The organism is Enterobacter sp. A8 (assembly GCF_004296595.1).
GTDB lineage: Bacteria > Pseudomonadota > Gammaproteobacteria > Enterobacterales > Enterobacteriaceae > Enterobacter > Enterobacter cloacae.
The window spans coordinates 459,714-517,384 of the sequence record NZ_SCMF01000002.1 but is presented as its reverse complement, the minus strand read 5'-3'; the positions used below and the strand labels follow the sequence as shown (position 1 = coordinate 517,384).

Annotated in this window: 51 protein-coding genes, 2 tRNA genes and 1 pseudogene (2 of these 54 cut by a window edge); 39 read left to right on the top strand and 15 right to left on the bottom strand. The window is 54.5% G+C overall.

Annotated elements, in window-relative coordinates; translation table 11 throughout:
* The 3 genes in view from EQV24_RS10525 to sfmF are tightly spaced (at most 13 nt apart) and all read left to right on the top strand, a layout consistent with a single transcriptional unit that may run on beyond the window.
* Window positions 1-391 carry the 3' end of a fimbrial biogenesis usher protein gene (locus tag EQV24_RS10525; protein ID WP_013095933.1) on the top strand. The gene continues 2,174 nt to the left of window position 1, outside the view, so only the last 391 of its 2,565 coding nucleotides appear in the window; the start codon falls outside the window, past its left edge; the stop codon is at window positions 389-391.
* 13 nt (window positions 392-404) lie between these two features.
* Entirely contained in the window at window positions 405-1,409 is a 1,005-nt protein-coding gene (gene fimH, locus EQV24_RS10520; protein ID WP_020685033.1) for a type 1 fimbria D-mannose specific adhesin FimH, read from the top strand.
* A gap of 9 nt (window positions 1,410-1,418) precedes the next feature.
* Window positions 1,419-1,943 (top strand): fimbria assembly protein, encoded by a 525-nt coding sequence (gene sfmF / locus EQV24_RS10515; protein ID WP_013095935.1) that lies wholly within the window; start codon window positions 1,419-1,421, stop codon window positions 1,941-1,943.
* Window positions 1,944-1,994: 51 nt separating this feature from the next.
* Here sfmF and fimZ read toward each other — a convergent pair whose 3' ends face one another.
* From fimZ to EQV24_RS10495, 3 genes are all read right to left on the bottom strand, one after another.
* Window positions 1,995-2,627 (bottom strand): fimbria biosynthesis transcriptional regulator FimZ, encoded by a 633-nt coding sequence (fimZ, locus tag EQV24_RS10510; RefSeq protein ID WP_013095936.1) that lies wholly within the window; start codon window positions 2,625-2,627, stop codon window positions 1,995-1,997.
* Window positions 2,628-3,432: 805 nt separating this feature from the next.
* Complete coding sequence (locus EQV24_RS10500; protein WP_023622262.1) at window positions 3,433-4,155, bottom strand: response regulator transcription factor; 723 nt, start codon at window positions 4,153-4,155, stop codon at window positions 3,433-3,435.
* Between the two features lie 24 nt (window positions 4,156-4,179).
* Complete coding sequence (locus tag EQV24_RS10495; protein WP_029882622.1) at window positions 4,180-4,878, bottom strand: EAL domain-containing protein; 699 nt, start codon at window positions 4,876-4,878, stop codon at window positions 4,180-4,182.
* A 278-nt stretch (window positions 4,879-5,156) separates the two neighbouring features.
* Between EQV24_RS10495 and EQV24_RS10490 the strand changes: the two genes are divergently transcribed.
* The 14 genes from EQV24_RS10490 (at window position 5,157) to EQV24_RS10425 (ending at window position 21,663) form a co-directional block, all read left to right on the top strand.
* Window positions 5,157-5,233: transfer RNA gene (locus EQV24_RS10490), tRNA-Arg, on the top strand.
* A gap of 283 nt (window positions 5,234-5,516) precedes the next feature.
* Window positions 5,517-5,589, top strand: a tRNA-Thr gene (locus tag EQV24_RS10485).
* Between the two features lie 81 nt (window positions 5,590-5,670).
* Complete coding sequence (locus tag EQV24_RS10480; RefSeq protein WP_038418833.1) at window positions 5,671-6,501, top strand: CPBP family intramembrane glutamic endopeptidase; 831 nt, start codon at window positions 5,671-5,673, stop codon at window positions 6,499-6,501.
* Window positions 6,502-6,859: 358 nt separating this feature from the next.
* Entirely contained in the window at window positions 6,860-7,876 is a 1,017-nt protein-coding gene (locus EQV24_RS10475) for an iron ABC transporter substrate-binding protein (RefSeq protein ID WP_130626552.1), read from the top strand.
* Window positions 7,877-7,900: 24 nt separating this feature from the next.
* Window positions 7,901-9,475, top strand: coding sequence for an iron ABC transporter permease (locus tag EQV24_RS10470; protein ID WP_062856602.1), 1,575 nt, complete (start codon window positions 7,901-7,903; stop codon window positions 9,473-9,475).
* Between the two features lies 1 nt (window position 9,476).
* Window positions 9,477-10,508, top strand: coding sequence for an ABC transporter ATP-binding protein (locus tag EQV24_RS10465; protein WP_038418837.1), 1,032 nt, complete (start codon window positions 9,477-9,479; stop codon window positions 10,506-10,508).
* Window positions 10,509-10,658: 150 nt separating this feature from the next.
* Complete coding sequence (gene yahO / locus EQV24_RS10460) at window positions 10,659-10,934, top strand: DUF1471 family periplasmic protein YahO (protein ID WP_013097697.1); 276 nt, start codon at window positions 10,659-10,661, stop codon at window positions 10,932-10,934.
* Between the two features lie 223 nt (window positions 10,935-11,157).
* Complete coding sequence (locus EQV24_RS10455; protein ID WP_130626551.1) at window positions 11,158-13,341, top strand: TonB-dependent siderophore receptor; 2,184 nt, start codon at window positions 11,158-11,160, stop codon at window positions 13,339-13,341.
* 126 nt (window positions 13,342-13,467) lie between these two features.
* A complete protein-coding gene (locus tag EQV24_RS10450) occupies window positions 13,468-15,441 on the top strand; it encodes a PhoX family phosphatase (protein WP_130626550.1) in 1,974 nt (657 codons plus the stop codon).
* 102 nt (window positions 15,442-15,543) lie between these two features.
* Complete coding sequence (gene pheP / locus EQV24_RS10445) at window positions 15,544-16,929, top strand: phenylalanine transporter (RefSeq protein ID WP_100168689.1); 1,386 nt, start codon at window positions 15,544-15,546, stop codon at window positions 16,927-16,929.
* 272 nt (window positions 16,930-17,201) lie between these two features.
* Window positions 17,202-18,440, top strand: a complete 1,239-nt coding sequence (locus tag EQV24_RS10440; protein WP_130626549.1) for an MFS transporter — start codon at window positions 17,202-17,204, stop codon at window positions 18,438-18,440.
* A 15-nt stretch (window positions 18,441-18,455) separates the two neighbouring features.
* Window positions 18,456-19,481: a sugar phosphate isomerase/epimerase gene (locus EQV24_RS10435; protein ID WP_130626548.1), complete on the top strand. Its 1,026-nt coding sequence runs from the start codon at window positions 18,456-18,458 to the stop codon at window positions 19,479-19,481.
* Entirely contained in the window at window positions 19,474-20,616 is a 1,143-nt protein-coding gene (locus tag EQV24_RS10430) for a Gfo/Idh/MocA family oxidoreductase (protein WP_130626547.1), read from the top strand. Before EQV24_RS10435 ends, EQV24_RS10430 begins: the two co-directional genes overlap by 8 nt.
* 75 nt (window positions 20,617-20,691) lie before the next feature.
* The gene (locus tag EQV24_RS10425; protein WP_130626546.1) at window positions 20,692-21,663 is read left to right on the top strand and encodes a LacI family DNA-binding transcriptional regulator; all 972 of its coding nucleotides are present in this window, start codon (window positions 20,692-20,694) and stop codon (window positions 21,661-21,663) included.
* Here EQV24_RS10425 and EQV24_RS10420 read toward each other — a convergent pair whose 3' ends face one another.
* Together EQV24_RS10420 and EQV24_RS10415 are read right to left on the bottom strand one after the other, a co-directional pair.
* Window positions 21,664-22,908 carry a mechanosensitive ion channel family protein gene (locus tag EQV24_RS10420; protein WP_020689363.1) on the bottom strand — a complete coding sequence of 415 codons (1,245 nt, stop codon included), beginning with the start codon at window positions 22,906-22,908 and terminating at the stop codon, window positions 21,664-21,666.
* Between the two features lie 64 nt (window positions 22,909-22,972).
* Entirely contained in the window at window positions 22,973-24,409 is a 1,437-nt protein-coding gene (locus tag EQV24_RS10415; protein ID WP_029882609.1) for an MFS transporter, read from the bottom strand.
* Between the two features lie 107 nt (window positions 24,410-24,516).
* Between EQV24_RS10415 and EQV24_RS10410 the strand changes: the two genes are divergently transcribed.
* The 4 genes from EQV24_RS10410 to EQV24_RS10395 all read left to right on the top strand — a co-directional run bounded on the left by EQV24_RS10410 (window position 24,517) and on the right by EQV24_RS10395 (window position 27,154).
* Window positions 24,517-25,386, top strand: coding sequence for a helix-turn-helix transcriptional regulator (locus EQV24_RS10410; protein WP_013097685.1), 870 nt, complete (start codon window positions 24,517-24,519; stop codon window positions 25,384-25,386).
* On the top strand, window positions 25,383-26,417 hold the full coding sequence (locus tag EQV24_RS10405; RefSeq protein WP_044158814.1) for a hypothetical protein: 1,035 nt from the start codon (window positions 25,383-25,385) through the stop codon (window positions 26,415-26,417). Before EQV24_RS10410 ends, EQV24_RS10405 begins: the two co-directional genes overlap by 4 nt.
* A 139-nt stretch (window positions 26,418-26,556) precedes the next feature.
* Entirely contained in the window at window positions 26,557-26,886 is a 330-nt protein-coding gene (locus tag EQV24_RS10400) for a type II toxin-antitoxin system RelE/ParE family toxin (protein WP_130626545.1), read from the top strand.
* Window positions 26,867-27,154, top strand: coding sequence for a helix-turn-helix transcriptional regulator (locus EQV24_RS10395; RefSeq protein ID WP_013097683.1), 288 nt, complete (start codon window positions 26,867-26,869; stop codon window positions 27,152-27,154). Before EQV24_RS10400 ends, EQV24_RS10395 begins: the two co-directional genes overlap by 20 nt.
* A gap of 36 nt (window positions 27,155-27,190) precedes the next feature.
* Here EQV24_RS10395 and nfsB read toward each other — a convergent pair whose 3' ends face one another.
* The 3 genes from nfsB to EQV24_RS10380 form a co-directional block, all read right to left on the bottom strand.
* On the bottom strand, window positions 27,191-27,844 hold the full coding sequence (gene nfsB / locus EQV24_RS10390) for an oxygen-insensitive NAD(P)H nitroreductase (protein WP_013097682.1): 654 nt from the start codon (window positions 27,842-27,844) through the stop codon (window positions 27,191-27,193).
* A gap of 120 nt (window positions 27,845-27,964) precedes the next feature.
* Complete coding sequence (locus tag EQV24_RS10385) at window positions 27,965-28,333, bottom strand: MmcQ/YjbR family DNA-binding protein (RefSeq protein ID WP_062856610.1); 369 nt, start codon at window positions 28,331-28,333, stop codon at window positions 27,965-27,967.
* Complete coding sequence (locus tag EQV24_RS10380; protein WP_013097680.1) at window positions 28,323-28,913, bottom strand: TetR/AcrR family transcriptional regulator; 591 nt, start codon at window positions 28,911-28,913, stop codon at window positions 28,323-28,325. Before EQV24_RS10380 ends, EQV24_RS10385 begins: the two co-directional genes overlap by 11 nt.
* Before the next feature lie 190 nt (window positions 28,914-29,103).
* Here EQV24_RS10380 and EQV24_RS10375 point away from each other — a divergent pair, with 190 nt between their 5' ends.
* Both EQV24_RS10375 and EQV24_RS10370 read left to right on the top strand, forming a co-directional pair.
* Window positions 29,104-30,207 (top strand): MBL fold metallo-hydrolase, encoded by a 1,104-nt coding sequence (locus EQV24_RS10375; RefSeq protein ID WP_130626544.1) that lies wholly within the window; start codon window positions 29,104-29,106, stop codon window positions 30,205-30,207.
* Between the two features lie 32 nt (window positions 30,208-30,239).
* A complete protein-coding gene (locus EQV24_RS10370) occupies window positions 30,240-30,581 on the top strand; it encodes a RamA family antibiotic efflux transcriptional regulator (RefSeq protein ID WP_014830972.1) in 342 nt (113 codons plus the stop codon).
* A gap of 47 nt (window positions 30,582-30,628) precedes the next feature.
* On the opposite strand, the gene EQV24_RS10365 is transcribed toward EQV24_RS10370, so the two are convergent.
* Window positions 30,629-30,877 (bottom strand): DUF1158 domain-containing protein, encoded by a 249-nt coding sequence (locus EQV24_RS10365; protein WP_013097677.1) that lies wholly within the window; start codon window positions 30,875-30,877, stop codon window positions 30,629-30,631.
* 489 nt (window positions 30,878-31,366) lie between these two features.
* Between EQV24_RS10365 and EQV24_RS10360 the strand changes: the two genes are divergently transcribed.
* From EQV24_RS10360 to EQV24_RS10350, 3 genes are all read left to right on the top strand, one after another.
* Window positions 31,367-34,075 (top strand): cation-transporting P-type ATPase, encoded by a 2,709-nt coding sequence (locus tag EQV24_RS10360; protein WP_129327636.1) that lies wholly within the window; start codon window positions 31,367-31,369, stop codon window positions 34,073-34,075.
* 105 nt (window positions 34,076-34,180) lie between these two features.
* Window positions 34,181-35,245, top strand: coding sequence for an efflux RND transporter periplasmic adaptor subunit (locus EQV24_RS10355; RefSeq protein WP_130626543.1), 1,065 nt, complete (start codon window positions 34,181-34,183; stop codon window positions 35,243-35,245).
* Between the two features lie 9 nt (window positions 35,246-35,254).
* Entirely contained in the window at window positions 35,255-38,389 is a 3,135-nt protein-coding gene (locus EQV24_RS10350) for an efflux RND transporter permease subunit (RefSeq protein ID WP_130626542.1), read from the top strand.
* Here the strand turns inward: EQV24_RS10350 and EQV24_RS10345 are convergent.
* Window positions 38,340-39,461, bottom strand: a complete 1,122-nt coding sequence (locus EQV24_RS10345; RefSeq protein WP_023620415.1) for a YbdK family carboxylate-amine ligase — start codon at window positions 39,459-39,461, stop codon at window positions 38,340-38,342. The two genes, EQV24_RS10350 and EQV24_RS10345, sit on opposite strands and share 50 nt — an antisense overlap.
* Before the next feature lie 105 nt (window positions 39,462-39,566).
* Here EQV24_RS10345 and EQV24_RS10340 point away from each other — a divergent pair, with 105 nt between their 5' ends.
* The gene (locus EQV24_RS10340) at window positions 39,567-40,457 is read left to right on the top strand and encodes an oxidoreductase (protein ID WP_038418860.1); all 891 of its coding nucleotides are present in this window, start codon (window positions 39,567-39,569) and stop codon (window positions 40,455-40,457) included.
* On the opposite strand, the gene EQV24_RS10335 is transcribed toward EQV24_RS10340, so the two are convergent.
* The gene (locus tag EQV24_RS10335; protein WP_058661403.1) at window positions 40,454-41,248 is read right to left on the bottom strand and encodes a helix-turn-helix transcriptional regulator; all 795 of its coding nucleotides are present in this window, start codon (window positions 41,246-41,248) and stop codon (window positions 40,454-40,456) included. The two genes, EQV24_RS10340 and EQV24_RS10335, sit on opposite strands and share 4 nt — an antisense overlap.
* A 76-nt stretch (window positions 41,249-41,324) precedes the next feature.
* Between EQV24_RS10335 and EQV24_RS10330 the strand changes: the two genes are divergently transcribed.
* The 9 genes from EQV24_RS10330 to EQV24_RS10290 all read left to right on the top strand — a co-directional run bounded on the left by EQV24_RS10330 (window position 41,325) and on the right by EQV24_RS10290 (window position 50,889).
* Complete coding sequence (locus EQV24_RS10330; RefSeq protein ID WP_130626541.1) at window positions 41,325-43,304, top strand: FUSC family protein; 1,980 nt, start codon at window positions 41,325-41,327, stop codon at window positions 43,302-43,304.
* Window positions 43,294-43,509 (top strand): DUF1656 domain-containing protein, encoded by a 216-nt coding sequence (locus tag EQV24_RS10325; RefSeq protein WP_058683118.1) that lies wholly within the window; start codon window positions 43,294-43,296, stop codon window positions 43,507-43,509. Before EQV24_RS10330 ends, EQV24_RS10325 begins: the two co-directional genes overlap by 11 nt.
* Entirely contained in the window at window positions 43,506-44,369 is an 864-nt protein-coding gene (locus tag EQV24_RS10320; protein WP_130626540.1) for an HlyD family secretion protein, read from the top strand. The genes EQV24_RS10325 and EQV24_RS10320 overlap by 4 nt, the downstream gene beginning before the upstream one ends.
* Before the next feature lie 72 nt (window positions 44,370-44,441).
* Window positions 44,442-44,879, top strand: a complete 438-nt coding sequence (locus tag EQV24_RS10315; RefSeq protein WP_108453285.1) for a DUF1795 domain-containing protein — start codon at window positions 44,442-44,444, stop codon at window positions 44,877-44,879.
* Between the two features lie 17 nt (window positions 44,880-44,896).
* Complete coding sequence (locus EQV24_RS10310) at window positions 44,897-49,087, top strand: RHS repeat-associated core domain-containing protein (protein WP_243649025.1); 4,191 nt, start codon at window positions 44,897-44,899, stop codon at window positions 49,085-49,087.
* Window positions 49,087-49,455, top strand: a complete 369-nt coding sequence (locus EQV24_RS10305) for a hypothetical protein (RefSeq protein ID WP_095427340.1) — start codon at window positions 49,087-49,089, stop codon at window positions 49,453-49,455. Before EQV24_RS10310 ends, EQV24_RS10305 begins: the two co-directional genes overlap by 1 nt.
* 256 nt (window positions 49,456-49,711) lie before the next feature.
* Window positions 49,712-50,254, top strand: coding sequence for an SMI1/KNR4 family protein (locus EQV24_RS10300; protein ID WP_165876015.1), 543 nt, complete (start codon window positions 49,712-49,714; stop codon window positions 50,252-50,254).
* 55 nt (window positions 50,255-50,309) lie between these two features.
* Window positions 50,310-50,525 (top strand): hypothetical protein, encoded by a 216-nt coding sequence (locus tag EQV24_RS10295; protein ID WP_130626539.1) that lies wholly within the window; start codon window positions 50,310-50,312, stop codon window positions 50,523-50,525.
* Entirely contained in the window at window positions 50,512-50,889 is a 378-nt protein-coding gene (locus EQV24_RS10290; RefSeq protein WP_130626538.1) for an Imm10 family immunity protein, read from the top strand. The genes EQV24_RS10295 and EQV24_RS10290 overlap by 14 nt, the downstream gene beginning before the upstream one ends.
* Window positions 50,890-50,957: 68 nt before the next feature.
* Here EQV24_RS10290 and EQV24_RS10285 read toward each other — a convergent pair whose 3' ends face one another.
* Window positions 50,958-51,377, bottom strand: a complete 420-nt coding sequence (locus tag EQV24_RS10285) for a helix-turn-helix domain-containing protein (protein WP_013097659.1) — start codon at window positions 51,375-51,377, stop codon at window positions 50,958-50,960.
* Window positions 51,374-51,685, bottom strand: a pseudogene (locus tag EQV24_RS23715) (type II toxin-antitoxin system HigB family toxin). Before EQV24_RS23715 ends, EQV24_RS10285 begins: the two are co-directional and overlap by 4 nt.
* A gap of 290 nt (window positions 51,686-51,975) precedes the next feature.
* Between EQV24_RS23715 and EQV24_RS10275 the strand changes: the two are divergent.
* The 3 genes from EQV24_RS10275 to EQV24_RS10265 all read left to right on the top strand — a co-directional run bounded on the left by EQV24_RS10275 (window position 51,976) and on the right by EQV24_RS10265 (window position 55,461).
* Window positions 51,976-52,653 carry a hypothetical protein gene (locus EQV24_RS10275; protein WP_130626537.1) on the top strand — a complete coding sequence of 226 codons (678 nt, stop codon included), beginning with the start codon at window positions 51,976-51,978 and terminating at the stop codon, window positions 52,651-52,653.
* A gap of 686 nt (window positions 52,654-53,339) precedes the next feature.
* Window positions 53,340-54,368, top strand: coding sequence for a RelA/SpoT domain-containing protein (locus EQV24_RS10270; RefSeq protein WP_130626536.1), 1,029 nt, complete (start codon window positions 53,340-53,342; stop codon window positions 54,366-54,368).
* Window positions 54,369-55,158: 790 nt separating this feature from the next.
* Window positions 55,159-55,461, top strand: coding sequence for a hypothetical protein (locus tag EQV24_RS10265; RefSeq protein ID WP_130626535.1), 303 nt, complete (start codon window positions 55,159-55,161; stop codon window positions 55,459-55,461).
* 495 nt (window positions 55,462-55,956) lie between these two features.
* On the opposite strand, the gene EQV24_RS10255 is transcribed toward EQV24_RS10265, so the two are convergent.
* Window positions 55,957-57,228 (bottom strand): PIN-like domain-containing protein, encoded by a 1,272-nt coding sequence (locus tag EQV24_RS10255; RefSeq protein WP_130626534.1) that lies wholly within the window; start codon window positions 57,226-57,228, stop codon window positions 55,957-55,959.
* A 267-nt stretch (window positions 57,229-57,495) separates the two neighbouring features.
* A protein-coding gene (locus EQV24_RS10250) for a hypothetical protein (RefSeq protein ID WP_130626533.1) crosses the window boundary here: on the bottom strand, window positions 57,496-57,671 show its 3' portion. The gene runs 280 nt beyond the window's last position; 176 of the gene's 456 nt are visible here — the last part of the coding sequence; the start codon falls outside the window, past its right edge; its stop codon occupies window positions 57,496-57,498.

Sequence of the window (57,671 nt, the reverse complement as noted above, 5' to 3'; positions counted from 1 at the left end):
CACCGTCTACCGCTATAACCGCGTGGCGCTGGATACCAACTCCATGAGTAACAACACCGACATCGAAAATAACGTCAGCAGCGTAGTACCGACCAAAGGTGCGCTGGTGCGCGCCAGCTTCGATACCCGTATCGGCGTGCGTGCCCTGCTGACCGTGACCCGCGGCAACCAGCCTGTGCCGTTTGGTGCCGTGGTCCGTGAAACCCAGAGCGGGGTCACCAGTATGGTGGGCGATGACGGGCAGATTTACCTGAGCGGGCTGCCGCTGGAAGGGGAGCTGCTTATTCAGTGGGGCAATGGGATGCAGTCCCAGTGTCGTGCGCACTATCGTTTATCGCCTGAAAGCCAAAACCAGGCCATTACCATGGCGGGGGCAAGCTGTGACCGTTAACAGGAACCCAAAGATGCGCAGTTTACGCAATGTGTTTAGCTTAGCGCTGCTCTGCAGCACGATGCCCGCGTGGGCGACGGTTTGCCAGAACGCCACGGGTGTGCCGAAGGATATCTCATACGATCTTTCAAACGTCTTTAACAGCTCCAATAACAAACCGGGGCAGATTGTGACCCTTGCGCAAAAATCCGGGCTGGTGGGCGTGAACGCCATTTGCCCTAAAGGAACAACCGGAAAGTCCACGATGCGTAGTTATGTCACCAGCCTGCCGATAACGACGGTAATTGATGGCTATAAGTATGTGAAGCTGAATGACTACCTTGATGGCGCAATGCAGATCCACGATGACTACGCGGGCACCTTCTATCCACCGTCAGACTACATTCAGATGGGGCAGCACCCTAACGTTCCGAACAACAAAGCGTTTCCTGTCACCGATTCGAAGCTGGTCTTTCGTCTGCGGGTCACACGGCGGTTTATCAACATGGTGGTGATCCCCCAGCAGACCATGTTCACCGTCTATGTCACCACCACGTCATCCGATCCGCTGAATACGCCGGTCTATACCATCAGCTACAGCGGCACCATTCAGGTACCACAAAGCTGTGCGATTAACGCCGGGCAGGTGGTGGAGTTTGATTTTGGTGATATTGGCGCGTCGTTGTTCAGCCAGGCGGGGGCCGGCAATCGTCCTCAGAACGTCTCACCACAAAGCAAAACCATTGCCATTAAGTGCACCAATGTGGAGGCCAATGCGTATCTGACGATGCGCATCGAGGCGGAAAAAATCTCGGGCAATGCGCTGGTTTCCGATAACCCGGATTTAGGGTTTGTCGTGGCGAACGATAGCGGTACGCCTCTGACGCCTAACAACCTGAACAGCAAAATTCCGTTCCGTCTGGATGACAGCGCGCAGGCGCAGGTGGGGATCCGGGTCTGGCCGGTGAGCATTACGGGGAATAAGCCAGCAGAAGGCCGGTTCACCTCTCGCGGCTATCTGCGCGTGGATTACGATTAAGGGGAAGAGATGGGGAACTGGAAATGGCCTTTCGCTGCGCTGGCCCTGACGATGTGTCAGGCAAACGCGTGGTCAGCCACAGCGCTGGGCGAGATCAATATTCAGATGTACGGCAATATCGTTGATTTTACCTGCGTGGCAGAGGGCAGCGACAGTGACAAGACCGTCACTCTGGGCACCTGGCCGACGAAGCAGCTCAGCACCACGGGGAGCCGCACGCAGCCCATGCCCTTCACGCTGAAGCTGACAGGCTGTCCGCCAGGCTCGGCATCAATTACGTTTTCCGGGAAAACTGACGGGAGTGACAGCGGATTGCTGGCGTTGAATGACGCCAGTACGGCGAATAACGTCGCGGTGGAGATCAGGGATGCGGATAAAACACGTCTTGCGTTACAGCAGGCCAGCCAGCCGGTGGCGGTAGATGCGCAGGGTAATGCCGTGTTGTCATTTTATGCTAATTATATTGCCACAGCGGATAACCCCCGGCCCGGACGCGCCGATGCGGATGCCACATTTATGATTAATTATAATTAGCGCTGACCGCACTCCCTGCAACTCAGATAAACTGCAGGGAGTGAATTCAGGTTATAGCAGCTCGTGTGCCTTGGCGTAATCAATTAATTCCACAATGCTTTGCACACCGAGCTTGGAATAAATATTGGATTTGTGCGCGCTAATGGTTTTGTTGCTTAATAGCAGCTGTTCGGCAATTTCCTTATTCGATAAGCCATTCGCCAGATACCGCAGTACGGTGACCTCACGGTTCGATAATGGCATATCGGATGCCATCCCTTTCCCTGAGCCCAGATGATTAATAAAGTTCAACGTTTCCGACGGGAAAAAAGAATAGCCCATCAGAATCATTTCCACGGCGTTGTAGATCTCACCTAAATCTTTTCGTTTACTGACAAACCCATTTGCCCCGGCGCGGATGGCGCGGCCCGCGTAAAAGGACTCCGATTTGGAAGAGAGGAACAGGACCTTTATGTCTTTGTTTAAGTTTCTGATTCTTTTCAATAAAGCGAAGCCATCGGTGCCCGTAAGTTCAATGTCCAGGATCACCAGATCGATGGCGTGATTGCGGATACAGTCGAGAACTTCATGGCTGTCGCCAGACTTCAGTTTGACTGTGATATTTTTATTTTTCTGTAGCAGGACTTCTATCGACATTCTGACGATAGGATGTTCGTCCATAATGATAACGGATGCCGGTTTCATTTTTTATGCCTCAGATTGTTAAAAGCGTTATGCTGAGTTTGGTTCAAACTCTCGAAATGCCGGAAGGATAAATTTGCAGATCCTTATAGGGTGGTATTTCCCTGGAAAGAGCGAAAGCATCCTTGTTAACGTAGTGGTAATGTCATTGCCTCAGCGCGGTCATCTCATTTGGCTGGTGGCGGCAAAAAGGTTTTTCTTATTCATAATTGGTACGCGTCTTATTATACCGTGTAAGTTTTCTCCGAAAAGCCTGCAGATTAATTCATGATTATTGATTTGTATTATCTTCTGGATCTGAATGGCTATTTTTTTAAATTTAGCGGAAATGTCCTGTTATTCCATTTACCGCATCTTTTCATCTTTATGTAATAACAAAAAATAACAGATACCACTATATGTTGCAAAGTTGTTAATGAAATGACGGGGCAGTAAAACGTCTCACCTGCTGCTGAAGTGGCGTGAATTTGCACAGATAGCGCGTCTCATCCTCATCCTGATAGCTCTCCCCGATATCAGAAAAATACTATGCCGGAAGAGCAAAATCTTCTGCGGCCTTCGCTTTAAGCGCCAGGGGCGTGCAACCAAATTGCTTGTTTTTACATCATTATCATCCTGTTAACGGAACCATCAATCCCTTAACGCATGGATGAAAGTGCTGCACTTTACTTATTCTTTAATATTTCACGTGGTTCAGAGTCAGAAATTAGGAATAGTTGTAATTTCGAGATTTATGTTAACGGTTAACATAAAATTAACATTTTCAGTAAGTAACTTCCTAAAGATCTTTAGGAAATAAGGGGTTAGGTTAAGAGTAAAACGGGCAGTCGGAGAGATTATTGAGAAGATGCAGCAGTTCCTGGCGATGGCTAAGCCCGAGCTTCACCAGAATGCAGCTCAGGCGATAGATAATGCGGCTGTAGGGGCGATTCTGCAGCAGGGCGATCTGACGTAGTGACTTCCCCCGCGACAGCTCCTGTAAAATGGGCCACTCGCCGCGAGAGAACCACTCTTTACTGGAGCCCTGTGGAGGGCTAATGTCCATCAGGCTGTGCTGGAGTGCCGCCGCCGTTGACTGGCGTTCAAGGACATGAAACGGCCCCGCCGCTTTACAGAACAGACGGGTGTCGTAATTATCCGCCCTGACCAACAGATACGGCGTGAGAAAGGGCGGATACAGGCTGTGTCTTCTCAGCTGATCCAGCTTTTCCATAAGCGCCGTGGTGCGGCTTTCAATATCTACCACCAGACGGGCTGCAGGCCACTGGTTGAGCGCCTGAAAGGCTTCGTCCAGCGTCGGGTAGTCGCTACAGCTGCTCAGGGGAAACTGGCCGTTCAGAAAACCGGTGCGCAGGAAATGATCTTCCGTGACCAGAATAATAAAGGGCGCGTCTGTTTTGCGATGTTGGTGGATGGACTGGCTCAAAAATTCGAGCCGGTCGAAAAAGGGGGGAGCAAAAGGCGAGTGCGTAAATCCCAGTGCATCACTTCCTGTACGCCGCCGCCGGTAACGGCGCACTGTCATTCGCATGGCTTCCCTCCTGGAAATGGCTTTTTATTCCTCCGGCCATGTCCAGGACGGCCAGTAGTACCCCTGGCCGAGTCCTGCTCCTGCCTGTCGTGCCCGGCTATGATCCTTTTCAGTCTCAATACCTTCAATAAGCACGTTGTCGGCAAGCTGAAAGCAACGTGTCACCAGTTGCCCGAGCGCAGGGGTGGCGCGTAAACGCCAGAATGCTTCCTTGTCGATTTTTATGCCGGTTAACGGCAGCCGGCAGGACAAAAACGGTTGGACGATCGCTTCATCAATATCATCCAGCCAGATACCGTGGCCTTGTCTTCTGAGCTGCAGCAGGCGCTGGTGAACGTCCTGCCGTTTTGTGTCAGACAGCGCCAGAAAGCGTGCCGGGTCGACAATTTCTATATTCAGCGGTGCGGCAGGCAGCCGGAGAAGCCGCTGAAAGGCGTCCGGCTGCGTTAATACGGTTATCGGCAGATTGACGTAAAGATTATGACAGTGCGGGGTATTTTTTAGCGCGACAAGTTGCGCTTCAAGCAGCGTAAGTGACCACTCCGCAGACCGATCGTTGAAAAATGCTTCGCTTTGCTCTCTTGCTGACAGAACGCTCAGCACTTCCACCCCAACCTGGCGCTGCGAGGAGAGGGCGATGATAGGCTCAAGTTTGATGCCCGCGATATCGTGAGAGAGGTGCTGTAAGCTGGGGGACGTATCGATCAGGTTTTGCGCTGTCACTCCATTGTCCTGTTGTCTGTCAGCCTCCAGGCGGCCGGGATACCTCACACTAGTGTGACGAGCTGACGCTCAGGAAAACAGCAGGCGTTACTTAAATGCAGCTAAGCCTTTTCGCAGCGCTAAATTCTACGAAAGAAAGGCCGGGAATGTTGAAAAAACAGCCATATTTACAATCAGCTAGCCCTAATCGGAGGTGAAAACGGAAAAGGCATTGACTCACCTGCCATTGACCGTATAATTCTTCGCGTTTCACCACCGCGAAGTTCACTCTTCTCAGTGCGCCCTTAGCTCAGTTGGATAGAGCAACGGCCTTCTAAGCCGTAGGTCGTAGGTTCGAATCCTACAGGGCGTGCCATTTAGTCTCAGCGCTTAATCCAGCCCACTCTTCCCCAGACCGACCAACCGCTACCGAACCTTCACTCTGTGCCTGCTTTTAACCGTCTGATTTGCGTGGTTAATTTCAGATGTGTATCATTCTGAACCCGGCTCTGTAGCCTGTCGGTCAGAACGTTTGTTCCGCCATCGACCGGTCATTGGCGTAGTTCCAGTCAGGGCCACCATACCGCCACTAGCTCATCGGGAAGAGCGACAACCAGGATGTTGTAGTACGGGGTTCGAGGCTCCGGTGGCGGACCAACGCCGACTTAGCTCAATAGGTAGAGCAACTGACGTGTAATCCGTAGGTCACCCGTTCGATTCCGGTAGTCGGCACCCTATTTATGGCTTCCCCGTGGGATGCCTCCGGCACGACATTCGTTTCACTGTTGTACATGCCAATCATGAAGGACATTTATGTGGTATCTACTCGCAACTTCGCTTGCCGCACTTTCCCTGAATAAAAGCCTGGCTTACCTGATGCTGGGGTTAACGGCATTTCTCGGCTGGAAACAGAGCATTCTTGACGCCCCGGCGCTGCTGGTGATTGCATTAATCGTTATTGGCTGGTCTGTTGTTGAATGGCTACGTAATAAAAATAATAAATATACTTATCTGGTCGAGGGCCTGTGCGTGGTCATCGCCGTTGCCCTGGTTTTGCATGCGATCCCTGGCTTCCATAATCCCAAAGTGCTGGACGCTGTCGTTGTTGGTCCGCAAAGCATGCCGTTCAGTATGTACTTTAATATGGACAAGGCAGTGGTGCCGTTCTTTTTAATTACGTGCATGCCAACGTTATTCGTAGCAAAACCCCTTTATAAAGCTGGCAAGGTAGGCTGGGGAATATTGGTATTGGCGATACCCGCGCTGTTACTTCTGGCTGTTGCGTTGGGCGGGCTGAGAATTGAGCCGCATGCGCCAGAATGGTTTGCTCAATTTGCCCTTGCGAATATTTTCTTCGTCTCTTTGGCCGAGGAAGCCTTGTTCAGAGGCTATCTGCAGCAGCGCTTGTCCCGGGTTGTGCATCCTGTTGTAGCACTGTTGATTGCCTCACTCATTTTTGGGCTAATGCATTATAGCGGCGGTTTACTGCTGATTATTTTTGCCAGCCTCTCCGGTATTATTTACGGCCTGGCGTGGATGTGGAGCGGCAGGCTCTGGGTTGCAACGTTCTTCCATTTTGGGCTGAACTGCGTGCATTTATTGTTCTTCACCTATCCGATGTACGCCCCTCACGCGTCGGTGTGATGCTTTTTAAAATAGTGGCCTTATATATTTGGCTGCCTCCGGATAAGCATAAAAAGCCCCGAAGCATCGGGGCTTTTTTTATATATGCCGCGGGCATGAATAACACATTTACCTTCGCGTCAGAATAAATAGAAGGCTAATGAATTTCATTGTTGGCAGGCTTAAGGTTTTCTTAATCTAAAAATTATCTCGCATTAAAATTTGGGTTTTTATCATTCTAAAATCTGCTAAAAACGAATTTTACACTTTTACGTCTAAACTCGATTGATAGTAATTATCATTAGCGTTGTTGTATGCTTTAATCCTGTCCCACACAGCCCTTTGTTGTTTATCACGTTGGTCTATTAAGGATATGTTCATGAATTCTCGCCTGCTGTCATGCTTCTCGCTTGCCCTGTTGTCTTCATCACTTTTCCTTTCAACTCAATCGGTTGCCGCTGATAACAACGAAGGTATCGTTGTTTATAATGCGCAGCATGAAAATCTGGTGAAGTCGTGGGTAGACGGTTTTACCAAAGAAACGGGTATTAAGGTCACGCTGCGTAATGGTGATGACAGCGAGCTGGGCAACCAGCTGGTGCAGGAAGGCAGCGCATCGCCTGCGGATGTATTTTTAACTGAAAACTCGCCGTCAATGGTGCTGGTTGATAACGCCAAACTGTTTGCGCCATTAGATGCAGAGACATTAAAGCAGGTACCGGTGGAGTATCGTCCGGCACACGGTCGCTGGATCGGGATTGCCGCTCGCAGCACGGTGTTTGTCTATAACCCGGAAAAACTGAGCGAGCAGCAGCTGCCAAAATCGCTGATGGATCTGGCTAAACCCGAGTGGAAAGGCCGCTGGGCTGCCTCTCCGTCAGGAGCCGATTTCCAGGCGATCGTCAGCGCAATGCTGGCCCTGAAAGGCGAGCAGGCCACCCTTGAGTGGCTCAAAGCGATGAAAGCCAATTTCGTTGCCTATAAAGGCAACAGCACCGTTATGAAAGCCGTTAACGCCGGTCAGATTGATGGCGGGGTGATTTATCACTACTACCGTTTTGTCGATCAGTCCAAAACGGGTGAAAACAGCAAAAACACTAAGCTCTACTACTTCAAACACCAGGATCCGGGCGCCTTTGTTAGCCTCTCCGGCGGCGGCGTGCTGGCGTCCAGCAAACACAAAGCGCAGGCACAGGCCTTCATTAAATACATCACCGGCAAAGAAGGGCAGGAGAGCCTGCGCACCAATAACGCCTTTGAATATGCGGTGGGCGTGAACGCGGCCTCTAACCCGAAACTGGTGCCGCTGAACGAGCTGGATGCACCGAAAGTGGAACCTTCCACGCTTAACAGTAAAAAAGTCATCGAGCTGATGACGCAAGCTGGCCTGCTGTGATCCTGAGAGTAAAGTAAACGTCCTATGTCTGGTCTGAGTCTCGACATCGGCAAAAACAGAGTGCGGGAGCCTGCCCGCAGGCGTCCTGCGCTGCCGATGGTTGCGTTAGCTGTCCTGTTTTCATTAATGGCGCTTCTGCCTTTGGGCTTTATCATTGCCATTGGCATTGAGACGGGCTGGGAAACCATTAAGGCGTTGGTGTTTCGCCCGCGTGTTGCTGAGCTGCTCAGCAACACGCTGTGGCTGACGGCCTTAGCGGTGCCACTCTGTATCGTCACCGGCGTGGCGATAGCCTGGCTGACGGAACGTACTCAGCTGGCCGGGCGGGGGATCTGGTCTGCGCTGGCGGTGGCCCCGTTGGCCATCCCCGCGTTCGTGCAAAGCTACGCCTGGGTGAGCGTGGTGCCTTCCATGCACGGGCTTTCTGCGGGCGTGTTTCTCTCCGTGTTAGCCTACTACCCGTTTATCTATATGCCCGTGGCGGCGGTGCTGCGTCGTCTGGATCCAACGCTTGAAGATGTTGCCGCTTCGCTCGGCACGCCGCCGTGGCGGGTCTTTTTTCGCGTGGTGTTACCGCAGCTTAAGCTCGCGATTTGCGGCGGCGCGCTGCTGGTGGCCCTGCATCTGCTGGCGGAATATGGCCTGTACGTGATGATCCGCTTTGATACCTTCACCACCGCCATTTACGACCAGTTCCAGTCGACATTCAGTGGCCCGGCGGCAAACATGCTGGCGGGGGTGCTGGCGCTATGCTGTCTGGCCATCTTGCTGCTGGAAGGGGTCACCCGCGGGAAAGCCCGTTATGCGCGCATCGGCGCAGGGGCGGCACGTGAACAGACGCGCTGGCCGCTAAAGCCTGTTGCAGCGGTGTTGGGCCAGCTGTTTTTCCTCGTGCTGATTGTGCTGGCGCTGGGCGTACCGCTCATTGTGCTGTGTCGCTGGATATGGCTTGGCGGCGTACAGAACTGGATGAGCGCCGATCTCTGGCACTCGCTGCGCCAGACGCTGATGCTCGGTGTGGGCGGCGCGCTGCTGACCACCGCCTGTGTCATTCCCATCGCCTGGCTCGGTATCCGTTATCCGCACCGCATCTTCCGGATGCTGGAAGGGTGCATTTACATCACCAGCTCTCTGCCGGGGATCGTCACCGCCCTCGCGCTGGTCACGGTCACCATTCACTATGCACGTCCGATTTATCAGACCGAAATTACGCTGTTCCTGGCTTATCTGCTGATGTTTATGCCCCGTGCGCTCATTAACCTGCGGGCCGGGATTGCCCAGGCGCCGGTGGAGCTCGAAAACGTGGCGCGCAGTCTGGGCAGCACGCCCGCGAAGGCATTGTGGAGCGTCACCATGCGATTGGCCGCGCCCGGTGCGGCGGCAGGGGCGGCGCTGGTCTTCCTTGGTGTCAGTAACGAATTGACCGCGACGCTGCTGCTCTCCCCGCTGGGAACGCGCACGCTGTCCACCGGTTTCTGGGCGCTGACCAGCGAGATCGATTATGTTGCCGCTGCGCCTTACGCCATGCTGATGATTTTGATTTCACTTCCGCTGACCGCCATTCTTTATATGCAGTCCAAAAAAATTGCAGGGCTATGAGATGCTTGAATTAACGTCCATTTCTAAATCGTTTTCCGATGCGCAGGTGCTCGACAGCTTAAACCTGAGCGTCGCGCCGGGAAGCCGGACGGCGATTGTCGGGCCGTCAGGGTCGGGTAAAACCACGCTGCTGCGTATCCTTGCCGGGTTCGAAACGCCGGATAGCGGACGTATCGTGATGCAGGGCCGAACCCTGTTCGACCAGAACAACTTTATTCCCGCGCATCTGCGTAAAATTGGCTTTGTTCCTCAGGAGGGGGCGCTCTTCCCGCATCTTAATGTGGCAGACAACATTGCCTGGGGATTAGACGGTACCCGCCACGAGAAGCGCCAGCGCGTGGAAGCACTGATGGAGATGGTCTCGCTTGACAGACAACTCGCCACGCACTGGCCGCATGAGATTTCCGGCGGCCAGCAGCAGCGCGTGGCGCTTGCCCGCGCGCTGGCGCAGCGTCCTTCCCTGATGCTGCTGGATGAACCCTTCTCGGCGCTGGATACCGGCCTGCGCGCCATGACGCGTAAGGCCACGGCTGACCTGCTGGCGGAAGCGGGCGTGGCCTCGATCCTGGTGACTCACGATCAAAACGAAGCGTTGTCCTTTGCCACGCAGGTGGCGGTCATGCGATCCGGACGTTTCACTCAGGTCGGCACACCTTATCAGGTCTATAGCCAGCCCGTGGATGAAGAGACGGCGCTTTTCCTGGGGGATGCGGTGATCCTGCCTGCTCAGCTCGCCAGCGGCTATGCGCTCTGCGCGCTGGGCGAGGTGCCCACGGATAATGCCCAGGCGACGGGGCAGGGCAGAGTGATGTTGCGCCCTGAGCAACTGCACGTGACGGCATGCGCGGCGCACGAAAGCCCGGTGTCGATTGTTGATGTGGATTTCACCGGCCAGCTCTCCATGCTGACGCTGGCGTTAGCCGGACAAACGGAGCCGATTACCCTGAAAACCGTCAGTCAGCCTGGATGGCACCCGGGGGCGGCGGTGCGTATTGATATTGCTGGTACGGCGCGCGTTTTTGAATATTCTTAATGTTCGTTAGTAATTTAATCCAACGGGTTGTTATAAAAGAATTTTCCTTAACGTGTGGCATTTCCTGAGATTCTCTACCATGCTCATAAAACCTCACCATCATGTGTGAGGTTTTTCGTAGTTGCTGATTAATCTCAAGGAAAAAAGGTTATGAAAAAGACGACTGCTATTTTGCTGGGAACGGCGTTTCTGTTTACCACCAATACCTTTGCGGCTGAACTGCTGACGAAAAATGAATTCGAGAAAGTCGAATCGCAGTATGAAAAAATCGGTACGGTAAGCACTTCAAATGAAGTCTCTATTGATGATGCAAAGAAAGAATTGATTGAAAAAGCAGATAAAGAAGGTGCCGACGTACTGGTGCTCACGTCAGGTAATACCAACAACAAAATTCACGGCACGGCCGATATTTACAAGAAAAAATAATGTCCTGCAGCCATCCCGGATCCGGGGTGGCTGTGCGTCACGCTTTTCCTCTGTAACACCTCTCTCTTCCCCGGCTTCATTTAACCCCCTGTCCTCAGGCCGAAACGCGCGGTTACACTTGCTAACGCAGATATAATGCGTATAGTTCTCATTTGCATTACACATAAACTTTTCTAAGGCCCGACAACGGGCTATTTTTGCGCGCACATTTAATGAGTCCATTATGAATAACACCAGAATGCATAAAACACTGCTGGCGCTCGCCGTTGGCGCAGTGACCCACGCTGCCCTGGCGGCAGAGGCAAAGCCAGAAGACACCATGGTCGTCCAGTCTGCCACCGGGCCTGATTTCACTCCCGGCGGTGACCAGCTGGTGCCCGCCTTCCTGGATGGACAGGTGGCAAACGGCGGCCGTCTGGGGATGCTCGGCCAGCAGAATGCCATGGACGTGCCGTTTAATATCATCAGCTACACCTCGAAGCTGGTGGAAGATCAGCAGGCGAAAACCATTGCTGATGTGGTTGCCAACGATGCAGGCGTGCAGTTCGTGCAGGGTTACGGTAACAGCGCCGAAACCTTCCGTATTCGTGGCCTGAAGTTTGACGGCGATGACATGACCTTTGGCGGCCTGTCCGGCGTGCTGCCGCGTCAGGTTGTGGATGCCCAGATGGTCGATCGCATTGAAATTTTCAAAGGGGCAAACTCGCTGATGAACGGCGCGGCAAGCTCCGGCGTGGGCGGGATGATTAACCTTGAGCCAAAACATGCGGGCGACGTCCCGCAGGCGAAAGTGGGCGTGGACTACACCTCCGACTCACAGATTGGCACCACGCTCGATGCTGGCCGACGCTTTGGCGACAACGACCAGTTCGGCGCGCGCGTGAACCTGGTTCACCGGGAAGGGGAAACCGGCGTGCCGAACGACCGTCGCCGCACCACGCTGCTCTCCACCGGTCTGGATTACAAAGGCGACGATTTCCGCACCTCGCTGGATCTGGGCTATCAGAAGAAAACCTTCCACGGCAGCCCCACCAGCGTCAACATTTCCGCCGTGGACTTTGTGCCTGAGCCGCCGAAAAACGATCGTAACTTCTCGCAGAAATGGGCCTACAGCGACATTGAAAACGAGTTCGGGATGTGGCGCAGCGAGTACGACATCACTGACAACTGGACGGCCTATACCGGTCTCGGCGCGCAGCACGCGCACGAAGAGGGGATCTACAGTGCACCGAAGCTGGTGGACAAGAGCGGTAAGGCCACGGTCAGCCGTCTTGATACCAACCGTATCAGCGATTCCGTCAGCGGTATGGCGGGGATACGCGGTCACTTCACTACCGGCTTTGTCTCGCACAAGGTCAACGTGGGGTATTCCGCGATGACCAAAAACGAAAAAATCGCCTGGAAAATGTCGGCGACGGCGGATAACCTAACCACCAACATTTACCACAACACCGGCGTCGCGATGCCGGACAGCTCCAATTTCAACGGCTCTGGCGGCAAATACAGCGATCCGCTGACCAGCGGGCGCACCCGCACTCAGGGCTGGCTGCTGAGCGATACCCTGGGCGTGCTGGATGACAAGCTGCTGTTTACCGCTGGTGCACGTCATCAGAAAGTGGTCATCCGCGGGTACAACAAAATTACCGGTGCGGAAAACGACGCGGACGGTTTTGACGGCAGCCGCTGGATGCCAACCTACGGTGTGGTTTATAAACCGTGGGAGGAAATTTCGCTCTACGCTAACCACACCGAAGCGCTGCAACCGGGTAAAAGCGCGCCCAACACGGCCACCAACTACGGCCAGAGCACCGGTATCGTTCACTCTAAGCAGAATGAAGTGGGCGTGAAGGCGGACTTTGGTCGTGTGGGCGGCTCCCTGGCGCTGTTTGAGATCAAAATGCCGTCGGCGATCCTCGACGACAGCGGTCACTACGGCCTGGACGCTGAGCAGCGTAACCGTGGCGTAGAGTTGAACGTCTTTGGCGAGCCAATGCTCGGGATGCGTCTGAACGCCAGCGCCACCTGGCTGCAGGCCGAGCTGACCAAAACCAAAAACGGCGTGAATCAGGGCAACGATGCCATTGGTGTCCCGAACTTCTATGCCGTGCTGGGCGCAGAGTACGACATCAAACCGATTGAGGGCCTGACGGCTACCGCCCGCGTCAACCACTCCGGCACGCAGTACGCCGACCTCGCGAACAGCAAAAAGCTCGACAGCTATACCACGCTGGATCTGGGCATGCGCTATCGCTTCGCGGTGAACCACAATGAAAACCAGATGACGGTGCGCGCGGGCATCGACAACGTGACCAACGAAAACTACTGGTCCAGCGTTGACGATTCCGGCACCTACATCACGCAGGGCGAACCGCGTACCTTTAAGGTCTCGGTTGGCTACGAGTTCTAAGTGTTCCACCTCGTTATCCGGGGCAAGGATGCCCCCATCCTTCCGTACCTTGTTATAAAATTGTAATAAAAGCTTCTTACACTGGCCTCCAGACCTTTACCTCTTGGCCAATGACAGGAAGCCGCTATGGGCAGACCCCTCAAATCCGTATTTAAAAAAGAACATCGCGACGATATCACTAACCGCAGCGCTAACCCGGTATTCTCCGAGGTTGCGGAGGTATTCCTCTCCCGCCGCCGTTTTTTACAGATGGGCGCCGTGGCGGGTGCTGCCGCTTCATTCCCTTTTCTGATCAAACCTGAAAGCGCCATTGCCGCAGTATCAAAGCCTTCTGCACTGGCAAAAGCGGTTTCCCTGGGCTTTACCAGCATCGACGTATCCACGGAAGATACGGTCAGGGTGCCGGAAGGCTATATCGCCCGTCCGTTTTATCGCTGGGGTGACCCGACGGGGATCAAGAACAACATGCCGGCGTTTAAACAGGATGCCAGCAACACCACCGACGAACAGGCCGTGCAGGCGGGCATGCACCACGACGGGATGGCGTGGTTTAGCCTGCCGCAAGGGAAACAAAACCCGGAACATGGCCTGCTGGCGCTGAATCATGAGTACATCGATAACGGGATGCTGTTTACCGACGGCACGGCCAACTGGAATCTCGACAAGGCCCGTAAGGGGCAGAACGCGATGGGCGTGTCGGTGGTGGAAGTGAAAAAATCGGGCAGCGACTGGCAGGTGGTTCGCCCGTCTTCGTATGCCCGCCGCATTACCGTCAATACGCCGATGCAGCTTACCGGCCCGGCGCGGCATCAGGACTTAATGAAAACCGCCGCTGACCCGCAGGGGGAACGCGTGCTGGGCACCATGCAAAACTGCGCCAACGGCCATACGCCGTGGGGCACCTATCTCACCTGCGAGGAGAACTGGTCGGATATTTTTGTCAAAAAATCCGATCTTAATCCGCTGGAAAAACGCTACGGCATCAGCGACAGCGATGAATCCTACCGCTGGAACGAGGTGGATGAGCGCTTCAGCGTCGATAAAACCCCTAACGAACCCAACCGTTTCGGCTGGGTGGTGGAGATTGATCCCTACGATCCCACCTCCACGCCGCGCAAGCACACCGCTCTGGGACGCTTCAAGCATGAAGGTGCCGCCGTCACGCTCGCCGCCGATAACCGCGTGGTGGTCTATATGGGGGACGACCAGAAGTTTGAGTACATCTATAAATTCGTCTCGGACAAAAAATACGATCCTGCCAACCGTGAAGCCAATATGCAGCTGCTGACGTCCGGCACGCTGTACGTTGCCCGGTTCAACGAGGAGGGGAGCGGCGACTGGCTGCCGCTGATCTTCGGGCAGAATGGCCTGGATAAAAGCAACGGTTTCGAAAGCCAGGGCGATCTGCTGATCAAAACCCGTCTGGCGGCCGACGTGGTGGGGGCGACGAAAATGGATCGTCCAGAGTGGATTGCGGTCGATCCGCACGCCAGCGGCAGCGTCTACTGTACGCTCACCAACAACAGCGATCGCGGGAAGGAGGGCAAGGCGCCGGTCGATGCCGCCAACCCGCGTGCCAACAACGTGTTTGGTCATATTATGCACTGGCACGAAGAGGGAGCCGATCCGGCCGCCGCTCGCTTTAAGTGGGATATTCTGGTGATGGCCGGGCGTACCGACAGCGACGATCCGAAGGCCAAAGGCTCCATGCAGGGTGCAGCATTCGGCAGCCCGGATGGCCTGTCGTTCGATCACCAGGGCGTGCTGTGGATCCAGACCGATGTCTCTTCCAGCACCATTAATAAGAAAGCGTACGAAGGGATGGGCAATAACCAGATGGTGGCTACCATTCCGGGCACCAATGAGTATCGCCGTTTCCTGACCGGCCCACGCGGGTGTGAAATCACCGGGATTGCGTTTACGCCGGACAACCGCACGCTGTTTATTAACATTCAGCATCCGGGAGAGGGCGGGGATGATATTACCGACCCGGCCAATCCGCGTGCTGTTTCCAACTGGCCAGACGCGAACCCGAACGGACGTCCGCGTTCGTCGACGGTGGTGATCACCAAAGCGGACGGTGGGATCATCGGTTCGTGACGTTTATCCGCCGGGTGCACGCAGTGGCCCGGCGTTAAACTTGCTACCACCAGCATGAAGTGTTAAAACGTGCCCCTTCTAAAAAAGAGACAGGGGTAGGACGTGAAAGACGCGTCATCCGCTTCAGGCAACGGTAGCGCTGAAGCTTCGTCGGAACAGAACCCGACGCTGCAACGTGGTTTGCAAAATCGACATATTCAGTTAATTGCCCTTGGCGGCGCGATCGGTACCGGGCTGTTCCTGGGTATCGGCCCCGCCATTCAGATGGCTGGCCCGGCGGTCCTGCTGGGGTACGGTATCGCCGGGGTTATCGCCTTCCTGATCATGCGCCAGCTCGGCGAGATGGTCGTCGAAGAGCCGGTGTCAGGCTCGTTCGCTCACTTTGCCTATAAATACTGGGGCCCGTTTGCAGGCTTCCTCTCCGGCTGGAACTACTGGGTGATGTTTGTGCTAGTGGGAATGGCCGAACTGACCGCCGCAGGCATCTATATGCAGTACTGGCTGCCCGAGGTGCCAACGTGGGTCTGGGCTGCGGCCTTCTTTATTATCATCAACGCCGTTAACCTCGTGAACGTGCGCCTGTATGGTGAAACCGAGTTCTGGTTCGCGCTGATCAAGGTGCTGGCGATTATCGGCATGATCGGCTTTGGCCTGTGGCTGCTGTTCTCCGGCCACGGCGGCGAGCGGGCCACTATCGACAACCTCTGGCAGCACGGCGGCTTCCTGGCGACGGGCTGGAAGGGGCTGATCCTGTCGCTGGCGGTGATTATGTTCTCGTTCGGCGGGCTGGAGCTGATTGGGATCACCGCGGCCGAAGCGCGCGATCCGCATAAAAGCATTCCAAAAGCGGTTAACCAGGTGGTGTACCGTATTCTGCTGTTCTACATCGGCTCGCTGGTGGTACTGCTGGCGCTCTACCCGTGGGTGGAAGTGAAGTCCGACAGCAGTCCGTTTGTGATGATTTTCCACGATCTGAACAGCAACGTGGTGGCGTCGGCGCTGAACTTCGTCATTCTTGTGGCGTCGCTGTCGGTCTATAACAGCGGGGTTTACTCCAACAGCCGCATGCTGTTTGGCCTTTCGGTGCAGGGGAATGCGCCTAAATTCCTCACCCGCGTCAGCCGCCGCGGCGTGCCGGTCAACTCTCTGCTGCTTTCCGGGGCCATTACGTCGCTGGTGGTGCTGATCAACTACCTGCTGCCGAAATCCGCCTTTGGTCTGTTGATGGCGCTGGTTGTCGCCACGCTGCTGCTGAACTGGATCATGATCTGCCTGGCGCACCTGCGTTTTCGCGCCGCGATGCGCCGCAAGGGGCGTGAGACGCAGTTTAAGGCGCTGCTCTATCCGGCGGGGAACTATATCTGTATCGCGTTCCTGGCGATGATCCTGGTGCTGATGTGCACCATCGACGACATGCGTCTGTCCGCCATGCTGCTGCCGGTGTGGGTGGTGTTCCTGTTTATCGCGTTTAAGCTCTCTCGAAGGTAAAAGCAAAACGGCAACCTGGTTGCCGTTTTTAATGTTTGCCCCCTCTCCCTGTGGGAGAGGGCCGGGGTGAGGGCACCAGACCGCACCAAACCCGACCGCATCTGCCTTCACGCCCGGTGGCGCTGCGCTTACCGGGCCTACAAAACACTGCTTCATCTTTATCGTGACCCCCCTCCCAAATCTTCTACGATCCACAGGATCTTTATTTTGTAATCGATTACTTTTTGTTTGAACTGTTTTGTAATCGATTACTTTTGAGGGTGAGGCTTATCATGGTGTCAACAACTGAAAGTAGTGGAAAAGCGATAGCACCGCACCGGCTGCTGGTGCCGCGTCTGTCGCTGATGATGTTTCTGCAGTTTTTTATCTGGGGAAGCTGGTCGGTCACGCTGGGTCTGGTGATGACCCAGCACAACATGTCGTTGCTGATTGGCGATGCGTTCTCCGCCGGGCCTATCGCCTCTATTCTGTCGCCGTTTGTGCTCGGCATGCTGGTGGATCGCTTCTTCGCTTCGCAAAAGGTGATGGCGGTGATGCATCTGGCCGGGGCAGCAATCCTCTGGTTTGTGCCGGGCGCGCTGATTGCTGAAAACGGTGTGCTGCTGATCGGCCTGCTGTTTGGTTATACGCTCTGCTATATGCCGACGCTGGCGCTGACCAACAATATCGCCTTTCACAGCCTGGCGAACGTGGATAAAACCTTCCCGGTGGTGCGCGTGTTTGGCACTATCGGCTGGATTGTGGCGGGCATTTTCATCGGCGTCACCGGCGTGGCGGCAAGCGTCACCATCTTCCAGGTGGCGGCAATCAGCTCCGTGCTGCTGGCTCTCTACAGCCTGACGCTACCGCACACGCCTGCTCCCGCGAAAGGGCTGCCGGTGCAGGTTCGCGATCTCTTCTGCGCGGATGCCTTTGCGCTGCTTAAAACCCGCCACTTTTTCGTCTTTTCCGTCTGCGCGATGCTGATCTCCGTCCCGCTGGGGACCTACTACGCCTACACCGCTTCGTATCTGGCGGATGCGGGTATTGCGGATGTCAGTACCGCCATGTCGTTCGGGCAGATGTCTGAGATCGTCTTCATGCTGGTCATTCCGCTGCTGTTCCGCCGCCTGGGCGTGAAAATCATGTTGCTGATCGGCATGCTGGCGTGGTTTGTGCGCTACGCCATGTTTGCGCTGGGCGTGAGTGAAGAGGGGCGCATCCTGCTCTATCTCGGCATTCTGTTGCACGGCGTCTGCTACGATTTCTTCTTTGTCGTCGGCTTTATCTATACCGACCGGGTCGCAGGCGAAAAGGTCAAAGGTCAGGCGCAGAGCATGATCGTGATGTTCACCTACGGCATCGGCATGCTGCTTGGCTCGCAGATATCCGGCGCGCTCTATAACCGCCTGGTGGCCGGGCAGGCCGTTCCGCAGGCGTGGGTGACGTTCTGGTGGATCCCGGCGGTGGCTGCCGCGGCGATCGCGCTGATTTTCCTTCTCACGTTTAAGTATGACGATGACAAGGCGTAATGTTCTGGAGGTGGTATGAGAACGATTAAGGGACCGGGTATTTTTCTGTCGCAATTTATTGGTGTGAATGCACCGTTCAACACGCTCGACGGGCTGGCGGGCTGGGCGGCAGCGATGGGCTATAAGGCGGTGCAGATCCCCTGTAACCATCCGGCTATTTTTGATGTGCAGAAAGCGGCTGAAAGCCAGACCTATTGTGATGACATCACCGGCACGCTGTCGGAGCACGGGCTGGTGATCAGCGAGCTGTCGACCCATCTGGAAGGCCAGCTTGTGGCGGTAAACCCGGTGTACAGTGACGCGTTTGACCACTTCGCCCCTGCAGCCGTACGCGGCAATGACGCCGCCCGGCAGGCATGGGCCACAGAAAAACTGAAACAGGCCGCTGTGGCCTCGGCGAGATTAGGCCTGAAGGCGCACGCCACCTTCTCCGGCTCGCTGGCATGGCCGTTTTTCTACCCGTGGCCGCCGCACAATGAGCAGCGTTTTCAGGCGGCGTTCCAGGAACTGGCAACCCGCTGGCACCCGATTCTGGACGCCTTTGACGAGCAGGGCGTGAACGTCTGCTTTGAGCTGCATCCGGGGGAAGATCTGCACGATGGAGTGACCTTTGAGCGTTTTCTGGCGCTTGTTGATAACCACCCGCGCTGCAACATTCTCTACGACCCAAGCCATATGCTGCTCCAGCAGATGGACTACCTGACCTTTATCGACATCTACCATGCGCGTATTAAAGCGTTTCACGTGAAGGATGCCGAGTTTCGCCCCAACGGGCGCAGCGGCGTCTACGGTGGCTACCAGCCGTGGCTCAATCGGGCCGGGCGGTTCCGCTCACTGGGGGACGGGCAGATCGACTTCAAAGGCATCTTCAGCAAGCTGACCCAGTACGACTACGACGGCTGGGCGGTGCTGGAGTGGGAGTGCTGCCTGAAGGATGGTGATACCGGCGCGAGGGAAGGCAGCGAGTTTATCCGCCGTCACATCATTCCGGTCTCCGGGCGTGCGTTTGATGATTTTGCCGCAGGGGGTAACGATGATTAACGTCGGCATTATCGGCAGCGGGTTTATCGGCCCGGCGCATATCGAGGCGCTTCGGCGTCTCGGGTTTGTGCAGGTGGTGGCGCTCTGCGACGGTACGTTTGCCGAGGCGCAGGCAAAAGCGCGTCAGCTTAACGTGCCGCACGCCTTCGACAGCGTGGAGGCGTTGCTTGCACATCCGGATTTACACGTGGTGCACAACTGCACGCCAAACCATCTGCACGCGGAGATTAACCGCCAGATCCTGCGCGCGGGAAAGCACGTATTCTCCGAGAAGCCGCTGTGCATGACCCCGGACGAAGCGCGTGAGCTGGTAGCGCTGGCGGAGCAGGCAGGGGTGATCCACGGCGTCAGCTTTGTCTATCGCCAGTTTGCCATGGTGCGCCAGGCCGCAAGCATGATGAGGGCGGGTAGCATCGGGCGGATCTTCGCCGCGCACGGCAGCTATTTGCAGGACTGGATGCTGCTGGAAACGGACTACAACTGGCGGGTGGATGCGGCCCTGGGCGGTGCGTCGCGCGCGGTGGCGGATATCGGCTCGCACTGGTGCGACACGGTGCAGTTTGTTACCGGGCGGCGCATCATCGAGGTGATGGCCGATTTATCCATCGTCTGGCCGACGCGCAAGGCAAACGTGGCAGGCAATCACACCTTCACTCATGACGAAAACGCGCAGTATGAAGACAAGCGGGTCACCACCGAAGACGTTGGCTCAGTCCTGTTCCGCTTTGACGACGGCAGCAAAGGCTGCTTTAGCGTTTCGCAGGTGAGCGCCGGGCGCAAAAACCGTCTGACGTTTGAAATCAACGGCAGCGAACGGTCGGTGGCATGGGATCAGGAGGTGCCGCAACAGCTGTGGATTGGCCATCGTGCACAGGCCAATCAGACGCTCAGTGACGATCCGGGTCTGATGAACCACGATGTGGCCGACAGCGCTCACTTCCCCGGCGGACACATCGAAGGCTGGCCCGATGCGTTTAAAAACATGATGGCGCAGTTTTACCGTGCCGTGCAGGTCGGCGTGATGCCCGAACGGCCGGCGTTTGCGACGTTCCACGACGGGGCGAACGTGATGTATATCATTGATGCCATTGTGAAAAGCCATCAGCAGCAGCGCTGGGTTCGTGTGCAAGCGTAACGCGTTGCCCGGTTCGCCGGGCAACGAATTTATGGTAGCCTGCATAAAACGTTAACCGCAGGAAGTGCCGTCGCTATGTCAATTCAGAAAATCGCTCAGCTTGCCGGAGTGTCCGTGGCAACGGTCTCGCGCGTGCTTAACAACAGCGATACCGTGAAGGCGAAAAACCGCGAGCGCGTCCTGCAGGCCATCAAAGAGAGCAATTACCAGCCCAACCTGCTGGCACGCCAGCTGCGCACCGCGCGCAGCTATATGATCCTGGTGATGGTCTCGAATATCGCCAACCCGTTCTGTGCCGAAGTGGTGAAGGGCATTGAAGAGGAAGCCGAGAAGAACGGCTACCGTATTTTGCTGTGCAATTCCGGGTCTGATATCGAACGCTCCCGCTCGGGGTTAAGCCTGCTGTCGGGCAAAATCGTCGACGGCATTATCACCATGGATGCCTTCTCAAAATTGCCTGAACTTGCCGCCCTGATCGGCTCCGCGCCGTGGGTGCAGTGCGCCGAATACGCCGATGCCGGAACGGTCTCCTGCGTGGGCATCAATGATGTGGACGCGTCACAGCATGCCATCAGCCAGCTTGCCGACGGCGGACGCAAACGTATCGCGATGATCAATCACGATCTCAGCTACAAATATGCCCGCCTGCGCGAACGCGGTTACAAAAGCGTGCTCCACCTGCGGGATCTGGATTATCAGGTGGTGGAATATGCCCGCGATCTCAGCTCCAGCGCGGGCATGGCGGCGATGCAAAATCTGCTGAAGGACAACCCGCCGGACGCGGTATTTGCCGTGTCCGATACCCTTGCGGCAGGGGCGCTGCGGGCCATACAGCAGGCGGGGCTGCGCGTGCCGGAGGATATCGCGGTGGTAGGGTTTGACGGTACGGAGTTGGCGGAGATGATCTCGCTGACCACCATTGAACAGCCTTCGCGGGATATCGGGCGCAAGGCAGTCGATCTGCTGTTGAATAAAATCGACAACCCGGATGCGCCCACGGAGAGGGTGATGCTGGACTGGCGCTTTATTTCCCGCGCCAGTACCTGATTATTGTGCGATGCCGCCCGCCAGGGAGCGAATATCGTTCCCGGTGGGGGACTGATGAATACGCAGACCAAATTCATCCACCACGGCAAAAATATGGTCGAAGATGTCAGCCTGAATCTCTTCATATTCCGCCCAGACCACCGTGTTGGTGAAGGCATATATTTCAATCGGCAGACCATTTGCGTCAGGCGCCAGCTGGCGCACCATCAGCGTCATATCTTTACGAATACGCGGGTGGTTACGCAGATATTCATTCAGATAGGCGCGGAAGGTGCCGATATTGGTCATCTTGCGCAGGTTTAATACCGATTCCCCTTCACCGTTTTGCTGATTCCACAGGTTTATTTCCTCATGACGCGCGGCCAGATAAGGCTTAAGCAGTTTCGCCTGAATCAGCTTCTGCTGCTCCTGCTCGTCGAGGAAGTGAATGCTGGTGGTGTCGATATTCAGGCTGCGCTTAATGCGTCGCCCGCCGGAGGCAGACATGCCGCTCCAGTTGATGAACGCGTCGGAGACCAGCGCCCACGTCGGAATGGTGGTGATGGTGTTATCGAAGTTGCGGACTTTAACCGTGGTGAGACCAATGTCCGTCACCGTGCCGTTAGCGCCGTATTTCGGCATCTCCAGCCAGTCGCCGAGCTTGAGCATATCGTTAGCGGAGAGCTGAATACCGGCGACCAGCCCCAGAATCGGGTCTTTAAACACCAACATTAACACCGCCGCCATGGCCCCCAGGCCGCTTATCAGAATGGCGGGTGACTGGCCGATCAGCAGGGAGATGATTAAAATCCCCACCAGAATGGCGCTCACCAGCTTGATCCCCTGGAAGATCCCCTTCAGCGGCAGCTGTGAGGCGGTCGCCATTTTCTGCGACAGATTAAAAATCACGTCCAGCAGAGAGAAGAATGAGAGCAAGGCATACACCATCACCCACAGCTTCGCACAGGTGGTGAGCATTTCCGCTGCTTCGCTGCCTTTTTGCAGCCACAGTACCGCCTGAACGTTGACGATTATCCCCTGAAGGGTAAACGCCAGGCGGTGAAATAACTTGTTCTGAGTAATGATCTGCAACCATAAATGGCTGCTGGCCTGCGCACGTTTCTCAAAAGCGCGGAGCACCACTTTGTGCAGAATAAAATGAACAATGATGGCGGTAAGAAAAATAATACCAAAGATAATCACTAACGAGGTGGTGTGATTAATTTCAATCCCTAACTCTTCAACCTGAGCAATTAATTCCTGCATAACGTCTCCTGTATTGATGCAGCCCCATAATGGCGGCTGCGGATCTATTATGCAAATTCGCGGCTTATTTGGTGGCGTGGCAGGTTTTCACCACAGGCAGGCACAGACGATGGCGCATACGTAACGTTGCCAGCCCCAGCACGATCATCATGCCGGTTTCCACGGCGAGGAAGACGTTAATCGCCTGGGTGTAATCGCCGTGGTGATTTTGCAGCGCGTGTAGCAGTATCGCACCAAAAATCGCCGGGCCAAGCCCCAGGGCGGCCTGCTGCAGTGTACTTAAAATCGCGCTGGCCGCCCCGGCATCGTCAGGCTGAATGTCGCGCATCCCGATGCGGTAGAAGCTGTTGACGATCAGCGCCTGCCCATAGCCAACCAGCCCGGTTGCCGGTGCCAGCGTCAGCGCCGTGTTGTCCATGCCCCAGAGACGGAAGGTGGCAATCAGCGCCAGCAGGCCGATAATCTGAATCGCCAGCCCGGTCAGCAGAATCGAGCTGGTGCTGTAGCGGGCAATCAGACGCGGGGCAAACCATGCCGATATAAAGTAGGTCACCCCCAGGGCGATAAAACTGTTCCCCGACTGCCACGGCGCCATCCCCAGACCGGTTTGCATGGTCAGCGCCATACAGAACATAAACCCGGACCAGACGCTGAAAAAGAGCAGCGCAATCAGCACGCCAAAGCGGATGCTGCGAAGCTGCATCAGACGCGGCGGGATCAGCGGATGGGCATCCTCACGCTCTTTTTTACGGGCATTTAAGACCATCAGATACCCCAGCGGGATAATCGCCATCAGTGCGGCCTTCAGCGGCCAGGACCAGTGCCACTGCGGGCCGAGGGCCATCGGAAACAGCAGGCAGCAGAGAATGACGGCCAGCAGGACGGTGCCCGTCCAGTCAATGCGCGACGGGGTCTCGCGACGGGTTTCCGGCACATAGCGACGGCTCAAGCCCAGCACCACCAGACAAATGGGCACGTTGATAAAGAAGGCGTTACGCCAGCCCAGCCCGGCGATATCCGCCGACACCAGCCAGCCGCCGCCCATCTGCCCGACGATAAACGCAATGCCGCCGATACCGCCAAACAGGCTAATCGCTTTCGCATGGGCCGTGCCTTTTAGCGTCACGTGCAGCGTGGCGAGGATTTGCGGCACGATCAGCGCCGCTCCTGCGCCCTGAATGATGCGCGCGGCAAGCAGTTGCTCAATGGTTCCCGCCATTCCGCACAGCAGCGACGCCAGGCCAAAACTTGCCACGCCCCACATAAACAGACGACGGCGCCCGAGGTTATCCCCGAGCTTGCTGCCAAGGGCAAGGCAGACGGCGAAGGCCACGCCGTAGAGCGCGACAATCAGCTCCAGTTCGGTGGCGGTGGCGTGCAAGGAGTGGGTGATAGCGTCCAGCGCTACGTTGGTGATCGAGGTATCAATCAGCGGCAGCATCTGGCCGGTTAACAGCAATATCAGGCCTGCGCGACCCGGTGAAACAACTGACGTATTCATGGTAACTCCATTGCGTCATTCAACAGATGGTCGTAGCATCAACGATCTGATAAACGGGTACCAGTTCTTGCTTATACTGGTACTGGCACTACCATGCAGGGGGAGTTATGGCGCTGATGTCTGAACCTGTTGTCTCACTCAAGGACGACACGCGAAAACAGCTGGGGGCATTTTTACGCGCCCGGCGTGAGAGCCTTGATCCACAGCGTCTTGGATTGCCGCGCAGCGGCCGCCGTCGCACGCCGGGGCTGCGCCGTGAAGAGGTGGCTTTGCTGGCTGACGTGGGCGTGACCTGGTACACGTGGCTGGAGCAGGGCAGAGATGTTAATCCCTCCAGCACCGTGATGGCGGCAGTGGCAAAAGCGCTGCAATGCACCCCGACCGAGACGCGCCACCTTTTTGTGCTGGCCGGATTGCCGCCGGGCGAAGCGCCTCAGGCTACGGGCTGCGAGGGGATCAGCGAGGGCACGCGTCGCCTGCTTGATACCCTCATGCCGAAACCCGCCAGCATCCAGAAACCCAACTTCGATATCGTGGCGTGGAACGACAGCTTCGGGCACTTAATGGGCGTCGATTTCAATGCGATCCCGCCGGAAGATCGCAACTGTATTTATCTTTTCCTCACCCATCCCGCATGGCGTGCGCGGCTTGGCAAGCGTGACGACGTGCTGCCGATCTTTGTCTCCTATTTCCGCGCGGCGATGGCCGAGCACCGGGGCGATCCGCTGTGGGAAGCGAAACTGGCGCGTTTCTTTGCGGTGTCTGAAGAATTTAAAACCCTGTGGCATCAGCGCAATGACGTGCGCGGGGTGGAGAACCAGCTCAAGCTGTTTACCCATCCTGAGCTGGGCGAGTTTACCCTGCAGCAGATGTACTGGTACTCTGCACCGCGTAATGGATCGCGGCTACTGGTCTATCTGCCGGTGGATGACGCGGGGGAACGGGCGATGGAATGGCTGGCGGAGCAGGCAAAATGAAGGTAACCCGAAAACAGGAGCGGCTTTTGCGCCGCGCGCTCAACGAGTGGCAGCAGGAAGGCACATTAAGCGCTGACGAGCATCAGCGTCTGGCGGGCACCTTGACACGCGTCACCATGGACTGGCAGCGGCTCAGCCGCTATGCCTTCTGGACGGCGCTGGCCTGCGTGATCATCGCTATCGGCAGCCTGTTCTCCGACAGTGAACTGATGGCGCGCATTATCGCATTCTTCTCTTTCTCCTCCATCGCCCGCATCGGGCTACCTGCGCTGGTTGCCGTGCTGTTTTATCTGTGGGGCTTCAGCCGACAGCGGCGTGAAACGCAGTGGCATTACAGCACTGAAGCCATGCTTTTTCTCGGCGTGCTCTTTACCGCCATCGCGCTCTGGCAACTCGGGGAGCGGCTGGATAACGGCAGCGGCCATATCGCACCGCTGTTCCTGGCGGGATGTGCGGTTTATGGGCTGGTGGGCTTCTTTGGTCGCTCTGGCCTGGTGTGGCTGTTTTTCCTGCTCTCACTCGGTAACTGGTTTGGTGCGGAGACGGGCTATATGTCCGGCTGGGGCGCCTACTGGCTGGGAATGAACTACCCGGTACGCTTTATCTTCTTCGGCGGTGCGCTGCTGGCACTGTGCTGGCTGCTGCGCGGAAGGCTGCAGGCGCGCCATCTATACACGACCAGCAAAGCGATGGGGCTCACGTATCTGTTTGTCGCCCTGTGGATCATGTCGATTTTCGGCAACTACGATATCGATAACTGGTATGGCGTTACGCAGGCTTCGCTGCTGCCGTGGGCGCTGCTGTTCGCCGTGGCGGCGGTGCTCTGCATTTACATCAGCCTTAAAACCGACGACGGCATGCTGCGCGGTTTTGGCCTGACCTTCCTCGCCATTAACCTCTACACCCGCTATTTCGAATACTTCTGGGACGGCATGAACAAAGTGGTGTTCTTCCTGCTCCTCGCGGCGTCGCTGGCGGTGATTGGGCGCTATGCAGAACGAATCTGGCACGCCGGTAACCCGGCCAGGTAAGTTTTTTGCGAGAAGGATTCAGGGAATCGACGTGGACTCGGTTGATCCTGGCGCAAACGTGTAAGGTAAATCACGAAAGGTGAAATTAGCCTTTAATGCAAATTGCCTTATATGTTAATATCGTCAGGGATGAATAACCATGTTCAGACTTATCGTTCATCATGCGGTTCGGAAGGAGATCCTCGCATTGCCTGCGGTGGTACAGGCGAAGTTGATTCGCCAGCTAGATAAATTGCGTACTCATCCAACCGCATTGAGGGAGCCTGATAGCAAGCCGTTGCCACATGGCTTGTTTGAAATAAGAACAATTGGGCTGCTCCATAGTCGCGGAATTTATGTCTATCAACGGGAGAAGACCATTTTTCTGTTGCGGGTCTTTATTAAGAAGACGCAAAAAACCCCCTCCGCTGAAATCCGTCTGGCACTGAAGAGACAACAGGAGATGTTAGATGAGCAAGAAGATTATTAACTGGGACGAATTAAGAGCAGAGTTATTAAGTGATTCCGAGGTACAGGCATCTTTTGATGCGGAAGAGCGTAAAGCGCGTCTGCGTGACATGCTGGCGCAATGGCGAAACCAGGCCGGACTGACGCGTGCGCAGGTGGCAGAGAGGATGGGGGTTAGCGCGCCAACGGTTTCACGAATGGAAGCAAATATCACACGAGCCAGTCTGGATACCTTAACGCGTTATGCGTTGGTGTGTGGGGTAAAGCATCCGCAGATCACGCTTTATTAATAGCTGGCACGCCGGGATCCAGCGTGCCAGTACTGATTAGCACTCAGTCACAATCGTGCTCAGCGGCAGGCGAGATTTTGGCAGCGTGGCGTTGAAATCTTCCACGCTGTGATGCCCAACCGGCACCACCACCAGGCTGGTGAAACCTTTCTCTTTCAGGCCGAACTCTTCGTCGAGGATCGCGGCGTCGAAGCCTTCAATCGGTACCGCATCCAGGCCCAGTGCAGCCACGCCCAGCAGGAAGTTACCCACGTTCAGATAAACCTGTTTCGCCATCCACTGGTCGTCATCTTTCAGATCCACACGGTGCATGTCAGCGAAGTAGGTACGACCTTTATGGTTCGCCGCTTTGGCTTCTGGCGTGTTGAAACGGCCATCGGCCTCTTCCTGATCCACCACGCGTTCCAGCCAGGCATCGTCCATCGCGGTTTTTGCGCAGAACACCACCACGTGAGAAGCGTCCAGCATTTTGCGCTCGTTGAAGACGTAAGTGCCTGCGGCAGATTTCGCCACGCGAGCTTTACCTTCCTCGGTGCTGGCGACAATAAAGTGCCACGGCTGAGAGTTGGTGCTGGACGGGCTGTATTGCAGCAGGGTTTTGATCTTTTCCGCTTCGTCTGCGGTCAGTTTTTTAGCGGGGTCGAACGCCTTGGTGGAGTGGCGTTTCAGGGCGACAGAAATAATATCCATAACAACTCCTGGTAATGAAATTCGCCCGCACGCGGGCGCGAAAGGAGAGCAGATTACAGCGAGACGCGGAAAAAGATAAGTGCGATTCGAGCGCTTATACTGTTCGTCTCAGACGAACAATCAAACCGGTCTGATCCACTTCTGGTCTTTTTTCGGCAGCTTATCCACCACCAGATTCCACGAGTCATTGATGAGATCGGTCACCAGCTCTGGCGTAACGTCGTCGGTACCGTAGAGGGAAATCCAGTGTTTTTTATTGAGGTGATAGCCCGGTTCCACCCCGCGATAAATCTGCTGGTTTAACAGCGATTTTTCCGGGTCTGACTTCAGGCTGACGTGGGGCCGTCCATGTACGGTGGCCATCAGCATAAAAATTTTTCCGCCTATCTTAAACACATCGTATTCCGGCCCAAACGGCCAGCAATGTTCGGTGAAAGGCAGCTCCAGCGCCACGCGTTTGGCGTGCTCCTGCAGGGATTTACTGTCCATCGCTCTCTTCCTGGGCAAGCCCGCGCCACATAACCTCAAACCCGAGCGCTTTAAAATCGACGGCGCGGGAAGGATCTCGGGTGGCAAATTCCATTGTGGATTCGGCAAGCGATAAGAAAAGCGCATCGCCAAAGGTTTTAAACTCATCGGACATAAATACCTGGCGCACCGAGCGGCGGCAGAGTTCATGCAGCTCCGGGAACATCTCTTTCACCGCCAGTTCCGTTTCGGCGCTCAGCTTTTCACTCACGCCTATCTGGCGGATTGCCGCATGCGCAACGGGGTTACGAATCCCCCAGTCCACATAGCTGTTCCAGATGTTTCGCGTATGCTCTTTCGGTGTGGTAAGGCTGCGGTCCAGATTAGAGAGCATTGACTGACAGAGGTCCTGCTTGAGGTGCAGGTAGAGGGCATTCAGCAGATCGTCTTTGGTAGCAAAGTAGCGGAACAGGGTGCCTTCGGCGACGCCCGCTTTACGGGCAATTAACGCCGTTGAGGCGGCAATACCTGACTGCGCAAATGCCGCGGTTGCGGCGTCCAGTAAGGCCTGTTTTTTATCTTCACTCTTCGGACGTGCCACTAAATTTTTCCTCCTGTCAATTGTAAAAACCCTGATTGAAACACGTGCTTTGACCCGCTGCAACGCGGAATGTCAAAGATCGAAAACGTCTTGACGACTTTATCATCATATCTATAATGAGTGCTTACTCACTCATAATCAAGTTCAGCCCGCGCAAACCATCGGATGGGGCGCGTTTTCGGGTCAGGATATGAAAAAGTCCCTCTTCATCTGCGTGGTGTTTGTCATGATTATTGCTTCAGCCGCGAGTTTACCGTTTGTTCTGAATGCCGGATTTGGCCAGCCACCGCAGGGTGCGCAGCTCACGGAAGTGGAGGCCTCGCCGCAGTATCGCGACGGCAAATTCCACAATACGTTGCCCACGCCAGGCTATAACGGCGACAAAAATATGCTGGTGGCGATGTGGGAGTTCCTGACCAAAAAGACCGAAAACGCCCGTCCTGCACAGCCGCTGCCGCTGGTGAAAACCGATCTCGCAAGCCTGCCGCGGGAGCAGGAGACGCTGGTGTGGCTCGGTCACTCCTCCTGGTATATGCAGCTGGCGGGGAAACGGATCCTTATCGACCCCGTTCTCGGGAATTACGCCGCGCCGTTTTCATTCCTCAACAAAGCCTTCGCCGGGGAATATCCCTGGCAGGCGATCAGCATGCCGGAGATCGACCTGCTGATCATTTCGCACGATCACTACGATCACCTGGATTACGCCACCATCACGGCGCTGCTGCCAAAGGTGAAACGCGTGGTCACTCCGCTGGGCGTGGGATCGCACCTGCGTTACTGGGGAATGAAGCCGGAGATTATTGAAGAGCGCGACTGGAACCAGTCGGTGCGCATCAGCGAGGCGCTGACGGTACATGTACTGCCCGCGCGTCACTTCTCCGGGCGCGGCATCAAGCGCAATCAAACCCTGTGGGGCAGTTTTATGTTCGTTACGCCCGAACAGAAGATTTATTACAGCGGCGATTCAGGTTACGGGCCGCATTTTAAGGCCATCGGCGAGCAGTTTGGCGAAGTGGATTTAGCCATTATGGAAAACGGTCAGTACGACCAGGACTGGAAGTACATCCATATGCTGCCGGAAGAGACGGCGCAGGCCTCGGTGGATCTGAACGCGAAAGCCGTGGTGCCGGGACATAACGGGCGCTTCGTGCTGGCGAAACATACCTGGAACGATCCGCTGATCCAACTGGCAAAAGCCAGCAAGGACAAAAATTATCGGCTGTTGACACCCGCGCTGGGCGAGCCTGTCCGGGTGAGTGATCCCACGCAAACATTTCGTGAGTGGTGGGAATAATGATCAATCAGGAAGCTGAAGGGGAGAGCAGTATGACCATTTCCGCTCAAGTCATCGACACTATCGTCGAGTGGATCGACGATAACCTGCACCAGCCATTACGTATCGAAGAGATTGCCCGCCATGCGGGTTACTCGAAATGGCACCTGCAGCGGCTGTTTATGCAATACAAAGGGGAGAGTCTGGGGCGCTATATCCGTGAACGCAAGCTGCTGCTGGCGGCGCGGGATCTGCGCGAATCAGACGCCCGGGTATACGACATCTGCCTGCGTTACGGGTTTGACTCGCAGCAGACCTTCACTCGCATCTTCACCCGCACGTTCAACCAGCCGCCTGGGGCGTATCGTAAAGAGAACCACAGCAGGGCACACTGAGCTGTTTTACCCGGTGGCGGTTTCGCCTGACCGGGCCTGCATCACGCTTACGACGCCAGAGAAAACCAGCGGCGCCAGACGAAACGCAGCACGAAGAATTCGATGGCGCCGAGCAGTAAGAACCACACGCAGAACAGAATGGTGTAGAGCTGGTTAAGGTCGACCATGTGGAAGGTCTGAACCAGCTTCTGCGCCAGCACCAGCCCGAGAGAGGGTGCCGGTAGCAGCAGGCACGAAAGCAGGGCCAGCAATAAAATGCCGCCCGCAGTGAGCAGCGATTCTAACGGGTGTTTCATCGTAATGTTAATCGTCAGTTAAAAATGTCATTGTCCGGCATCCCGGAACGTAAAGCAATATAAACCCACCCACCCGGTTTCACTGAAATAATCACCGCTTATCAGCTTCTTATTCGTAAAATAAAAATAAATCCTCACGCGCGATTAAGACAATATCGCGTTATGTCAATTAATGTCTGGATTACGAAAATAATTTTACAAAGGAATAGGTGCTATATCCAATTAACGTTGCAATAACAATGGCTGCGATAATGTATAACGCCAGACGGCGTCCGCGATAAATACCAAACATGGTTCCTCCTCGTTTAAAGTTGGTTTAGAAATATTTTGTAAAAATTGGCTCATCGAAATAGTTTTATGCAGTTTTGAATAACCGAGAAGTCATTATATTGCGGTAGATCAATTTTACTCGCAAGACTTTAAAATGAATTTATTTTAGCCCGAAAGGAATTCAGGCTTCAGTTCACCGGATATTGAAGGAAAAATACGATGACCGAAAAAAAATTGTCCCCGAACGTGCCGCCTTCCGGCGGGCTGGCATACCAGCAGACCGTAGAGCAGGTGCTTGCGCACACCCAGAGCCAGGCCAGGGGTCTGGAGCGTGCAGAGGCGCAGGCGCGTATGCAAAAACATGGCCCGAATGCGCTGCCGGAGAAAAAAGGTAAACCCGCCTGGCTGCGTTTTTTAGCCCATTTTAATGATGTTCTGATTTATGTCCTGCTGGCCGCAGCCGTATTAACGGCAATAATGGGCCACTGGGTTGATACGCTGGTTATTTTAGGCGTGGCGGTGATCAATGCGTTAATTGGTCATATTCAGGAAAGCAACGCGGAAAAATCGTTGAAGAGTATTCGTAATATGCTCTCCAGCGAGGCGCGCGTTATTCGCGATGGCAACCATGAAACAATACCCACAACTGAAATAGTTCCGGGCGATATTATTGTTTTACGTGCGGGGGATCGTATTCCCGCAGATATGCGCTTAATCGAAGCACATAATTTACGCGTGGAAGAGGCGATTCTCACCGGCGAATCAACGGTGGTAGATAAACACACCAACCCGCTGAACGGTGAACTGCCGCTGGGCGATCGCACTAACCTGGTCTTCTCGGGCACCACCGTAAGTGCGGGTGGGGGGATCGGCGTGGTGATTGCCACCGGGCAGGAGACCGAGCTTGGCCACATCAACCAGATGATGGACGGGATTGAAAAACACCGCACGCCGTTGCTGGTACAGATGGACAAGCTGGGCAAGGCTATCTTCGCCATTATTCTGGCGATGATGGCTGCGCTGTTTATCTTCAGCCTGGTGTTCCGCGAGATCCCAATGGGCGAGCTGCTGCTCTCGCTGATTAGCCTGGCGGTGGCGTCCGTACCGGAAGGTCTGCCGGCGATTATCTCCATTATCCTCTCGCTGGGTGTGCAGGCGATGGCGCGCAAGCGGGCGATTATCCGCAAGCTGCCAACGGTTGAAACCCTGGGGGCGATGACCGTGGTCTGCTCGGATAAAACCGGCACCCTGACCATGAACGAAATGACGGTGAAGGCCATCATCACCGCTGACGCCTGCTACCGCGTGGACGGCAACAGCTACGAGCCGGTGGGCAACATTTACCTGGAAGGCAGCGACGAGCCGATGCAGATCCAGCCGGACACCGTGCTGGAGCAGTACCTGCGCACCATCGACCTGTGCAACGACAGCCAGCTGATTCAGGACGAGCGTGGCCTGTGGGGCATCACCGGTGGGCCGACCGAAGGCGCGCTGAAGGTGCTGGCGGCGAAAGCCCACCTCGCGCCGGTGATGACCACGTTGATTAACAAAATCCCGTTCGACTCTCAGTACAAGTACATGAGCACCCACTACCAGATTGGCAGTGAGGAGCAGATCCTGATCACCGGCGCGCCGGATGTGATTTTCGCCCTCTGCGCACAGCAGCAGACCCGCAACGGTGCGCAGGCGTTTGACCGTGCGTACTGGGAAAGCGAGATGGAGCGCTATGCGCGCCAGGGGCTGCGTATGGTGGCCGCGGCGTTCAAACCGGCAAACGGCGAGCAGGCGCTGACGCATGACGATCTCAGCCACGGTCTGATCTTCCTCGGTATCGCCGGGATGATGGATCCACCGCGCCCGGAAGCCATTGACGCCATTAACGCCTGCCAGCAGGCGGGGATCCGCGTGAAGATGATCACCGGCGATCACCCGCAGACGGCAATGAGCATTGGCCAGATGCTGGGGATCACCAACAGCGAGCAGGCGGTGACCGGCTACCAGCTGGAGAAGATGGATGACACCGAGCTGGCGGACGCGGCGGTGAAGTATGACATCTTCGCCCGTACCAGCCCGGAGCATAAGCTGCGCCTGGTGAAAGCGCTGCAGGACAAAGGCGAGATCGTCGGCATGACCGGCGACGGCGTGAACGATGCCCCGGCGCTGCGTCAGGCGGACGTGGGTATTGCGATGGGCATCAAAGGCACGGAAGTGACCAAAGAGGCGGCGGACATGGTCCTGACGGACGATAACTTCGCCACCATTGCCAGCGCGGTAAAAGAGGGGCGTCGTGTCTACGACAACCTGAAGAAAACCATTCTGTTCATCATGCCAACTAACCTGGCGCAGGGGCTATTGATTGTGATTGCGTTGCTGGCGGGGAATATCATTCCGCTGACGCCGGTACTGATTCTGTGGATGAACATGGCAACCTCCGCCACGCTCTCCTTCGGCCTGGCGTTTGAAGCCGCCGAGCGCAACATCATGCGCCGTCCGCCGCGTCAGACCGGGCAGCACGTGATGGACGCGTACGCCGTGTGGCGCGTGGCCTTTGTGGGCACCATGATTGCCATCGCCGCCTTTGCGCTGGAAGCCCTGCTGGCCCCGCGCGGTCACAGCGCGGAGTTCATCCGCACCGTGCTGCTGCAGATGCTGGTCTGCGCCCAGTGGGTGTACATGATTAACTGCCGCAACACCGAAGGGTTCTCCCTGAACCGCGGCCTGCTGGCAAACAAAGGGATCTGGCTGGTTACCGGCGTGCTGTTCCTGCTCCAGGCGGCCATCATCTACCTGCCGTTTATGCAGATGCTGTTCGGGACGGAAGCGCTGCCGCTGCGCTACTGGTTCGTAACGCTTGCGGTAGCGGGAGTGATGTTCTTCGTCGTCGAAATCGAGAAGCGACTCACCCGCAGGTTCCGTAAGGCTGCATAACCTTTTGCCCTCACCCTAACCCTCTCCCACCGGGAGAGGGGACCCTGACCTCCCTCTCCCGGTGGGAGAGGGCCGGGGTGAGGGCAACAACCCTGAGGTACTCCCATGAAATTCCCACTCCTGTTCGCACTGTTTACCTTCACCCTGCCACCTGCCTTTGCCGCCGCCATTCCTGTTCGCGTTGCCACCGTGGAACAAACTACCCACGCTGCTGAGCGCCAGATCCCGGGCCGCATCGAGGCGATTCACACCGTTGAGTTGCGAGCACGCACGGAAGGCGTGATAACCAAAATCAACTTCCGCGACGGGCAATATGTGAAAAAAGGCGACGTGCTGTTCGAACTGGATGATGCCGAGCCGCGTGCTGCCGTGCGTCTGGCTCAGGCCGAGGTGACGAGCGCCGAAGCCACGCTGCGGCAGGCGCAGCAGCAGCTCTCCCGTTTTGAAAGCCTGGGCAACAACAACGCCATCAGCCGCCACGATGTGGATAACGCCCGTATGCAGCGCGATGTCGCCCGCGCCGCGCTGGAACAGGCGAAAGCCCGGCTGGAAACCCGCAACGTGACGCTGGGGTACACGCGCATCACATCACCGATTGCCGGGCGCGTGGGGCACAGCAACTTCCACGTCGGCAGCCTGGTCAACCCCGCAAGCGGTGTACTGGTGGATGTGGTGCAGCTGGATCCGATCCGCATTGCTTTTGCGCTGGAAGAGGGCGCGTTTGCCGCTAAAGTCGGCAAGCATACCGATCTCCGCGCCATGAAGCAGGCCTGGCAGGCGTTAATTGACAGCAACGGCCAGCGCATCGTCGGCGAGCTGACGTCGGTGGACAACCGCATCGACCCGCGCACCGCCAGCGTGATGCTGCGCGCCGAATTCGCCAATCCACGCCATCAGCTGCTGCCCGGCGGCAATGTGAATGTTTTTCTGCGGCCCGCCAGCGCAACGCCGGTTATGACGCTGCCCGCCGCTGCCGTACAGCAGAATGACGACGGTTTCTTCGCCTGGGTGGTCAACGCCGACGGCAAGGCGGAAAAACGTCCGCTGACGGTCGCCGGACAGATCGGGCAGCAGTTCCAGATCGCCTCTGGCGTACAGCCTGGTGAGCGAGCGATCGCTGACGGCGTGCAGCGTGTTCAGCCCGGCGCTGCCGTCCAGATACTGAATTAAGGAGCCATCATGCTGACGTTTTTCATCAAACGCCCGCGCTTTGCGATGGTGATTGCGCTGGTCATTACCCTGTTGGGGGCTATCGCGCTGAAGCTGATCCCGGTGGAGCAGTATCCGCAGATCACGCCGCCGGTCGTGAATGTGTCAGCGTCATGGCCGGGGGCCAGCGCGGCTGACGTGGCCGAGGCCATCGCCACGCCGCTGGAGACCCAGCTTAACGGCGTGGATCACATGCTGTATATGGAGTCCACCAGTTCGGATGAAGGCACCTACAGCCTGAACATCACGTTTGCTGCCGGGACAGACCCGGATCTGGCCGCCATCGACGTGCAAAACCGCGTGTCGCAGGCCACGGCACAGCTACCGGCCGAGGCACAGCAAAACGGCGTGCAGGTGCGCAAGCGCGCCACCAATCTGATGATGGGGGTAAGTCTTTACTCACCGCAAAACACCCACACGCCGCTGTTTGTCAGCAACTACGCCAGCACTCAGGTGCGCGAGGCGCTGTCCCGTTTGCCCGGCGTCGGCCAGGTACAGATGTTTGGTGCGCGCGACTACAGCATGCGCATCTGGCTGCGGCCCGATCGCATGAACGCGCTCAACGTCACCACCGACGACGTGGCGCAGGCGCTGCGCGAGCAGAACGTGCAGGGCGCGGCAGGCCAGGTCGGTACACCACCGGTCTTTAACGGCCAGCAGCAGACCCTGACCATCAACGGGCTGGGGCGCTTAAACCAGGCAGAAGAGTTTGCCAACATCATCATCCGCGCGGGCGAGATGGGGCAACTGGTACGCCTGCAGGACGTTGCCACCATCGAACTTGGCTCGCGCAGCTACAGCTCCGGCGCGCAGTTGAACGGACATGACTCCGCCTACCTTGGTATTTACCCCACTCCGTCTGCTAACGCCCTGCGCGTCGCCGGGGCGGTGCGTGCAGAGCTGGAGCGTCTCTCGACGCGCTTCCCGGACGACCTGGTTTATGAGGTGAAATTCGACACCACCACCTTCGTGGCTGCCACCATTAAAGAGATTGGCGTCTCCCTGGCGCTGACGATGCTGGCGGTTGTGGTGGTCGTTTCCCTGTTCCTGCAGAGCTGGCGCGCCACGCTGATTGTCGCCCTTGCCATTCCGGTGTCGCTGGTGGGCACCTTTGCGGTGCTTTACACGCTTGGCTATTCCGCCAACACGCTCAGCCTGTTCGCCATTATTCTGGCGCTGACCATGGTGGTGGATGACGCCATCGTGGTGGTGGAGAGCGTCGAAACGCTGATGGCGGAAGGGCAGAGCCGGACTGCGGCGACAGCGCTGGCGCTGCGCCAGATTGCCGGGCCGGTGATCGCGACGACGCTGGTGCTGCTGGCGGTATTCGTGCCGGTGGCGCTGCTGCCGGGGATTGTCGGCGAGCTGTACCGCCAGTTTGCGGTCACGCTCTCCACCGCCGTAACGCTCTCAAGCCTGGTGGCGCTGACGCTGACGCCCGCGCTGTGTGCGCTGCTGCTGCGTCCGCGTCCGGCGCAGCCCGCGGCGATTTTCCGCGGCTTCAACCGGGGGCTGGAGGCCACGCGTAGCCTCTACTCCCGCATGGTGAGTATATTCACCCTTCGTCCGTGGCTGGCACTACTGGCCACCGCAGGCGCGGCGGCTGTGGTGGTGTTCAGCTTTATGTCGATGCCTAAAGGCTTCCTGCCGCAGGAAGATCAGGGCTACTTCTTCGCCAGCGTTCAGCTGCCGGAAGCGGCATCGCTGGAGCGCACCGAGGCGGTGATGGCTACGGCACGCGAATTAATTGCTAAACATCCGGCGGTGGAAGACGTGATTCAGGTCTCCGGGTTTAACATCCTCAACGGCACCAGCGCCTCCAACGGCGGGTTTATCTCCATCATGCTGAAGGACTGGAGCGAGCGTCCGCCGCTGGATGAAGTGATGGGTACCCTTCAGCGCCAACTGCTGGCGCTGCCGGAAGCAACCATCATGACCTTTGCCCCGCCGACGCTGCCGGGGCTGGGCAATGCTTCCGGCTTCGACCTGCGTATTCAGGCGCAGGCGGGGCAGAGTCCGGCGGAGCTGGAGCGCATCACCCGCGAGGTGCTGGTGAAAGCCAACCAGCATCCGCAGCTGAGCCGCGTATTCACCACCTGGAGCAGCAACGTGCCGCAGCTGACGCTGACCGTTGACCGCGAGCGCGCGGCGCGTCTCGACGTACCGGTGTCACGCATCTTCAGCAGCCTGCAGACCGCATTTGGCGGCACGCGTGCCGGCGATTTCAGCGTCAACAACCGCGTCTACCACGTGGTGATGCAAAATGAGATGCAGTGGCGCGAGCGCGCCGGGCAAATCAGCGAGCTGTTTGTGCGCAGCAACAACGGTGAGCGGGTGCGCCTGAGTAATCTCGTGACCATCACGCCCACCGTTGGCGCGCCGTTCCTGCAGCAGTACAACCAGTTTCCGTCGGTGTCGGTGAGCGGTTCCGCGGCGGAAGGGGTGAGCAGCAGCACCGCGATGGCGGTGATGGGCGAAATTCTGGCAGAAAACCTGCCAGCCGGCTACGACTATGCCTGGAGCGGCATGTCGTATCAGGAGCAGCAGACCGGCAATCAGGCGATATGGATTGTGCTTGCGGCGGTGGTGATGGCGTGGCTGTTCCTCGTTGCCCAGTACGAGAGCTGGACGCTTCCGGCGAGCGTAATGCTCTCGGTGCTGTTCGCCATCGGCGGGGCGCTGGTCTGGCTGTGGATAGCCGGCTACGCCAACGACGTGTATGTGCAGATTGGCCTGGTGTTGCTGATAGCCCTTGCTGCCAAGAACGCGATCCTTATCGTCGAGTTTGCCCGCGCGCGGCGCATGGAGGGGATAGCGATTGTCGATGCGGCTCGCGAGGGGGCATCACGCCGCTTCCGTGCGGTAATGATGACGGCGGTATCGTTCATTATTGGCGTCCTGCCAATGATGCTGGCGACCGGGGCGGGTGCCCAAAGCCGTCGCATCATTGGTACTACGGTATTCAGCGGTATGCTGGTGGCGACCGTGGTGGGGATCCTGTTCATCCCCGCACTGTTTGTGCTGTTCCAGCGCCTGCGCGAGTGGGGGCACGGCCTTACGGACTCGTCGCCCACAGCTCGCAGTGCTTCTGAACCAGAGAAATAAGCGAGCCGCCGTCGGCGATAAAGTCCCGCATGCGCTGCGCCTCGCTCTTGCCCTGCTTTAACAGCAGGGCAAGTTCCTTAATCGCGCTCGTCGCGCCGAGTTTCTCGGCCGATGGCGCAACCTGCTCCAGCAGCCAGGCAAGATCTTCCGCCACCGTCTTATGCTCGCCGGTATGCACGTCCGTCAGTATGCCCTCAAGCCCGTAGCGACACGCCTGAAAACGGTTAAAGCGATACAGCAGAAAATCCCTCTCCTGATGCTTATACGGCCGGGTGGTCAGCAGCCAGTGGGATGTCGCCTGGATCAGCCCGGCGATATTGATCGCATGGCCGAGCGTCAGCGGCGTATCCATCACCCGCACCTCAACGGTGCCAAAATGTGGGCTGGGGCGGATGTCCCAGTGCAGATCTTTAATGCTGTCGATCATGCTGGTTGAGCTCAGGCGGCGAAACAGCCCCTCGAACTCCTGCCAGTTGTTGACCCACGGCATCTGCCCGTTATCCGGGAACCCGGAAAAGATATTGAGTCGCGAGGAGGCAAACTTCGTGTCCGTGCCCTGCATGTAGGGTGATGCGGCGGCCAGGGCGATAAAGTGCGGGACAAAGCGTGACAGGCCATGCAGCAGATAAATCGCGTCATCGCCGGTCCGGCACCCGACATGCACGTGCTGGCCAAACACCGTCGCCTGTAAAATCAGATAGCCAAAGCGCTCCAGCGTGATGTTGTAGCGCTCGTCATCGCACACCTCCTGCCGCTGCCACTTCTGGAACGGATGCGTCCCGCCGCCGCAGATCTGAATATGATGCTCCGCCGCCGCCCGCAAAATGCTCTGCTGCATCATGGAGAACTGTGCCGCCGCCTGATCGATGTTCTGGCACACACCGGTGGCAATCTCAAGCATGCTTTCGGTGATATCGTGTTTAACTTCACCGCCTTTGATGTCGTCTTTAACGGCGGCGATAAGCGCGGAAGAGTCCTGGCTCAGATCGTATCCCGGTGGGTTAACCACCTGCAGCTCGAGTTCGATGCCAAGGGTATAGGGTTCAGAGGATTTGAAATCGGGTAAAGGCATGGCGTACTCCGTTGTCTGTCGTGTGTTGAGTATAGACAACGACGTGGCGCTCACTTTTTACAGTGGTATAACTGTTAGCAGGCTTAGCGAAAAGGGGAGTTAACCATGTCTGACAATCCAGTGATTGCGCTGATTGGTCCTGGTGCAATTGGTACCACTATCGCCGCGGTGCTACATGACGCTGGCCGCACGCCGCAGTTGTGCGGACGCACCGCACATCCTGAACTGCGTCTGCGCGACGACGAAGGTGAAACGGTCGTGCCGGGTCCGGTATTAACCGACCCGTCTGTCGTCACGCGTCCCGCCGATCTGGTTTTTGTGGCGGTGAAAACGACTCAGAACGCCGACAGCGCCGGGTGGCTGCGCGCCCTGTGCGATGAAAACACGGTGGTCTGCGCCCTGCAAAACGGCGTGGAGCAGAAAGCCCAATTGGAGCCGTGGGTTAATGGCGCAACGGTGCTGCCGTCGGTGGTCTGGTTCCCGGCGCAGCGTGAGCCGGATGCGTCGGTCTGGTTGCGTGCCAAACCGCGCCTGACGCTGCCGGACGTTCCGCAGGCAAAACGGGTGGTAGACGCGTTGCAGGGCACACGCTGTGCGGTTGAGCTGTCGGCTGATTTCGCCACTGTCGCCTGGCGCAAGCTGCTGCAAAACGCGGTGGCCGGGCTAATGGTGCTGGCCAACCGTCGTGCCGGGATGTTTTCGCGCGAGGACATCAGCGCGCTGGGGCTGGCGTATCTGCGCGAAGGCCTTGCTGTCGCCCGTGCCGAGGGGGCAGCGCTCAATGATGACGTTGCGCAGGAGATCCTGGCGAACTTCCAGCGCGCCCCGGCCGATTTAGGCACCTCGATCCTTGCCGACCGTCAGGCCAACCGCCCACTGGAGTGGGATATCCGCAACGGCGTGATCCAGCGCTATGGCCGCGCGCACGGTATTCCGGTGCCCATCAGCGATGTGATAGTGCCGCTGCTGGCGGCGGGGAGCGAGGGGCCGGGCTAACGGCCACTGTTTTTCCGTTCGGCAAAGTAGTGCGCGGGCGTGGTGCCCATTGCTTTGCGAAACATGGTGATAAACGCATTCACGGATTCATACCCGAGTTTTGTTGCCACATTCTGCACCGGGGCACCGCTCGCCAGCTCCTGCAGGGCGATAATCAGGTGCAACTGCTGCCGCCATCGCCCAAAGCTCAGCCCGGTCTCGCGCTGCATCAGACGCGCAAAGGATCGTTCGCTGAGCGCCAGCCGTTTGGCCCAGTCTTTCAGGGTGCTTCTGTCCTCAGGGTGGCTGACCAGCGCGTCGGCCATCGCGCGTATTTTGGGATGCGCCGAAACCGGCAGGCTCAGCTTTTGCTGCGGCATGCTGACCAGTTCATCAAGCGTTACCCGGGTGAGTCTTGCCGCGTGGCTGTCCGGCGGATAATCAACCTCTTCGCGGGTTAAACGGTCAACCAGTTCCTTAATCAACGGCGAAATCGCCAGGATGCAGCATCGCGCCGGGAGCGCCGCGGCACCGGGCTCAATAAACAGATAGTTGAGATGGGCGTTCCAGGTCGCTTTGGCACTATGCGGAATGCCACCGGGGATCCAGACCGCGCAGTCTGGCGGCACGATCCAGATATCGTTTTCTGCATAACAACTGACCGCGCCATAGCGGGCAATAATCAGCTGCCCCTTGCGGTGGATGTGTACCGGCACTTCTGCAGCGTAGTCCACGAAGTCCAGATGACGCGCCACGGCAGGAGAGGCTGTGGCGTCAGGGTCATAGAGCGTATTAGCAAGTTGAGGTTTCATGCTTATGGCAATATTTAGGTATTTTTTGACAGAATAGAGTATTTAAGCGCGCTGACAAGCCGGTAATAATCCCGGCATGAACATCCTCATCTCTCGATATTTACCTGCCGCGCTGCAAAGCGATGCCCGCGCGCTGCTCTATTCCGCAAGGACATTTGCTGCCGCGATGCTGGCGTATTACATTGCGCTGTCGATCGGTCTCGACCGCCCCTCATGGGCCATTATTACCGTTTACATTGTGTCGCAGACGTCGGTGGGGGCATCGCTCAGCAGGAGCCTTTACCGTCTGGCCGGAACCGTAACGGGGGCCTGTGCCACCGTGCTGATCGTGCCCACCTTCGCAAATATGCCGATGGTTTGCAGCGTGGTGCTGACGGGGTGGATCACGTTCTGTCTTTGGTTATCCCTGCTGGAACGCACGCCCCGGGCCTATGCCTTTGTGCTGGCAGGTTACACCGCGAGCCTGATTGGTTTCCCGGCGGTCTCTGAGCCCGGTGCGATTTTTAACATCGCCGTCGTTCGGGTGCAGGAGATTGCGATTGGTATCTTCTGCGCGGCGGTGATTCACCGCTATGTATTGCCTGCGCGTATCTCCGCGCAGTTCAACAGCGCCTTATCGCAGACGCTGCGCACCGCACGCGAGCGGGTAGCCGACACGTTAGCGGGCAAACCCGGTACGGTGACGTCGCCCCTGCATTTTGCGCTGTCGCTGCAGTTCCTGCAGGGAATGAGCCATCATATCCCGTACGATTTCGCCCTTGCCGTTCCGGTACGCCAGGCCCGAAAAGCCATTCATGACCGGCTGGCGCGGTTGATTATGGTGAACTGTGAACTGCGTGACCGCTTACCCCTGACGGCGACAATGCCCGCTGAACTGCAAACCGTGCTGGACGATGTCCAGGCCTGGCTTGCCTGTGACGATGAAGAACAACGAAAACAGCTGGCAGACGCCCTCATTAAGCGTTGCCAGCAGGTCGCTGAGCGCGATGCTTCCCGGGCGCGGAGCCTGAAAGAGGTGGAGCGGGCAAGTTTTACCCGTTATCTGACGGAGGCCGTGCTTCTTTTGCAACAGTGCGATCGTCTTTCAGATGCGATCCACCACAGCCAGTTTGCGTCCGATCGCGTACAGAGCAGCGCGATCAAAGGCTACGTCTTCCACCGCGATCCGCTTACCGCCGCGCGCACGGCGCTGGGGGCGTTCGTCATCATCCTGAGCGGTTGTCTGGTCTGGATTTACTCCGCCTGGCCCGACGGCGGCACGGCAGTTTCGATCCTCGGTGTCTGCTGCACGCTGTTCGGCAGCTTCGACACCCCGGCGCCGCACCTCGTGAAATACATCATCGGCAGCATCTGGGGCGTAGTGATAAGCCTGCTCTATAGTTTTGCGCTACTTCCACAGGTGAGTGATTTCGCCGTGCTGGTGGCGGTACTTGCGCCAGCGTATCTGCTGGCCGGGTCGCTGCAGGCGCGCCCACCCACCACCTTTATGGCGATGGGGATCACCCTCACGCTGCCGGTGCTATCGGAGCTAAGCGCGCGCTACAGCGGCGATTTCGCCGCGGCGCTAAACACCGCCATTGCTCTCTTTTTCGCGACCGGTTTTGCCGTCATCAGCATGAGCCTGCTGCAAACCGTGCAGGCCGACGCCGCCATCAACCGGCTGCTGAGGGTGTGTCAGCGCGATATCCGCCGCAGCGTGAAAGGAAAAATGCAGAGCGATGAAACCCACTGGATCAATCTGATGATCGACAGGGCGGCCCTGTTACTGCCGCGTTTGCCGCGCAGTGGGCACGCTACCGAACAGGCGCTTAACCGACTGTTGCACGCGCTGCGGATTGGCCTCTCGGTGCGACACCTCCGCCGTACTGACACGCCGCCGGAGATCAACGCGCTGCTTTATCAACTGACGACGACGTCAGACACCGCCGCCTTACGTGAACGCCTCGCCGCCGCCATTGGCTGCCGTTTGCCTGCGGCTGATGAACAAACGCGGCAGGTTATCGGCAGGCTGGTGGATCTCCACTGCGCATTACGGGGGCCGGACGATGGTCAATGATCTCAATGTCGGGGGCGTATTGCTCCCCGGGTTACTGATGGTGGCGCTCGTGGCACTGGTCTGCACGCTGCTTCTCATACCGCTTTTCTCTCTCAGCAGGCTTTACCGCCGTTTGCCGTGTCGCCCGCTGATGGATGTTTCAACCTGGATCGTCACCTTTTACCTGCTCATGCAGGGGTTAACCGCGTTGGGGTTATTGATATGAAAGCATTACTTTCTCTGCTGGGCCGTTATGCGCTGACGCTCAGCGCCGTTGCGGCGGCAACGTGTCTGGCGTTTATCTTGTGGAAACATTACGCCCAGACCCCGTGGACCCGCGACGGACGCGTGCGGGCGGATGTGGTGCAGATAGCGCCGGACGTCTCCGGGCCGGTTATCAGCGTGGCGGTGCGGGATAATCAGTGGGTAAACCAGGGCGATGTGCTCTACAGCATCGATCCGCGCTGGCTCAAACTGGCGGTGGCCAGCGCGCAGGCGGATGTAGAGTCAAAACGCCATGAGATGCTGATGCGCCAGGATGCCGCCCGGCGACGCACGCAGATTAAGGATGCCATCTCCCGCGAGGATTTGCAGCAAACTGGCAGTGCAGCGAACGTCGCGGTGGCCAATTATCATGGCGCACTTGCCGCGCTGGCGCTGGCCGAGCTTAATCTGGCTCACGCCACCGTTCGCTCGCCAGTCTCGGGATACGTCACGCATCTGCGGCTTCGCCCTGGCGATTATGCGACAGCGGGGGAGACAAAGGTGTCCATCGTTGATGCCCACAGCTTTTGGGTGGTGGGGTATTTTGAAGAGACCAAACTGCGCCATATCCGCGTGGGGGATAGCGCGCAGGTGGCGCTGATGGGTTATGACCCTGTCCTCACGGGGCACGTGGAGAGCATCGGTCATGGGATTGGCGATAACAACGACGAGACCGGCGGGCTGGGTCTGCCCGACGTGGAGCCAACCTTCAACTGGGTGCGGCTGGCGCAGCGCGTGCCGGTGCGCATTCATATCGACAGCTTACCGAAGGGAGTTGAGCTGGTGGCGGGCCTGTCGGCGAGCGTGGCGGTGGGACAATAATCTGGGGATAGTCAGCCTTAAACACATATGCGAAACTTACCGCTTCTGAAAAAATGTGGTGGGACCCGCTCAATGTCAGAATCATCTTCGCAGTGCCTGTTTAATGAAGGAATGATCGCTTTTCCTGAGGGCTATCAGGATCGTACCGTCAATGTATTCGCGCCGCCTGCAGCGGATGCGCCAGCATTCAACATCTCCCGTGATACCCTCAACTCCGGCGAAGCGCTTGCCGCGTATATCGATCGCCAGCTCGCCCTGATGGAAAAACATCTCAAGGGCTGGAAGCAGGGTGAACGCAGTGCCGCAACGCTCGGCGACGGCCTGTTGCAGGGTGAAATTGTCCACGCCAGCTATCTGCGCGACGGGAAACGCATCTGGCAGCAGCAGGCCGTGTTTAATGCCGAGGGCGATAACATTCTGGTGTTCACCATGACCTGCACCCGTACGCTGGGCGATACGGACTGCGCGCTGTTCGGCGATCTTCTCAGGAGCTTTCGCTTCCACCATTAACACCAGGGATAGTCGTTATGTTTGAAGCTGCACGCGTTGGTGATGATATCGGCCACTCCGGTGCGCTGGCCGGGATGATTGCCGGAACGATTGTCGGTGGTCTGATTGCCGCCGCCGGGGGCATTCTGGCGGGGGCGATGTTTATTGCCGGTCTCGGCGCATCCTGCCTTGGCGTGGGTGTGCTGCTCGTCGGCGCAAGCCTGGCCGTGGGGTATTACACGGGGGAGCTGGCGACCGCCGCCCGGGACAGTATCGCCGATGCCGGGGCATCCAGTATGACGAAGAAAGGCGTCATCACCTCCGGCTCGCCCAATGTGTTTATCAACAGCAAACCCGCCGCCATCGCGACGGACAGCGCGGTGAAGTGCTCGGACGACGGCTCGCAGCAGATGGCCGAAGGCTCTAAGCGCGTCTCGATTAACAGCCAGCCTGCGTCCCGCATCGGGGATCGCACCACCTGCGACGCGAAGGTGATGACCGGCTCGGACAACGTCTTCATCGGCGGCGATCCGCAGCAAACCCTGCCCATTCAGTCTGAAGTGCCCGAGTGGCTCTATAAAGTCTCCGATCTTACTCTGCTGTTCGCCGGGCTTCTTGGTGGCTGGGGCGGTGCGGCCGGCAAAGTCGGGGCGCTCTCTAAGCTGCTGGGCAAAATCCCTGGGATCAATAAGCTGGCCCGTATCGCCTGCCGCGCCGGCACGCTGATGACCGGCGTAGCGGCCGCGGGGATCATCGCCCGTCCGGTGGATATCGTCAGCGGACAGAAGTTTCTCAGCGGGGATGATGAGCTCGATTTCGTTCTGCCGTCACGCCTGCCGGTGCGCTGGCAGCGCTACTGGCGCAGCGGCAACCCCGGCGACAGCGTGCTGGGCCGCGGCTGGAGCCTGTTCTGGGAAAGCCGCCTGGAGCCTTATCAGGACGGGCTGGTGTGGCGTGCGCCGTCCGGCGATTACGTTGCCTTCCCGAACGTGCCGAAAGGGATGCGCACCTACTGCGAGAGCGAAAAAAACTGGCTTGAACATCACCATGACGATAGCTGGTCGGTGTATGACGTCAGCGGCGAACGCTGGCACTATGCGCCGCTGCAGGATGACGCACCGTCACTGCTTCAGCGCATCTCAGAACCTTGCGGCAACGATATTCTCTTCGAGTGGAATGCGGATAATACCCTGCATGCCCTGACCGACAGCGCGGGCCAGCGCGTGGTCTGCCGCTACGACCGTGGCAGGCTCGCCAGCGCCTGGCTGGATGACGAGATTTGCCTGGTCAGTTACGCTTATGATGAACAGCGCCAGCTGGTCTGTGTGACCGGCCGGGGCGGTAGCGTGCGCCGACGCTTCCGCTGGCAGGACGGGCTGATGAGCGCCCACGAGGACGCCAATGGCCTGCTGAGCGAATACCGCTGGCGGGAGATTGACGGTCTGCCGCGCGTGGTCGGTTTCCGCCACAGCGGTGGCGAACAACTGACGTTCGAATACGATTTTGAAAACGGCATCCGTCGCGCCATTCGTGATGATGGTGCGCAGGCGAACTGGCTGATTGACGACGACGACAACGTCGCGCGCTTCACGGATTACGACGGCCGCCAGACGACGTTTGTCTACCGCGACGGCGAGCTCAGCGATGTCATTCTGCCCGGCGGTGCGATGCGCTGCAGTACCTGGGATAAGTATGGCCGCATGACCAGTGAGACGGACCCGGCGGGCCGTCGCACAGAATATTACTGGTATCGTCTGACCGACCGCATCACCCGGACGGTCTACCCGGACGGTACTTCATCGCAGGCGATGTACGACCTTCGCGGTCGTCTGCTGTCGGAAACGGATCCGGCCGGTAACGCCACCGCGTATCACTATCCCGATGAGGAAGAGAACCTGCCTGAGAGCATCACCGATGCCCTCGGCGGCGTGGTACGTCTGGTCTGGAACATCCAGGGGCTGCTGACACAGCGCACCGATTGCTCCGGCAGCGTGACCCGTTTCAGTTACGAGCGTTTCGGGCAGCTGATTGCCAGCGAGGATGCGGAAGGGAATATCACGCGTCGGGAGTGGAACAACGCGGGGCTGCTGAGTGCCGTGATCCATCCGGACGGCAGCCGCGAGTCGCTGGTGTGGAACGAACGCGGCCAGCTCACGGGCTGGCGCGACCCGCTGGAAAGCGAGGTAAGCTGGGCCTATAACGCGCTCGGTCTCCCGGTCAGCCTTACCGACCGTATTGGCCGCGTGCGCCAGTGGCGCTACGACCCGCGCGGTAACCTGCTGCGACTCGATAACGGCAACGGGGCGGAATACCGCTTCACCTATGACGCCGTGGGCCGCCCGCTCAGCGAAACGCGCCCGGACGAGACCGTGCGCCATATGGAATGGGATGCGCGAGGGTTCCTCTGCGCGCTCGAAGAAAACGGCCGACCTGCCGCCGACGGCGGCATCGCCCGTCGCGTCCAGCAGTTCAGCTATGACGACAGCGGGCTGCTGATCGGGCGAACTCAGCGCCACGCGGAGTACCGCTACGTCCGCGACCTGAGCGGCCAGATCACCCGCATCCGTCGCACCCCAACAGCCGAAGGCGTTGCCCTGGGTATCGAAAGCGATGAGATTGCATACCGCCATGATGCCGCCGGGCGCGTGCTGAGCGAATCCGGCATTAACGGCGCAGTGGGCTATGAATGGGATGCCCTGAGCAACCTGACCGGCCTGACGCTGCCCGGCGAGCAAAAGCTGGCCTGGCTGCACTATGGCTCCGGCCATGTCAGCGCCATCCGCTTCGGGCAGCAGTTGGTGACCGAGTTCACCCGCGACCGCCTGCACAGGGAAATTCGCCGCACCCAGGGCGCGCGCGAGCAGCTCCGCCAGTATGACAGCCTTGGCAGACGTACCCTGCAGCGCAGTGAGCTGAGTACGGAGGTGACCCTGCCGGAGCAGGCGATACTGGAACGTCTGTATCGCTACACCGCACGCGGTGAGCTTTCTGGCGTTAGCGACACCCTGCGCGGTGAGGTGGATTACGGCTACGACGCCGAAGGGCGTCTGCTGAAGCACTACGAGGCCCGACAGGGGCACAGCCGCGCGCAGTTCAGCTATGACGCCGCGGATAACCTCGCCGCCAATGACGATGCGGTACCGGTCACGGATAACCGCCTGCAGCACTGGCAGGCGCTGTTTATGAAATACGACCACTGGGGCAACCTGGTAAGCCGCCGCAACGGACTGTATGAACAGCATTATGCGTATGACGCCGAGAACCGGCTGGTATCCGCCCGCGGAACCGGGCCGGAAGGGCGGTTTGAGGCGCGCTATCACTACGACGCGCTGGGCCGCCGTACCCGCAAAATCGTCACCACCGCGCACGGCACCACCGAAACGCGCTTCCTGTGGCAGGGCTACCGCCTGTTGCAGGAGCAGCAGCAAACCGGGCTGTGCAGTACGTATATTTATGACCCGAATGAAGCCTGGAGCCCGCTGGCGCGGGTGGATCATCTCCGTGACCAGAGCAGCGGTGAGATTTACTGGTTCAACACCGACCTGAACGGCGCGCCGCTGGAAGTGACCGACGAGCGCGGCGCGGTGCGCTGGAGCGGCCAGTACGGCAGCTTTGGCGAGGTACGCCATCAGAGCGAAGGGTTCTCACGGGTTGTGAACCGCACGGCGATGGCGCATCAACCGCTTCGCTATGCAGGGCAGTACGCTGACGGTGAAACGGGGCTGCACTATAACCTGTTCCGCTACTACGACCCGCAGGTCGGGCGGTTTATTGTGCAGGATCCGATTGGGCTAGCGGGGGGATTAAATCTCTACCAATATGCTCCAAACCCTCTCAAATGGATAGATCCGTTAGGCTTAATGAAGTGCATGGGCGTTAGCGAGTCTGGTCATCATGTACCTGCTGTCCGCAAATCAAAAGGGCGGCCATTTGAAATTTCTAGATCAGATAAAACTCGTCCTACATTATTCCCTAGGGGAGAAAACCCAGAACATGATCATTGGCGATTACATGATGCGGAAAGAGATACAATAGGGCCAAGACAAGGTGATTTTCCTGGTTCAGATAAAGAGTTATTTGATGCTTACAGGAGAGCGTATTCCAAATTAGATGATATCAAAGTTGATGTTAAGTCTCCAAACGGAACCTATTCGTTAGGTACTAATGTGACGCCAGTTAAAGCCGTTGATTTAATAGAGGTCTGGCTAAAAGAACAAGGGTTAATGTAATGAGTAATAATAAGTTAGCTGAAGTTGAAAAATTTTTGTCCTCTGCATCAGTTTTTGATTTTCTCAAAACATTAGATGCAGACAGCGCCTTGGATTCTAGAGATGAGCCAGAATTCGATGATGCATGGATGAAAGAGTTTAACTCATTTAAAAATGAAAGTTTTGATGCGGATGATATTGAACATATCAATTCCGTGCGAGAAAAAGCATTTAAGCTATCATTCAGAGTAATTAATAATTCTGAAATATCATCACGCATATCAGATGATTTTGAATTAATTGCTAAAAGCGTTGTTGTTGGAAAGGATAATAACTGGGCCATCAGTTATCTATGGTCTTCGTATAAAGGTGGAAAGTTCCCACAATAAATGACGAGCCGGGAAAAGGTGTATTTTCCCGGCTGGTTTATTACTGAGTTCTATTTAAGTAGGCGAAGTGTGAATATTTTTCATCTACTTAACAATTTCTTATCTTTATGATTTTCTCGCTCAGGATCACCATTTAATTGATGCCAGCGATAAAATGCTTCATTTGAATCCTAATGTTATAATTCTATTTCCGAGAGCTTCATAGTGGTATGCCACATGTTGACTACGCACCAAATATGAGGAGTAAAGGACATTGTTGAAAAAAATAGAGCGTTTTGGAGCGAAGCCGGCATCATTACCATTAGATGAACTGAAAAAGAGTTTAAATACATTAGAAACATCAACAGGGCCAATTCCTGAAAGTTATCGTGCCTATTTACTTCATTTTGGCGTTTCTGTTCTTTTTGATGTAAATATTGTTTTCAAGGCGTTACAACCATCTCCATGGTCTGATGAGCAAGGAAACGATACGCTTGAGTCTTTGTACGGCCTTGCAGAATCGGGTAAAGAATATACTGTTTTTGAAATGGCTGATACATACCGGAATGATTTTCGCGATCAATGGTTACCGATAGGAGCCTCGTCTGGTGATAATCAAATCTGTCTTTGCCTCAAGGGAGGTATGTCGGGAGAGATTTGGTTTTGGGATCACGAGTCTGATCCAATATTCAATCATTCAGTAGTGACCTCCGGGCTGACGAAAATAGCAAACTCCTTCGATGAGTTTGTTGATATGCTTACTGCTCAGAATGATAAAATAGATGCATCAGGGGTAGTTAAAGTCGATCTTGATTTTTAATAAAAGTGTACTTGCGGTGATCCTGGCGAAGCCCATCTATTGCTGTAAGGTGGGTGTGGCTGGTGCAGCATATCACAGCAGCAACAGCCGCTTCGCTATACTGGAAATATATAATTTGTCTTTTAAAAAGAGCATTATTAAAAATATTTCTGTGGATGCCATTTTTGGCTGTTCATACGATACTAACTATATTAATGAATTTCAGGCTTTCGGTAAAAATCTGTCAGGAGTGAAACGATTCATGATAAGGACAACTGATGAGTATAATTAAAAATCTTGTTGCAACGTGTATTAACTGCGCTGAAGAAAATGATGTTCTCACCATTGGAATAGGGGATGACAGTCATGATCCAAAAAACTTTATCATTATCGGACGATTCGACGAAGATGAATTATCCGTTAACGAATGCATTTGTTTCCAGAGTGAGTCAACGGAATATGAGTTAACAGACTCTATTCGTTCTGTTCAGCTCATTGAAGACAAACTTGTGATCGTGCTTAATGAAGATGCCGTAAAAATGATTGGTATCAGGGAATATCATGTGGTCATTCCTGCAGCAAAAGACTCTAAATCGCTTGGAAAGTGTTTGTGGGAAGTGTTTGAAGGCAGTGACGTGCCTCTAGAATTATCATAGAAATTTTAGCCGCGACATGGCCAGCTTGGCTGCGTCACTTTTTTCTAAATATAAAAAAATCATCCTCATCAATTCCCCACAAATGCACTTACCGGCACGCCAAAACGCTTCGCCAGCGCGCGCATATGATCCAGCGTTAACGTGCGCTGTCCGTTAAGGATCCGACTCACCAGAGACTTCTTGCCTATCTCGTTCTCGAAATCGCTCTGAGTGAGATGGTACTGGTCCATCAGCGTTCGCAATAACGCAACGCCTGACGGAATGCTGGCAACACGCGCATTAAATTCTGCAAACTCCGGAGACTCGTTTTCGTATTTATCGATTTTCGCGGTGAGCATCTCTACCAGCGGGCTATCGGGGTCATGCTCAATCAGATACTCCACCAACGCCAGAGCATCCTCGTAATCTTGTCGCGACGGGCTTGAGCCCAGGAAAGGAAGCTCGTTGGTCAGATCGTTTGCCGCTTTGATGGCTGCTGCATAGTTCATTCTTTCGTTCTCCGGTAGAGGTCCGTGAGCTTGTCATACTCTGCGTGAGTGCTGATGTGTTTGATGAAGATCTTTCCCCGCTCAAAATCAGCAAAAACATCACTCTTAAATGCCCGCCACCCACATCAATGACTCACCATTTTTCCCGGTATTTCATCCTGTCCCGACTGGGGGAAGCGCTTTCGCATGTCGTCTGGTGATGGGTAGTGCACATTTTTTAGTACCCGGTAAAGATCGTCCAGAGCGCGTGCTTGATTAGGTATTTGTCTGGTGACCGCGTCGAAATGTGCTGTTGAGACTACGTGCACCTTTGCCCCTTATTTCCAGACTGGAAACATTATAGGTGATGGTTGGTGGGTTGACAATGTGGAAACTTTGATGGAGTGCAGTTTTCATATGCTCGTGATGACGGTGCTAATTTAATGAGTGCGAACAGTGTATGAGGTGACTGTGAAAGAAATGTCCGCTTTGTGCCAGAAGCGGACCTTTCTAAGGCGTCAATACACCAATAATGTGTGTAGCATATCAATAAGTATTGCGTTACTTTAGCAAATGATATTCATCGAAGTGAGTGGCTGATAAAAGGGACGGGATATTAATGAAACACGAGCAATCTTTAGCTGATGTATTTAATAAATTCATGGAAAAGCAATCCAAAGTATTTGGCTATGATTTTCACTCATTTTCTCTGGATGGGCAAGACCGTGATGCTGGGGCTGATTATTTACTCAGCGACTCCAATAGATTTGCAATTATAGAATTTAAATTTTCAGAAGACGAACTACCTAGCGAAAATAAAAAGCCAAGGCGTTTAAATTTATGTAAAAAATTGCCCCTTTGCCCTACAATGACTATCCATCATGACAAATGTCATTTTATTACATTTAGCAATTCAACTACTGGCGTGATCTATACTAACGTATACCGAAAGCAAATTTGTAATAAATCTATATTTGGAGACTCTTGCGGTTTAAATGATCAAAGCCCTAACATCTCTTCGTTATGTACTGCAAATGTTTTCGCAAATAGTTTCTTCAACGGTCAAGGTTCTCATTCTTTATCTTTCAACGATTTCGTAGATTATTTAGCTTGGCTGCTTAATGATGTTAGTGGCTCCTCAAGTTCAACACTTGAAGTGTTAGTCATTAATCCGGACTCCAAAGATTTAGCGGTTACGACGATGAGTTCTATTGAATTATTACATAATTACCTTAAAGATAATATTAGGCCATCCACACAAGAAGCGACTCCGAAAAAGAGAGGGCCAAGACCCTAATAACTGATTAATATTAAGGGGGCTTGGCTTCTCTATCATTTATAAAATGATTCCCAATTTTCTCGGATGTTAGATTTGCGCTATGATATTAATTTTAAAAATTGCGAATTATAAAAAATCCCTCTTAGTTTTATTGAGAAGTTATGTTTCTATTGACTATCACATAATCTTCCATGTCCGGAGGGATAAGTTTCGAGCACACTATGACCGTTATGTTATTGATGTTCTTATTACTCTCGTATCGGAAATAGGCGATCGTTAGTCCGCTTTGTGCCAACAGCGAACGTTACTAAAGAGAATGTGAGTTAAAAACGGGAGTCGGTCACCTCCATCCCGCGAAACGGGATTCAGAAATGTCCTCATGCCTCATGGACAGTAAGTCACATCTGATGTGAGTACTTCTTGGACTTTTTTCGATCCGCTCCAACGAATGATTACATTCAGTTTTGAGCAATAAAACGCCATAGATACCAGCCAATTGATTAAAAAAACACCTTTAAATCCCTTTTTCAAGCGGGCTACTTCTAGCACGTCTGGTGCATTCAATTTATTTCAGTTACCCTGAAACCATAACGGTACGGGCTAGCCCCTCTTAATTGGTGGTGGTTTGTTTCCCTTGCCCGCTGTTGGGTCTTTGTAATTTGTTATTACTAAATTCGCATAATCTTATTATAAGGCATCTTACTATGCACACTTTATCTGTTTCAAAGAAGGAAGTTGGAAGAGCTGGTGATAGATTGGTCTCTCAGTTTAGTTTAGGTGAAAAGTATAATGAGGAAGATGTGCAAATTCTTCATGAGTGGAGGATGTTGCATTTATATCCTTTAAATAAAATAAAATTTTACATGGAAAGAGAGGCTATTTCCTTAAACAAAAATGCGTTGCTGTCCTCTAGAATTAAGAGACTGCCTTCTATTGTTACTAAGCTTTCCAGATTCCCTGATATGAAGTTAAATAAGATGCAGGATCTTGGTGGGTGCAGGGCTATTTTAAATAATCTAGATCAAGTATATGATTTAGTCAATAAAATAAAATCATCTAGATTTTCACATGAACTAGTTAGAATGGATGATTACATGATAAACGTGAAAGATTCCGGTTATAGAAGCTTTCACATGATCTATTCATTCCAAAATAAAAAATTTCCATCTTTAAATGGATTACGCATTGAGATGCAAATAAGAACAGTTATTCAGCATAGCTGGGCTACAGCAGTTGAAATGGTTGGTTTGTTTCGAAAAGAATCATTGAAATCTGGTTTTGGTGATACAAGATGGCTTAGGTTTTTTGAGTTGGTATCAGAGCTTTTTTATAAAGTTGAATATGGTAAAGAGCCATCCGGAAGTTATATAAAAATATCAGAGGAATTAAGTTATTTATCCGTTGAGTTGAATGTTTTCAATATATTACCTGCTTATAACGCCGCAGTAAGCCATATTGAAGGTAGTGAGAAATATGATAAAGGACTTTGCATAATTGTTGTTGACACTGTAAAACGGAATATAAATATAAAGAGTTTCGAAAATCACAATCATACAAAGGCGGCAGAAGCTTATGTCGAGTCTGAAAAATACTGTGCGGAAAATAAAGGCTGTGAAGTAGCTATGGTTTCTGTTAGTTCAATTAATGAATTGAAAAATGCATATCCTGCTTATTTTTTAGATACGAAAACTTTTTTAAATTACCTGAGCAGATATGTTTTTATAAAATCATAATATTATCTAGAACGGTCTAAATTCTACTAACTCAGGTTGTTTTTTTGGACCGCTTCTGACCACAAGCGCAAGTGGGGATCTGCTGATTATCCCCATTGAAGGTCCGATGTTCGCTCACAGCGGACCTTCAGCTACGTTAACACACCCGCTCCGTGCCAGAAGCGGACGGTGTTATAGATAATCATAGTGGTTGAAAAAAATGATATAGGTAGTCGTGAATAACAGTTAGTTATGGATCTCAACTATTCATACAGTGATGTTTCTAAGTAGAATCTGGAGTATTAAAAAAACACTATGTCCTGAAATTTTACGTTCGAACCCATAAAGTTGATGTCAAACATCTACTTTAGAAAAAATAAAATAAATGCAAATAAGTTAAATGTTAACCTTATAATTTCAATGCTTAACTCGAGTTAAGCTATAATATAAAAAGAGTGTTTTTGAATATTAACCATATTATAATTCATAACTATCATGAGTCATTAAGTGATGTCTTGAAAAATTATTTCAGTTTTGATGGTTCAGTCATAAACTCATTTTCAGAAAAGTTATTTTCCGTTTGATTTCATTTATCTTGAAGATAGGGGGGTAATTTCCAAGTCTCGGATCTTACATGAGTCATTCATATTTATCGTTCTCCGGACATATTTATTAGTTGGCGTAAATTAAAAGCAAGTATTGAAAATTGAGACAACCTCACCCATATCTAAGTATAGGGATAAATAATTGAGGGTATCAGGGTAAGAGGTTAAATGAGTGGTATATTTACCACTTTCATTTAGGAGCTAATATGAGTGGGGAATTCATCGAAAGAACAGATCCTCTATTATGTGCATTCGTTACAGAACAAGACTTTTATGCAATAAATATTTACAAGCCCAATAATTTGGCAGAAGATAGAATATTACAAACAATACAGGATAACTGGCCGCAATTAATATCAGATTGCAAAACCTCTAACGTTATAAAGACATCTGAAACACCTGCACAAGCAATCTCTTTACGCAATGCAAATGGTAATTCATTTTTTACTGCAACAGGTGGCTCGGTATATATTCCCGCAGGGGGGAGGAAGTGTAGCTTGTGGACATAATGCACCAACAACATTAAAGGGATTATATTAATAGCATCGATAAAGCGCTTGATTCACTCCCTGAAGGACTAAGGAAATAATTAATGAATGTCGGGTATTCTGAGGGTGACAATATAGATGCAAAACAAGTAACATCAGACACAGACTATTCTGTATATTTTCGAAAATAAACCACTTTTAAATATAACCCATCCTAAAACATAAGACTTTCTGTAGCTATTCTTTTAGGACAAATTGCGTTGTTTAGAAAAAGTAAAAAACCAAATGAAGCTCGAAATATATAACACTCGAGATGATAGTTGGTGAGAGGTTAAATTCCTTAGATTATCAGAACTAACAATAACGACGATTTATCGCTTTGAGGGACAACCATACTCAAATCTCCCACATTACAGGAGATTTGAGTATGAAAACATCACTATGGATTAAAGACCCTATTATCGGACAAAAAAGCACGATGAACAGAGCTATGGAAGATAACGTACTCGCCGGGGATTATTTATTGTCAAGGAGTTGATTGATTGCTTCCGCTTCTTGTAAATATGTAATTTTGGAGCCTACAGAGTGTAAAAGATTTTCCAAGCGACTTATTCGTATTTTTAGTTTTTCCTTACCTAGCATTAATTCAGAGCTTTTTGTAAGTTTTAATGCTGATAAAGGAACAGAATTTATCTCGGCGAGTTCCATTTTACAGGAATTCAATTGATTCAAATAATCGTTGTAAGCTAAATAAAGATTTTCAGTTGAGTGTATATTGCTTAATAAATTTTTATTTTCTTCTGAAAAATCAAATAGTGTTCCATTTCTGCTGGTCAGATTCACATCTTCATCTGCAAAGCTGGCATTCGTCAGCTCAGTAATAACAGATTCGTCGATTCTTGCATTCAAATGAGTATTTGCATGGTGGAGAAATGTATCGATATTTTGAAGTAAAAACTCTGTTGCACCATGTTTTTTTATTTCGGTACGAAGAGACTCATTAGGGCCGCGAATTTTACCTTCAATTTTATAGTAAAAATCAGACTTAGCATCATTTGAAACGTACACAATATTACTGCCTTGATTGTCTTTTACATATTCAAGAATCTGACTCCAAACATAAAAATCTCCATATTCAGCATCATAATTAATTCCATCGAAAGAATAAAAGTTTGTTTTCTTGTCTGCACTATCAGCAAAGCCAGGACCAGTATTATACTTATAACGAATTTTTCCAGATTTGTTTAACTCATCTATAACCCCTTGATTTTGAGGAGCTAAACCGATATGATTTTCCGTTAATTCATCAATTTTATCGCGAATTACATCATGATTATTTAAGTAATCGATATTGTCTTTTCTTGCGCTAATATGGTTGTCAGAAAATTCACAAACGATTAGATCGATCTGGTCAAATAATGCTGAAAGCTCACCTTTTAAATTAGAATATCGAGAGATTGTTTGGTTATGCTCACCATCAAAAATATGAGTTTTTAACTCACTAATTGAACTCTTCATTTTTTTAGGTATTTTATCTAACGCATCGCGACTGTCCTTTACCACTTTCAAGCGGTTGCGCTGATATTCGAGACAAACTTGGTGAGGAAACCAGCATTTGTCTTTGATGTTTCCCCAAATTTCAAAAAAATGGTTACGGGTTTCTTCCTCGCACCGATAGAGAGTAAGTAGTATGTTTGCATCGAAAATGAATCTCGTATTCTCTGAAGTAAACACGGTACCGATCGAATCTTCACTGATGCCATAAAACCCTGGGAAGCTGTTCCGCATGCGATGCCTTCATGATTGTTAGGTTACTGTATGTTTGAAATATTACAGCTAAATAAACAAAGTGTCCTGCGTTTATTGCTGATGTCTAATGTTGATTTAATCGCCACTAATTATTAAGTTACTTTAACACGAGTGTTTTTAGCAACTTAATTGCAGCTAAAGGTCCGCTGTTCGCTCTTACCAGACATTTAAAAACAACATTAAATTTTGCGTAAGACCGGGGATCTGCTTCTTACCCAGCAGATCCCCGGCCTCCCATCACCCGCCTCAATGCGCCGAAATATACGGCTCCTTCACAAACTCAGCCAGCAGCCAGACCATATCATGCAGCAGTCCGGTGAGTTCTTTCGCCACGCTCGCAGGCAGTTTCCCACCCATCACCGCCAGCGTTAACGCTACGGCATAATCCACCTGCAATGCCGTTTCCTGCCAGCAGTCCGGCA

Bases quoted from the DNA above. Each gene is read 5' to 3' on its own strand.
- fimH (WP_020685033.1), top strand. From the start codon at position 405: ATGCGCAGTTTACGCAATGTGTTTAGCTTAGCGCTGCTCTGCAGCACG.
- sfmF (WP_013095935.1), top strand. From the start codon at position 1,419: ATGGGGAACTGGAAATGGCCTTTCGCTGCGCTGGCCCTGACGATGTGT.
- fimZ (WP_013095936.1), bottom strand. From the start codon at position 2,627: ATGAAACCGGCATCCGTTATCATTATGGACGAACATCCTATCGTCAGA.
- EQV24_RS10500 (WP_023622262.1), bottom strand. From the start codon at position 4,155: ATGCGAATGACAGTGCGCCGTTACCGGCGGCGGCGTACAGGAAGTGAT.
- EQV24_RS10480 (WP_038418833.1), top strand. From the start codon at position 5,671: ATGTGGTATCTACTCGCAACTTCGCTTGCCGCACTTTCCCTGAATAAA.
- EQV24_RS10475 (WP_130626552.1), top strand. From the start codon at position 6,860: ATGAATTCTCGCCTGCTGTCATGCTTCTCGCTTGCCCTGTTGTCTTCA.
- EQV24_RS10470 (WP_062856602.1), top strand. From the start codon at position 7,901: ATGTCTGGTCTGAGTCTCGACATCGGCAAAAACAGAGTGCGGGAGCCT.
- EQV24_RS10465 (WP_038418837.1), top strand. From the start codon at position 9,477: ATGCTTGAATTAACGTCCATTTCTAAATCGTTTTCCGATGCGCAGGTG.
- yahO (WP_013097697.1), top strand. From the start codon at position 10,659: ATGAAAAAGACGACTGCTATTTTGCTGGGAACGGCGTTTCTGTTTACC.
- EQV24_RS10455 (WP_130626551.1), top strand. From the start codon at position 11,158: ATGAATAACACCAGAATGCATAAAACACTGCTGGCGCTCGCCGTTGGC.
- EQV24_RS10450 (WP_130626550.1), top strand. From the start codon at position 13,468: ATGGGCAGACCCCTCAAATCCGTATTTAAAAAAGAACATCGCGACGAT.
- EQV24_RS10440 (WP_130626549.1), top strand. From the start codon at position 17,202: ATGGTGTCAACAACTGAAAGTAGTGGAAAAGCGATAGCACCGCACCGG.
- EQV24_RS10435 (WP_130626548.1), top strand. From the start codon at position 18,456: ATGAGAACGATTAAGGGACCGGGTATTTTTCTGTCGCAATTTATTGGT.
- EQV24_RS10430 (WP_130626547.1), top strand. From the start codon at position 19,474: ATGATTAACGTCGGCATTATCGGCAGCGGGTTTATCGGCCCGGCGCAT.
- EQV24_RS10425 (WP_130626546.1), top strand. From the start codon at position 20,692: ATGTCAATTCAGAAAATCGCTCAGCTTGCCGGAGTGTCCGTGGCAACG.
- EQV24_RS10420 (WP_020689363.1), bottom strand. From the start codon at position 22,908: ATGCAGGAATTAATTGCTCAGGTTGAAGAGTTAGGGATTGAAATTAAT.
- EQV24_RS10415 (WP_029882609.1), bottom strand. From the start codon at position 24,409: ATGAATACGTCAGTTGTTTCACCGGGTCGCGCAGGCCTGATATTGCTG.
- EQV24_RS10410 (WP_013097685.1), top strand. From the start codon at position 24,517: ATGGCGCTGATGTCTGAACCTGTTGTCTCACTCAAGGACGACACGCGA.
- EQV24_RS10405 (WP_044158814.1), top strand. From the start codon at position 25,383: ATGAAGGTAACCCGAAAACAGGAGCGGCTTTTGCGCCGCGCGCTCAAC.
- EQV24_RS10400 (WP_130626545.1), top strand. From the start codon at position 26,557: ATGTTCAGACTTATCGTTCATCATGCGGTTCGGAAGGAGATCCTCGCA.
- EQV24_RS10395 (WP_013097683.1), top strand. From the start codon at position 26,867: ATGAGCAAGAAGATTATTAACTGGGACGAATTAAGAGCAGAGTTATTA.
- nfsB (WP_013097682.1), bottom strand. From the start codon at position 27,844: ATGGATATTATTTCTGTCGCCCTGAAACGCCACTCCACCAAGGCGTTC.
- EQV24_RS10385 (WP_062856610.1), bottom strand. From the start codon at position 28,333: ATGGACAGTAAATCCCTGCAGGAGCACGCCAAACGCGTGGCGCTGGAG.
- EQV24_RS10375 (WP_130626544.1), top strand. From the start codon at position 29,104: ATGAAAAAGTCCCTCTTCATCTGCGTGGTGTTTGTCATGATTATTGCT.
- EQV24_RS10370 (WP_014830972.1), top strand. From the start codon at position 30,240: ATGACCATTTCCGCTCAAGTCATCGACACTATCGTCGAGTGGATCGAC.
- EQV24_RS10365 (WP_013097677.1), bottom strand. From the start codon at position 30,877: ATGAAACACCCGTTAGAATCGCTGCTCACTGCGGGCGGCATTTTATTG.
- EQV24_RS10360 (WP_129327636.1), top strand. From the start codon at position 31,367: ATGACCGAAAAAAAATTGTCCCCGAACGTGCCGCCTTCCGGCGGGCTG.
- EQV24_RS10355 (WP_130626543.1), top strand. From the start codon at position 34,181: ATGAAATTCCCACTCCTGTTCGCACTGTTTACCTTCACCCTGCCACCT.
- EQV24_RS10350 (WP_130626542.1), top strand. From the start codon at position 35,255: ATGCTGACGTTTTTCATCAAACGCCCGCGCTTTGCGATGGTGATTGCG.
- EQV24_RS10345 (WP_023620415.1), bottom strand. From the start codon at position 39,461: ATGCCTTTACCCGATTTCAAATCCTCTGAACCCTATACCCTTGGCATC.
- EQV24_RS10340 (WP_038418860.1), top strand. From the start codon at position 39,567: ATGTCTGACAATCCAGTGATTGCGCTGATTGGTCCTGGTGCAATTGGT.
- EQV24_RS10335 (WP_058661403.1), bottom strand. From the start codon at position 41,248: ATGAAACCTCAACTTGCTAATACGCTCTATGACCCTGACGCCACAGCC.
- EQV24_RS10330 (WP_130626541.1), top strand. From the start codon at position 41,325: ATGAACATCCTCATCTCTCGATATTTACCTGCCGCGCTGCAAAGCGAT.
- EQV24_RS10325 (WP_058683118.1), top strand. From the start codon at position 43,294: ATGGTCAATGATCTCAATGTCGGGGGCGTATTGCTCCCCGGGTTACTG.
- EQV24_RS10320 (WP_130626540.1), top strand. From the start codon at position 43,506: ATGAAAGCATTACTTTCTCTGCTGGGCCGTTATGCGCTGACGCTCAGC.
- EQV24_RS10315 (WP_108453285.1), top strand. From the start codon at position 44,442: ATGTCAGAATCATCTTCGCAGTGCCTGTTTAATGAAGGAATGATCGCT.
- EQV24_RS10310 (WP_243649025.1), top strand. From the start codon at position 44,897: ATGTTTGAAGCTGCACGCGTTGGTGATGATATCGGCCACTCCGGTGCG.
- EQV24_RS10305 (WP_095427340.1), top strand. From the start codon at position 49,087: ATGAGTAATAATAAGTTAGCTGAAGTTGAAAAATTTTTGTCCTCTGCA.
- EQV24_RS10290 (WP_130626538.1), top strand. From the start codon at position 50,512: ATGAGTATAATTAAAAATCTTGTTGCAACGTGTATTAACTGCGCTGAA.
- EQV24_RS10285 (WP_013097659.1), bottom strand. From the start codon at position 51,377: ATGAACTATGCAGCAGCCATCAAAGCGGCAAACGATCTGACCAACGAG.
- EQV24_RS10275 (WP_130626537.1), top strand. From the start codon at position 51,976: ATGAAACACGAGCAATCTTTAGCTGATGTATTTAATAAATTCATGGAA.
- EQV24_RS10270 (WP_130626536.1), top strand. From the start codon at position 53,340: ATGCACACTTTATCTGTTTCAAAGAAGGAAGTTGGAAGAGCTGGTGAT.
- EQV24_RS10265 (WP_130626535.1), top strand. From the start codon at position 55,159: ATGAGTGGGGAATTCATCGAAAGAACAGATCCTCTATTATGTGCATTC.
- EQV24_RS10255 (WP_130626534.1), bottom strand. From the start codon at position 57,228: ATGCGGAACAGCTTCCCAGGGTTTTATGGCATCAGTGAAGATTCGATC.